Source organism: Stenotrophomonas sp. MMGLT7, from assembly GCF_021168555.1.
Taxonomy (GTDB): Bacteria; Pseudomonadota; Gammaproteobacteria; order Xanthomonadales; family Xanthomonadaceae; genus MMGLT7.
In genome coordinates this window covers 1-56699 of record NZ_JAJOZS010000002.1, presented here as the reverse complement: position 1 = coordinate 56699, position 56699 = coordinate 1, and the positions used below count along the sequence as shown (strand labels likewise).

The window sequence follows — 56699 nt, the reverse complement described above, 5'->3', positions numbered from 1 at the left end:
GGCGATGCTGCCGGAGGCCTCGTGGCCGCCGCAGCTCGAGGACGAAAGCGAGGAACCGGAGGCCGTCGCCGAGGCGGTCGAGCTCAGCAGCGCCGACGATCTGTCCGGTTACCTGGATGCGGCCCATGGCGATGCCGCGGTCGGGGCGGACGCGTCCGCCGAAGCGGACTCGCAGGAGCCGCAGGCCCCGGCGCCGGATGGCGAGGATGCGGGCGGGGTCGAGCCGGTCGTGGCCGCGGACCACGTCGCCGCTGCCGGCGAAGCCGATGCGGATGCCATCGAGTGGGCGGTCGCCGCTGAGGACGGCACGACCGAGCCCGAAGCCGAGGCCGAAGCCGAGCCCGAAGCCGAAGCCGAAGCCGAAGCCGAAGCCGAAGCCGGGGAGCCTGCACCATCCGAAGGAATCGGCTCCGCTCCCGGCGCCGCTGACGCCGTCTCCGGCTCCGTCCCGGCTGGGGACGGAACGGAACTCGCGACGGAACCCGCAGACGAAGGGTTCTCCGGTTACGAGGACGAGTTGTCCATCGACCCGGCGGATGCGATGCAGAACGTGGATGCCTTCGCATCCGGCTCCGGGACCGCCACTGCCGGCGAGCCTGGGCAGAGGGTGGACGCCGACGCTGCCGTCACGGCAGACGTCGATGGCGCGCAGGCACAGGACGAGCCGCTGCCGTTCGAGCCGGACGCCGAAGCCGAAGCGTCCGGCCCCGAAGCCGATGCCGGGGACACGCAGGCCGACGCCGAGGAAGACACGCTGGAGAGCCTGGCCGACAGGATCTCCGCGGACCTGGACGAGGAGCCCAGGCCGCCGCAGCCGCCCGCCGCCGGCGAGGCATGGCTGCTGGAGACGCTGCGGCGCGACATGCCGGCCGCCGGCCGCCCGCGGCCGGATGCTTCCGCCGCCGACGAGGCGACCGGAGCGGACATCGTCGATGACCTGCCGCCGGCAACGCAGACCATCGAGGCCACGGACGAAGCGCCGGCCACCGTCGCCGAGGATGCGCCGCTCGACTTCGACGAACTCGATCGCGAACTGGTCGATATCTTCGTCGAGGAAGGCAAGGACCTGCTCGACCACTGCGACCGCCTGCTGAGCGACCTGCGCCAGAACCCGCGCGAGCGCGAACTGCTGGCCGGGCTGCAGCGCGACCTGCACACGCTCAAGGGCGGCGCGCGCATGGCCGGCATCGACGCCATCGGCGATCTCGGCCACAGCATCGAGTCGTTGCTGGAAGTGCTGGCCGACAGTCGTGTCGAACTGGGCCGCGGCGACCTGCAGCTGCTCGAGCGCGGGTTCGACCGGCTGCACCACCTGCTCACGCGTACCGGCGTCCATCGCGCGGCGGCGATGCCGCGCGACCTGGTGGACGCCTTCGCCCTGCGCGCGCAGGGCGGCCGTCCGGTCCTGGACGAGGCGCCGCTGCAGACGATGATCGACGAGACGGTGGCCCCCGCCGCCGTGCCGGCCGAGGCCGAGCCACTGCCGCTGGCGGTGGGCGAACTGTCGCCGCCGTTGCCGCCTGAGCCGGGGGCGAACGACGACGAGCAGGTGCACGGACCGCATCAGGAACAGGTGCGCGTGCGCGCCGACCTGCTCGACAACCTGGTCAACTACGCCGGCGAAGTGGCGATCTACCGTTCGCGCCTGGAGCAGCAGCTGGGCGCGTTCCGCGGCGCCATGGCCGAGCTCGACCGCACCAACGCGCGCCTGCGCGACCAGCTGCGGCGCCTGGACCTGGAGACCGAGGCGCAGATCGTGGCGCGCTACCAGCGCGAGCAGGACAACAATGCGCAGGCCTTCGATCCGCTGGAGCTGGACCGCTTCTCCACCCTGCAGCAGCTCAGCCGCGCGCTCAACGAGTCCGCGGCCGACCTGGGCGGCCTGCAGGGCGTGCTGGACGACCTGGCGCGCCAGTACGACACCCTGCTGCAGCAGCAGTCGCGCGTCAGCTCGGAGCTGCAGGACGGGCTGATGCGCGCGCGCATGGTGCCGTTCGACGGCCTGGTGCCGCGCCTGCGCCGCGTGGTGCGGCAGTCCGCGGCCGACACCGGCAAGCAGGTGCAGCTCGTTCTCGACGGCACCCACGGCGAGCTCGACCGCAACGTGCTCGACCGCATGGTCGCGCCGCTGGAGCACATGCTGCGCAATGCCGTGGCCCATGGCCTGGAGACGCCGCCGCAGCGCCGCGCCGCAGGCAAGCCGGAGGAGGGCACCATCGCCATCCGCCTGCGCCGCGAAGGTTCGGAAATCGTGCTGGAAGTGGCCGACGATGGCGTCGGCCTGGACCGCGAGGCGATCCGCCGCCGCGCCGAACAGCGCGGGCTGGTCGAGGCCGGCGCGCAGCCGGGCGATCGCGAGCTGGACGCGCTGATCTTCGCCTCCGGCTTCACCACCAGCGACCACGTCAGCCAGCTCGCCGGGCGCGGCGTCGGCATGGACGTGGTGCGCAGCGAGGTGCGCCAGCTCGGCGGCTCGGTGGACATCCACTCTGTCACCGGCCAGGGCGTCACCTTCGTGCTGCGCCTGCCGCAGACGCTGGCGGTCACCCAGGCGGTGTTCGTGCGCATCGGCGACACCCAGTTCGCGGTGCCGGTTGCCTCGGTCAGCGGCATCGGCCGCATCGGCCGCAGCCGCTTCGAGTCGGGCGAGGGCGGCTACCACTACGGCGGCGAGGAATACGCCCTGTACAACCTCGGCGCGCTGGTCGGCAAGGGCGCGGCCAGCGCCGAGGGCCAGCCGCAGGTGCCGCTGCTGCTGGTGCGCGCCGGCGACCTGCGCGCCGCGGTTGCGATCGACCAGGTGCTCGGCAACCGCGAGATCGTGGTCAAGCCGGTCGGCCTGCAGATCGCCTCAGTGCCCGGCATCTATGGCGCCACCATCACCGGCGACGGCAGCGTGGTGGTCATCCTCGACGTCGCGCCGCTGGTACGCCGCTGGCTGCTGCAGCCGCAGGCGCCGGTGGTCGAGACCCGCCATGCCGAGCAGCGGCAGGCGCCGCTGGTGATGGTGGTGGACGATTCGCTGACCATGCGCAAGGTCACCGGCCGCGTGCTGGAGCGGCACAACCTGCAGGTGGCGACCGCGCGCGACGGCGTCGAGGCGCTGGAGCTGCTGGCCGAGCGCGTGCCCGACCTGATGCTGCTGGACATCGAGATGCCGCGCATGGACGGCTACGAGCTGGCCACGCAGATGCGTGCCGATCCCCGCTACAAGGACATTCCCATCGTGATGATCACCTCGCGCAGCGGCGACAAGCACCGCCAGCGCGCCTTCGAGATCGGCGTCCAGCGCTACCTGGGCAAGCCGTACCAGGAGCTGGACCTGATGCGCAACGTGTACGACCTGCTGGGGATCGCCCGTGTCCGCGAATGACGGCGGTTCCCCGCTGCAGGTCGCGCTGCTGGCGCGCGAGGGGCGTGCGCGCGAGCGCATGCGCGATGCCCTGGTGCGGGCCGGCGCGCACCTGGTTCTGGAGGACGACCCGCAGGCGCTGGACGGGCAGGCGCTGGCCGCCGCCGCACCGATGGCGGTGCTGGTGGCGCTGGAACCGGCCATCGAGGACGCGCTGGAACGGCTGCAGCCGTCATTGAGCGCAGCGGGGCTGACGGTGGTCTTCGACGAGGCCGAGCTGGCCGCCCGCCGCGAGGGCTGGGAAGCGCAGCGCTGGGCGCGGCACCTGCTGGCCAAGCTGCGCGGCAGCGGCAACGTGCTGCCGCCGGGTGCCGAGGACGATGCGGCATCGGTCCCGCCGGCACCGGGCCTGGCTTCCACGCCGCTGCACGCGCATGCGCCGGTCACGTCCGCCATCCATGCCGGGGAAGCGCCCGGTGCCGCCGTGCGGTTCCCCGCCGACGAAACGCAGGTTCCTGCCGCGGCACTGGCCGATTCCAGCACCTGGACGCTGGTCGATGCCGACGACGCCGCGCCGGTGGTGCGTGCGGCCGGGCCCGCGGCGCCCGACGTGGCGCCGGCGGGGTTGTCGCTGCTGGAGATCGAGGCCGCTGGGCCGCGGCCCGGCGGCGCGGTGCTGCTGCTGGCCGGCATCGGCGGGCCGGACGCGGTGCGCCGGCTGCTGGCCGCGCTGCCCGCCGATTTCTCCAGGCCGGTGCTGGTGCAGCTGCGCCTGGACGGCGGCCAGTACGGCAACCTGGCACGGCAGATCGCGCGCGTATCGGCGCTGCCGGTGATGCTGGCCGAGGCCGGCCAGGCCGTGGCGGCGGCGCAGGCGTACGTGCTGCCCGACGACATCGGCCTGCAGGCCAGCGACGGCGGGCTGCGCTTCGTGCCCGACCGCGCCGCGCACCCGCTGCTGGCCGCATTGCCGCCGGCCGAGAGCGCGGTGCTGGTGCTCAGTGGCGCCGACGTCGACCAGACCGGCGACGTGCTGGCCTTCGCCGCGCAGGGCGGCTGGGTGGCCGGGCAGGGCGGCGAAGGCTGCTACGACGCCAGTGCGGCCGCGTGCGTGACCGGGCAGGGCCTGCCCGGCGGCGAGCCGGCGCAGCTGGCCCTGTCGCTGGCGCGGCGCTGGGGCGCCTGAGCCTGTCCACCACCTACCGATCCGGGAACATTGCATGAGCTACGCCAGCAACGACGAAATCCGCGGAGTCCTGATCCAGTCGGGCAGCGAGCGCGTGCTGCTGCCCAACGCGACCGTCGCCGAGGTGATGTCGCGGGTGCCGGTCGAGCCGGTGGCCGGCGCCCCCGCCTGGCTGGCCGGCGAGATCGCCTGGCATGGCTGGAAGGTGCCGCTGATCGCGTTCGCCCGTTTCACCGGGCTGGGCCAGGAACTGGTGGCCGCCAGCAACAAGGTGATCGTGCTCAAGGCGCTGGGCGGGAACCCGGAACTGCCGTACTTCGCGCTGCTGACCCAGTCGTTCCCGCAACTGGTGTCGATCCCGCGCGACGGCCTGCTGGCCGATGCCTCGGAGGAGACGCTGCCGCCGGGCGTGCACATGCGCGTGCTGCTGGGCGAGCAGAGCGCGCTGCTGCCGGACCTGGACGTGCTGGAAGCGGCGCTGCGCGAACAGTTGCCGACCGCCGTCGGCTGAGATCCCGCCCCCGTCGATTTCCTGCTTTCCGCAGGAACACCCCGTAGGAGCGACGTAGGAGCGACTTCAGTCGCGATGGGGCTTCACCGATAAAGCCCCATCAGCCCCATCGCTACTGAAGTCGCCCCTACAGGGGCTGCCGCGAGCGCGCGGCCTGCAGCGGATAGCGGCGATTGCGAGGGCGTCGCGGCCTGGCCGGGCTACAGGTCGCCGAACCGAGCCTGCAGCGCCGCGATCGCGGCCAGTCCCGCGGTCTCGGTGCGCAGCACGCGCGGGCCCAGCTGCAGGCCGCTGAAGCCGGCCGCGGCGAGGGTGTCGCGGTCGCGCGGCGACCAGCCGCCCTCCGGGCCGATGGCCACCACCACGTCCATCGTCGCCGACACCTGCAGCGTCGGCAGCCGGTGTTCGCCGTGCGGGTCGAGGGTGAGCCTGAGCGCCCCGGCGTCCAGCAGGCCGGCGGCCTCGGCCAGCGGTTGCGGTGCCTGCACTGCCGGCACGCGCGCGCGGCCGGACTGGCCGCAGGCCGAGGCGATCACCTCCTGCCAGTGCGCCAGCCGCTTGGCGCCGCGCTCGGCATCGAGCCGGACCTCGGTGCGCTCGGCCAGCACCGGCACGAAACCGGCCACACCCAGCTCGGTCGCCTTCTGCAGGATCAGGTCCATCTTCTCGCCGCGGGCGATGCCCTGCAGCAGCACGATGCGCAGCGGCGATTCGTTGTGCAGTTCGCGCCGGCCGGTGAGGCGCACCCGCACTTCGCGCTTGCCGACGCTGGTGAGCTGCGCGTCGTAGTCGCAGCCGTCGCCGTTGAACAGCACGCAGGCGTCGCCTTCGCGCAGGCGCAGCACCCGCGTCAGGTGGTGCGCGGCGTCGTCGGGCAGGGAAAGCTCGGCGCCGGCCTGCAGCGGCTGCTCGACGTGGCAGCGGGTCAGGCGCATGCCACCGCCTCGTCGATCGCGGCCAGGGTGGTCTCGGCCAGCAATGCCAGCTGGTCGGCGTCGATGCAGTACGGCGGCATCCAGTACAGCACGTCGCCGAGCGGGCGCAGCACCACGCCGCGCTGCAGTGCGGCGCGGTAGGCGCGCAGGCCGATGCGGGCGCCGGCGGGGAACGGGGTGCTCCTGTCGCCGTCGCGGGTCAGTTCGAACGCCACCACCATGCCGGCCTGGCGCACGTCGGCGACATGGCGGTGGTCGGCGAACGGGGCCGACAGCGCGCGCAGGGACTGGGCGGTGACGCGGTTGCGCTCGATCACGTCGTCGCTGGCGAAGATGTCCAGCGAGGCCAGCGCCGCCGCGCAGGCCAGCGGATTGCCGGTGTAGCTGTGCGAATGCAGGAAGGCGCGCTCGCGCGAGTCGTCCAGGAACGCATCGTAGATGTCCTGCGTGGCCAGCACCGCCGCCAGTGGCAGGAAACCGCCGGTCAGCCCCTTGGACACGCACATCAGGTCGGGCATCGTGCCGGCCTGCTCGAACGCGAACATCGTGCCGGTGCGGCCGAAGCCGGTGGCGATCTCGTCGGCGATCAGCAGCACGCCGTGGGCGTCGCACAGCTCGCGGGCGCGGCGCAGGTACAGCGGATCGTGCATGCGCATGCCGCCGGCGCACTGCAGCCGCGGCTCCAGGATCAGCGCGCAGACCTCGCCGGGGTGGCGTTCCAGCAGCGCGGCCAGGCCGGCGGCGGCCTGCTCGGCGCGCTCGGCCGGCGACTGTCCCGGCTCGGCCAGCCAGGCGTCGGGCGAGGGCGCGAACAGCGCTTCCTTCAGCAGTGGCGCATAGACCTGGCGGTAGAGGGGAATGTCGCCGACCGACAGCGCCCCGATGGTCTCGCCGTGGTAGCCGTTCTCCAGCGCCACGAAGCGGGTGCGGCCGTGCTCGCCGCGGTTGTGGAACCAGTGGAAGGCCATCTTCAGCGCCGCCTCGACCCCGGCCGAGCCGTTGTCGGCGTAGAACACCTTGGCCAGCGGCGCGCGTCCCGGCTCGCGCGGGGCGATGTCCAGCAGCCGCTCGGCCAGCCTGACCGCGGGCTCGTGGCTGAAGCCGGCCAGCATCACCTGTTCCAGCCGGCCCGCCTGGGCGGCGACGGCCGCGGCGATGCGCGGCTCGGCGTGGCCGAACAGGTTGGTCCACCAGCTGCTTACCGCATCCAGGTAGTGGCGGCCGTCGTGGCCGACCAGCCAGGCGCCGCGGCCGTGGCTGATCGGTACCAGCGGCAGCGTGCCCGGGTGTTCGCGCATCTGCGTGCACGGGTGCCACAGCACCGACAGGTCGCGTTGCCGCCACGATTCGGCAGACTCCGCGGCGGTCCGGTCTGCTAGGATTTCGGCTTCATGGAGACGTTCTTGCATCAGCACATTGTATCGGCCGCGCCCGGCAGCGTCGGGACCCGGCCGTGAGCCACCGCCTGCCGATCATCCATGCCGTGCGCGAGCGCAGCGGCGATTCGCCGGACCGCAGGCTGGAGGAACTGGACCTGGAGTTCGCCAACGGCGAGCGGCGCCTGTACTACCGCCAGCGCGGCACCGGCCGCGGCGCGGTGGTGGTGGTGCCGATGCTCGACGCGCAGACGGTGCTGCTGGTGCGCGAGTACGCCGCCGGCGTCGAGCGCTACGAGCTGGGCCTGGTGAAGGGCCGCATCGACGGCGAGGAGACCCCGGCGCAGGCGGCCGACCGCGAACTCAAGGAAGAGGCCGGCTACGGCGCCCGCCGCCTGGACGTGCTGCGCGCGATGACGCTGGCGCCCACCTACATGAGCCACCAGTCGTGGCTGGTGGTGGCCCGCGACCTCTACCCGGAGAAGCTGCCGGGCGACGAGCCGGAGGAACTGGAAGTGGTGCCGTGGAAGCTCTCCGAACTCGACCGGCTGATGCTGCGCGAGGATTTCTCCGAGGGCCGCTCGCTGGCCGCGCTGTTCATCGCCCGCGAGTGGCTGGAGCGGCAGGGGTGATCCGCCTGACCACCGACCTGCGCGAAACCGTCATCGCCATCGCCCAGCAGGCCGGCGCCGCGATCATGCGGGTGTACGGCACCGATTTCGAGGTCGACCACAAGGCCGACGACAGCCCGGTCACCGGCGCCGACCTGGCGGCCAACCGGGTCATCGTCGATGCCCTGGCGCGGTTGACGCCGGACGTGCCGGTGCTGTCGGAGGAATCGGCCGCGGTGCCGTGGGACGTGCGCCGGCACTGGGCCAGCTACTGGCTGGTCGACCCGCTCGACGGCACCCGCGAGTTCGTCAAGCGCAACGGCGAGTTCAGCGTCAACATCGCCCTGATCCACCAGGGCGCGCCGGTGTTCGGCGTGGTCCAGGCGCCGGTGGACGGACGCATCTGGCACGCGGTCAAGGGCGAGCAGGCCTACCGCCGCGAGGGCTACCGCGACGTCGCGCTGCGCACCCGGGTGCCGGCCGCCGCGCCGCTGCGGGTGGCGGCCAGCCGTTCCTGGCGCGATGCGCGCACCGACGCGCTGCTGGCGCGCATGGGCGAGATCGAGCGGGTGCCGCAGGGCTCGTCGCTGAAGTTCTGCCGCATCGCCGAGGGCGAGATCGACGTCTACCCGCGTTTCGGCCACACCTGCGAGTGGGACACCGCCGCCGGCCAGTGCGTGCTGCATGCCGCCGGCGGCGCGCTGCTGTCCGCGGCGAGCGGCAAGCCGTTCCGCTACAACCGCCGCGAGACGCTGATCAACGGCGACTTCATCGCCCTGGGCGACCCGGCGCTGCCCTGGCGCGACTGGCTGCCGGCGTAGTGCCGGGCTGGTGCATCGGCCGAGCGCTTCCGCGTAGAGCGGAGCTTTGCTCGGCTGGGCTCAGCCGGGAAAGCCTCAGCCGGGCCCCGAAAAGGGATGCAGGCACAAGCCCGGCTCTACAATGCCGGTCTTCGATTCCGGAGCGAGTGCGTGGACCAGCCGAGCAACCCGAGCAACCCCGACCGCGGCGACATCGCCGAACTGCTGCGGATCATGGCGCGCCTGCGCGACCGCGAGCACGGCTGCCCGTGGGACATCGAGCAGGATTTCGCCAGCATCGCGCCGTACACGATCGAGGAGGCCTACGAGGTCGCCGACGCGATCGACCGCAACGACCTGCAGGACCTCAAGGGCGAACTCGGCGACCTGCTGCTGCAGGTGGTGTTCCATGCGCAGATGGCCAGCGAGCAGGGCGCCTTCGCCTTCGCCGACGTGGTGGCGTCGATCTGCGAGAAGATGGTGCGGCGGCATCCGCACGTGTTCGCACAGGTGCAGGCCGACGACGCCGAGACGGTCGGCCGCAACTGGGAGGCGATCAAGCGGGACGAGCGCGCCTCGGCCGGCGAGACCGACGCCTCGGCGCTGGCCGGCATCACCCGCGGCCTGCCGGAGTGGCAGCGCGCGACCAAGCTGCAGTCGCGCGCGGCGCGCGTCGGCTTCGACTGGCCGGGTCCGGCGCCGGTGCTGGAGAAGCTGGGCGAGGAGCTCGCCGAGGTGCGGGCGGAGTTCGCACGCGGCGACGTCGCCGGCAACCACGCGCGGCTGCAGGACGAGATCGGCGACGTGCTGTTCGTCTGCGCCAACCTGGCGCGCCATGCCAAGGTCGACGTCGGCGCCGCGCTGCGCCATGCCAACCTGAAGTTCGAACGCCGCTTCCGTGCGATGGAGGCGCTGGCGCGCGCGGACGGCACCACGCTGGCGGAGCTTTCGCTGGACCGGCAGGAGGCCTGCTGGCAGCGGGTCAAGCGGCAGGAGCGCGAGACCCCTGACCCGTAGCAGCCGGGGCGTGCTCCGCTCCCTCCCTTTCGCCGAAGGCGAAGGGGAGGGTTGGGGAGGGGTGCTTTGGGGCTTTGCCGCGAGCATTGCATCAGCTCTCGATTGCGGGGGTGTCAGCGACGCGTTGCCAACCAGGAAGATCAAAGCCCAAGCAACGGCACCCCTCCCCAACCCTCCCCTGCGCCGCGCGCAAGGGAGGGGGCGGCATCTCAGCGCTGTTCCGGCAGCGCGACCGCCTCGCCTTCGACACAGGCCACCAGCCGCTCGCCTGGCTGCAGCACCGGCGCCACGCCGGCGGTGAACTGCGAGAACGCCGGCAGCACGGTCGCCTGCGCACGCAGCCAGAACGCCGGCCAGCGGCGGCGCAGGCCGGGCAGTGCCACCTGCGGGTGCAGGTGGCCGCACAGCACGTGCAGCCGAGGGTGCGGCGCCGGGTCGTGGCGCAGCGCGAACGGGCCGTCCTCGACCTGCTCGCCGGCCACCTCGATGCCCAGCGCGGCGCCGGCCAGGGCGCGGTCGTGGTTGCCGCGGATCGCCATCACCGCCAGCGCCGGATGGCGTTCGCGCCAGGCGCACCAGCGCCGTTGCCAGTCGGCGCGCGGCGCCGGGCCGTGCAGGATGTCGCCGAGCATCCACAGCGAGTCGCAGCGGTATGCCTGCAGCAGCGCATCGAGCCGCTGCAGGTCGTGCCCGGTGCCGCCGGTGGGCAGGGCGATGCCGGCGCGGCGGAACGCGTCGCCCTTGCCCAGGTGCAGGTCGGCGATCAGCAGCATGCGCCGCCGCGGCCGGTACAGCGCGCGATCGCCGAGCAGCAGCACGTGCTCGCCGGCCAGTTCGAGTTCCACCTCATTGCCCATGGCGCTGCTCCAGCTGCGCCGCCGCGCGCAGCACCCGCGCCTTCCAGTCCTCGGTGCTGAGCTGGCCGCGGCGGCGTTCGGCCCACAGCGGGAACGACAACGGGGTCAGGCCGCGCGGCGCGTGCAGGCGCAGTTCGCGGCCGGCACAGTCCTGCAGCGTCGCCGCCAGCCGGCTGAATTCCAGCTGGCCTTCTAGCACCTCGCGCTCGGCCTGCGCCAGCAGCAGGTGGCCGGGATCATGGCGTTCCAGCACGTCGTACAGCAGGCCGCTGGAGGCCTGCAGCTGGCGCATGCTGCGGGCGGCGCGGCCGGGCAGGGACGGCGGCAGCAGGCCGGCGATGCGGGCGATCTCGCGGAACTGGCGGCGCGCCAGCTCGCCCAGGTTGAGGCTTTCGCGCAGGTCCTGCAGCAGCTCCCCGGGGGCGAGCAGTTCGCGCAGCAGCCCGGCATCCAGCGCCGCGTCGGCGGCCGGCGTCAGCACCAGGCCGTAGTCGTTGGCGGAGAAATCGAAGCTGTTGCGCTGCCTGCGTCCCCAGCGCAGCGACAGCAGCGCGGCCAGGCCCTCGTGCACCTGGCGCCCGGCGAACGGGTACAGGAACAGGTGGCGGCCATCGCGGGTACGGATCGATTCGGCCAGCAGCCGCCCCGGAGCCGGCAGCGACGACAGCCGCTGCTGCAGGTCAAGCAGCGGCGCCAGCGTGCGCATCTCCGGCGCATCGCCCGGCGCGGCGAACACCGCCTCGACCTCGTGGGCGAGTTCGGACGACAGCGGCATGCGCCCGCCCATCCACTTCGGCACGCTGCCGTCGCCGCCCTTGGCCAGCCGCACGTAGGCGGTCATGTCCTGCAGCCGCACCAGCTCCAGCTGGCGCCCGGCGAACTGGAAGCGGTCGCCGCGGCGCAGCCGGCCGACGAACTGCTCCTCCACCGCGCCCAGCGGGCCGCCGCGCAGGAAGCGCACCGCCACGCTGCCGTCGCCGACGATGGTGCCGATGGACAGGCGGTGGCGCAGCGCCACGCGGCGTTCGCGCACCACGTGGCGGCCGTTCTCGTCGCGCTCGACCTTGCGGAAGTCCGGGTAGTGCGACAGCGCCCGGCCGCCCTGCACGATGAAGTCGAGCACCGCCTGCCAGGTGGCGTCGTCGAGCGCGGCGAAGGCGTCGGTGCCGCGGATCTCGGCAAGCAGCGCGCCGGCGTCGAAGCCGCCGCCCAGCGCGCAGCTCACGCAGTGCTGCGCCAGCACGTCCAGCGACAGCCGCGGCGGCACGCGCGACTCGATGCGGCCGGCGGCCACGGCGCGGCGCGCGGCGGCGTACTCGACCAGTTCCAGCGCGTGCGACGGCACGCAGACGATGTGCCCGGCCTGGCCGGGACGATGGCGCGCACGGCCGGCGCGCTGCAGCAGCCGCGACACCCCCTTGGGGCTGCCGACCTGCAGCACCTGGTCCACCGCCGGGAAGTCCACGCCCAGGTCCAAGCTGGAGGTGGCGACCACGCAGCGCACGCTGCCGTGGCGCAGTCCGTCCTCGGCCGCGGTGCGCAGCGCCGGGTCAAGCGAACCGTGGTGCAGCGCCAGCGTGTGCGGCTCCTCCGGCCACACCGACGCCAGCGCCTGGTGCCACAGCTCGGCCTGCGAGCGGGTGTTGGTGAACAGCACGCTGGTGCGCACCGCCAGCAGCTTCTCCAGCACCCGCGGCAACTGCGCCAGGCCGAGGTGGCCGGCCCAGGGAAAGCGTTCGCCGCCAGCCGGGCGCAGCGTCTCCAGCGTCAGCGTGCGCGGCTTCACCCCGGCGACGATGGCCGCGTCGGGCTGCTGCGGCAGCAGCACGTCGCGCGCCTGCGCCAGGTTGCCCAGCGTGGCCGACAGCCCCCAGGTACGCAGCCCGGGCGCCAGCGCGCGCAGCCGGGCCAGGCACAGCTGCAGCAGTACGCCGCGCTTGTTGCCGAGCAGTTCGTGCCATTCGTCGACGATCACGCAGCGCAGGCCCGCCAGCCGCGGCGCGGTATCCGGATAGGACAGCAGCAGGGCCAGCGATTCGGGGGTGATGACCAATGCGTCGAGCTTGCCGTCGCGCGCCAGGCGCTTGTCGCGCGCGCTGGCGTCGCCGGTGCGCAGGCCGATCTGCCAGTCCAGGCCCAGCGCCTCGGCCGGCGCGCGCAGCGCGCGCAGGGTATCGGCGGCGAGCGCCCGCAGCGGGGTGACCCACAGCACCTGCAGTTGCCGCGGCGGGCTGCGCCGCCTGCGTGCCGGCGTCGGCGCCGAGTCCCGTGCCGGGGTGGCGGCCAGCGCCTGCAGCAGCGGGCCGCCGAACGCCGCCAGGGTCTTGCCGCTGCCGGTCGGCGTATGCAGCAGCCCGGATTCGCCGTCCAGGTAGCGGCGCCACATCTGCCGCTGGAACGGCAGCGGCTTCCAGCCCTGCGCGGCGAACCAGGCCCGCAGCGCCGCCATCGCGGCGCGCTCGCCGCGCCCAGGCTTCATCGCGCCAGCGCCTGCAGCGCCGCCAGCGTGTCCGCCTCGGCCGCCGGCTTGTCGTGGCGCCAGCGCAGGATGCGCGGGAAGCGCACGGCGATGCCGGACTTGTGCCGCGTGCTGCGGTTCACCGCCTCGAAGCCGAGCTCGAACACCTGCAGCGGCGCGACCGCGCGCACCGGGCCGAAGCGCTCGCGGGTGTTGGCGCGGATCCAGCGGTCCAGTTTCAGGATCTCGGCATCGTCCAGCCCGGAATAGGCCTTGGCCACCGGCACCAGCGCATCGCCGTCCCACACGCCGAAGGTGTAGTCGGTGTACAGCGTGCTGCGGCGGCCGTGGCCGGATTGCGCGTACAGCAGCACCGCATCGATGGTCAGCGGATCGATCTTCCACTTCCACCAGTCGCCACGGCGGCGCCCGGCCTGGTAGGGCGAGGTCGCGCGCTTGAGCATCAATCCTTCCACGCCGCGCTCGCGCGAACCTTCGCGCAGTTGCGCGGCGGCGTCCCAGTCGGCGGCATCGAGCAGCGGCGAGGCCTGGATGCGCGCATCGCCCAGGGTGTCCAGCACGTCGTCCAGCTGCGCGCGGCGCTGCCGCAGCGGCTGCTGGCGCAGGTCCGCGCCGGCCAGTTCCAGCAGGTCGTAGGCCATCACCCGCGCCGGGGTGGCGGCCAGCGTCTTCGCGCCGGGCTTGCGGCGCTGGATACGCGTCTGCAGCGCGGTGAACGGCAAGGGAGCGGGTTCGCCTTTTTGCCAGACCAGCAGTTCGCCGTCGAGCACCGTGCCTTCGGGAAGATGCATCGCCGCCTGCTCGATTTCCGGGAAGCGGCCGTCGAGCCGCTCCTCGCCGCGCGACCACAGCGCCACGCCGTCGCCGCGGCGGATCAGCTGCACGCGGATGCCGTCCCATTTCCATTCCAGCAGCCAGTCGCCGCTCTCGCCCAGCGTGGCGGCCGCCGCTTCCAGTGGCGAGGCGAGGAAGAACGGGTAGGGCTGCTGGCGGTCGCCCGGCAGCTCGCCGGCGCTGAGCAGCGCCGGCAGCAGCGCCGGCGACGGCGTCCACTCGCCGAGCATGCGCTGGGCGATGCGCGCGATGTCGATGCCGGACAGTTCGGCCAGCGCCTGCTGCACCAGCCGCTGCGACACGCCCACCCGCAGCGCGCCGGTCAGCAGCTTGTTGAACAGCAGGCGCTCGTCGAAGGCCAGCGAGCGCCAGGCCGCGACGATCGCCGCGCGCCGTTCCTCCTCCGGGCGGTTGGCCAGCGGCAGCAGCCGCCCCTCGATCCATTCGGCCAGCGCCAGGTCGGCAGCCGCTGTGGGCGGGTCGTCCAGCAGCAGCGCCAGGGTCTCGGCGAGGTCGCCGACCTGGTCGTAGCTCTCGTCCACCAGCCAGTCCGGCAGTCCCGCGGTCTCGGCCAGCCAGCGCCGCAGCTCGCCGCTGGCGCCGATGCGGCGCCTGGCCCCGGCGATCTTGCCGCCGCACAGCAGGTACAGCGCCCACGCCGCGTCGTGCGCGGGCGCGTCGCGGAAATAGCGCAGCAGCGCCGCGCGCTTGTCCAGCGTGGCGGTGCTGCGGTCCAGCTCGCGGTAGAGCGCGGCGAAGCGCTTCATGCGCGCTTCCCCTCGCGTGCGGGGAACCGCAGTGGCCGGCGCTTCATCGCAGACGGTGCAGGCATGTCATTCCTCCGCGCCGAATTCGGTGCCCAGGGACTCGGCCGCCACGCCCTGTTCGCGCAGCAGCCGGACCAGCGCATGGGTGTCGCCATGGGTGGCGATCACCCGCCGCGCGCCGGTCTCGGCGATGGTGCGCAGCAGCCCCGGCCAGTCGGCGTGGTCGGAGATGACGAAGCCGCGGTCGTAGTTGCGCCGGCGGCGATTGCCGCGGATTCGCATCCAGCCCGAGGCGAAACCCTGCTGGGCGTGGCGGAAGCGGCGCAGCCACGGGCTGCCGGCTGCCGACGGTGGCGCCAGCACCAGCTGACCGGCGAAGTCGGCGCCGCGCGCCTGCCCGGCTACCGGAACGGTGTCCAGCATCGCCACGCCGGCCTGGCGGTAGACCTCCACGCCCGCGGCGATCGCCCCGTGCAGCAGCGCCGGCTGCGTCTCCAGCGGCAGCAGCTCGGCCAGCAGCCGCTGCGCCTTGCCCAGCGCATAGCAGAACAGCACCGCCGCCTCGCCGCGCTGACCGCACTCGCGCCGCCACTGCACGATCTCGGCGGCGACCGCGGCGGTGTCGGGCCAGCGGTGGACCGGCAGGCCGAAGGTGGATTCGGTGATGAACGTGTCGCAGCGCACCACCTCGAACGGCGCGCAGGTCGGGTCGGCCTGGCGCTTGTAGTCGCCCGAGACCACCCAGACCTCGCCATCGACCTCGATCCGTACCTGCGCCGAGCCCAGCACGTGCCCGGCCGGGTGCAGCGACACGCGCGCGCCGCCGAGCGCGAACGCCTCGCCGTAGTCGTGCGCGTGGTAGCGCTGCTCGCCCAGGCGCCAGCGCAGGATCGGCAGGCCGGGCGTGCTGCAGTGGTACTCGCCCATGCCGGTGCGCGCATGGTCGCCGTGGCCGTGGGTGATCAGCGCGCGCGGCACCGGCTGCCAGGGGTCGATGTGGAAATCGCCGGCCGGGCAGTACAGCCCCTCCGGACGCAGCACCACCAGGTCGCGGTCCTGTGGATCGGTCATGCCGCCATCGTGACCGGCCCGGCGTGCAGGAGATGAGAATCGCCCGGCACCTGCCGGGAGCATTCAAGCGCGGCGCCACCCGACGGGTATCGCTGCCCATGCTCCTGGGCTTGCCCGGGCCGCGCGCCGGCCGGATTGGTGGAGAATCGGACCCACGATCCGGGAGGAGGAACGTAATGCACGACACATTGCCCGCCGCCGAGGCGCCGCCGTTCGAAACCCACCAGGTGGCCAACCAGCCGCCGCCGTTCGAGGAGCGCGACCTGTGGCGCGACGACGCCGTGCTGCGCGAGGCGGTCGTGCGCGAGGGCGCGCAGGCCTTCGTGCCGCAACTCGCCGGCTACGGCGCGCTGGCCGGCGGCGAGCTGTACCGCATCGGCTTCGACGCCAACCGCGACCGGCCGCGCCTGCGCAGCCACGACCGCCATGGCCACCGCATCGACACGGTCGAGTTCCATCCGGCCTACCACCGGCTGCTGCAGGCGGCCAAGCAGCACGGCGTGGCCGGGCTGTCGTGGCAGTCGCCGCAGCCCGGCGCGCACGTGGCCCGGGCCGCGCTGAGCTACCTGCACCATCAGGTCGAGGCCGGCACCAGTTGCCCGCTGACCATGACCCACGCCGCGGTGGCGGTGCTGCGCCAGCACCCGGCGCTGCGCGAGTGGGCAGACAAGGCCGCCGCCGCGCACTACGACCCGCGCGACGTGCCCGTCGCCGCCAAGGCCGGCATCACCCTGGGCATGGGCATGACCGAGAAGCAGGGCGGCTCGGACGTGCGCAGCAACGCCACCATCGCCTCGCCGGATGGCGGCGACGGCTACCGCCTGGTCGGCCACAAGTGGTTCTTCTCGGCGCCGATGTCCGACGGCTTCCTGGTGCTGGCGCAGGCGCCGGGCGGGCTGAGCTGCTTCCTGCTGCCGCGGCGCCTGCCCGATGGCGACAAGAATGCCTTCCGGCTGATGCGGCTCAAGGACAAGCTCGGCGACTGGTCCAACGCCTCCAGCGAGGTCGAGTTCTGCGGCGCCTGGGCGCAACGCGTCGGCGAGGAAGGGCGCGGCGTGGCCACCATCATCGAGATGGTGATGATGACCCGGCTGGACTGCATGCTCGGCGCCGCCGCGCAGATGCGCATGGCGCTGGCGCAGGCGCTGCACCACGCCCGCCATCGCGCCGCCTTCGGCCGGCTGCTGTCCGAGCAGCCGCTGATGCGCAACGTGCTGGCGGACCTGGCGATCGAGTCGGAGGCGGCCACCGCGCTCGCGCTGCGGGTGGCGCGAGCGGTCGATGCCGCCGGCCGCGACCAGGGCGAGGCGGCGTTCGCGCGCATCGCCACCGCGCTGGGCAAGTACTGGCTGTGCAAGCGCGCGCCGGCGTTCGTCAACGAGGCGCAGGAATGCCTGGGCGGCGCCGGCTACGTCGAGGAATCGATGCTGCCGCGGCTGTACCGGCAGGCGCCGCTCAACTCGATCTGGGAGGGCAGCGGCAACATCCAGTGCCTGGACGTGCTGCGCGCGCTGGCACGCGAACCGCGCACGCTGCAGGCCGTGAACGACGAACTGGCGGCCGCTGCCGGCCTGCATCCGTCGCTGGACGGTGCGCTGTCGCAGATCCGGCGCCAGCTCGCGGACGAGCCGCAGCCGGCCGCCGCCCGGCTCGTCACCGAACGCCTGGCGCTGGCGCTGCAGGCGGCATTGCTGTTGCGCAGCGGCAGTCCCGCGGCCGAGGCGTTCGTGCGCAGCCGCCTCGGCGGCGAGCACGGATCGGCGCTGGGGACGCTGCCGCCGGAGCTGGTGGACGCCCGGCTGCTGGAGCGCGCCTTGCCCGGTTGAAGCCGCGGCGGGCCGGTGTGGGAGGAGCCGGCCCGTCGCAGGCGGGACGCCCGTAGCAGCGACCTGCAGGAGCGACTGTAGGAGCGACTTCAGTCGCGATGAGGCTTCACCGATAAAGCCCCATCGCGACTGAAGTCGCTCCTACCTGGGTGGTCGAGTTCGTGCGCAAGCCGGATACGGAACGGGCCGGCCGATCCCTCGGCCGGCCCGTCATGGGCCTCGGCTGCGCCGTCGCCTCAGGGCTGCTTTTCCTCGGCCCGGCGCTCGGCCCGGTCGGCGGTCTCGCGGGTCTTGTCGGCCGCCGACTCGGCGGCGTCGGCCGTGGCGTCGCTGGCATTGGCGGCGGCGCGCCGGGTGGCCGCGTCGGCGTCATCGGCTGCGCGGCTCAGGTGCTCGCGCGTGTCGTGTGCCGCTTCGCGGGTGGCGGCCGCTGCCTTGTCCGCCGCCTCGCGGGTCGCGTCGGCAGCCTTGTCGGCGGCTTCGCGGGTGGCCGCGGCGGCGCTGTCGGCGGCCTGCGCCGCGTCGCGCTTGGCACGTTCGGCTTCCGGTCCCTTGCAGGCGGCAACGGCAAGCACCATGCCGCCGATCAGCAGGGCGAGTGGCATCTTCTTCATGAAACGCTCCTTGGAGTGTCGGAATCGACACCGGCAGCGTAGGCGCGGGTGCATGCAGCCGGCGTCAACGCCGCAGCAGATCGCAGGAACGATACAGAAATAACTGTAGGAGCGACTTCAGTCGCGAGGGGCTTTCCTGGTAAAGCCTCATCGCGACTGAAGTCGCTCCTACAGTCAGTCATTCCCCCAGGAGTTTCTGCGACGGCATGAGTCTCCTGCGCAGCCAAAGAAAAAGCCGCTGGCGAACCAGCGGCTTTTCCAGACTTGCTGAAAGCGGAGAAGTTATTACTTCTTGGCTTCTTCGGCAGCGTCCTTGGCCTGCTCGGCGGTGCCTTCGGCAGCCTTGGCAGCGTCGGCAGCCTGGTCGGCAGCGGCATCGGTCGAAGCGCCGGCAGCAGCAGACGAAGCGTCGGCGGCGGTGTCGGCAGCAGTGGCGGCGGTGTCGGCAGCGGCCTGGGCAGCGTCGGCGGTCTCGGCGCCGGCAGCAGCGGCCTGGTCGGCAGCGGCCTGGGCGTCGGTGGCGGCCTGGTCAGCGGAAGCAGCGGCGTCCTGGGCCTGCTCCTGCTTCGAGCACGCAGCCAGGGCCAGACCCAGAGCCAGTGCGATCAGCAGCTTGTTGATGCTCATTGTGATCAATCCTCGTCGTTAGTTAGGCAACGCGCAATTGCGCGCCGGCAACATGATGACAAGCCCAAGTCGGGTGTCAAGCATATGCGCATTCATATTTGTGTAATGGCCGTTAATTCCAATCAAATCAATTCGATGGCGATGGCTGTCGCTTCGCCGCCACCGATGCACAGAGAGGCCACTCCACGCTTGCCGCCGCGCTTGCGCAGGGCATTGAGCAGGGTCACCACCAGGCGCGCGCCGGAAGCGCCGATGGGATGTCCCAGCGCACAGGCGCCGCCGTTCACGTTGAGCCTGTCGTGGGCGATGCCGAGATCGCGCATGGGCACCATGGCCACGACCGCGAACGCCTCGTTGACCTCGAACAGGTCCACCTCGCCGACGCTCCAGCCGACCTGCCGCAGCAGCTTGTCGATCGCTCCCACCGGTGCGGTGGTGAACCACTCCGGCGCCTGCGAGAACGTGGCATGGCCGACGATGCGGGCCAACGGCTGCACGCCGAGGCGCGAGGCCTCGTCGCCGCTCAGCAGCACGGCGGCGGCGGCGCCGTCGGAGATGCTGGAGGCGCTGGCCGCGGTGATGGTACCGTCCTTGGCGAAGGCCGGCCTGAGCGTGGGGATCTTGCCGATGTCCGACCGGCCGGGCTGCTCGTCGCTGGCGTACTCGAGCTCGCCCTTGCGGGTGGCGACCTTGACCGGGACGATCTCGCCGTCGAACGCGCCGCTGGCCTGTGCGGCCTGCGCGCGCCTGACCGACTCGATGGCGTAGGCGTCCTGTTCCTCGCGGCTGAAGCCGTACTTGCGCACCGCCTGCTCGCCGAACACGCCCATCGCCTGGCCATCGTAGGGATTGGTCAGGCCGTCCCAGGCCATGTGGTCCACCACCTCGAAACTGCCGTAGCGGTTGCCGGTGCGCGAATGCGGAATCAGGTGCGGGGCATTGCTCATCGACTCCATGCCGCCGGCGACCACCACGCCGGCCGAGCCGGCCTTGATCAGGTCGTGGCCGAGCATGATCGCCTTCATGCCCGAGCCGCAGACCTTGTTGATGGTGGTGGCGCCGGTGGACGCCGGGATGCCGGCGGCCAGCGCCGCCTGGCGTGCCGGTGCCTGGCCGAGATTGGCCGGCAGCACGCAGCCCATGATCACTTCCGATACGGCGTCCGCGTCGACACCGGCCTGCCGCAGCGCCGCGCCGATCGCCGCCGCGCCGAGGGTCGGCGTGGGCACGCCGCTGAACTGGCCGAGGAAGGAGCCGATGGCGGTGCGCATGGCGCCTGCGATGACGATGTCTGACATGGGCATTACCGGGGTAACGAGTGATCCCGGATTATCGGCGCGCCGATGGCGGGCCGCCAATCGGACTTTAGGCCGAGGTCGTGGCGGCGTGGCATCGATACGCCGCCACCGCCCACGGCGCCGATCTGCCGCGGCACCGGCATCGGCCGCGCTCGCGGGCTCGGCGCGGGAACCCGGAAAGCGCGCAGGCGGCCATCGGGCCGCCTGCGTGGATGCAACGGATGTCGGCGCACCGCGGCGATCAGTCCTGGAAATACATGCCTGTGGCGAGCAAGGACAGTGGAGCGGGGTGATGCATCGCGGGTTTCCCCTGTTGCGGGGTGAAAAGGGCTGTTCCGGCAGCCTCGGTTCTGGCGCGATGCGGGGTCGTGTAGCGGAAGCTACGGAGCCTTGCAGGGGGTCAATGCCGTCCGTGCGGGACGGCCTGGGGGTCGGCGAGAGACAGGGGGAGGGGGCGCGAAGACTCAACGCTCCCCGCGCAGTTTTCCCATGAAACGCGGCTGGCTGCGTCCGAGCGGCAGCTTCAGCTTGCCGATGGCGTCGATGCGCGCCTGGGCGATGCGGTCGGCGGCCTGCTGCGGCGCGATGGCCTCGTGCTCGGCCAGGTCGAAGATGCGGCCCAGCGTGTGGTAGATGCTGCGGATCAGCCGCATCGCGCGCTCGCGGTTGTAGCCGTCGATCTCCAGCGACACGTTCATCACCCCGCCGGCGTTGACCGCGTAATCGGGCGCGTACAGGATGCCGCGCCGCTGCAGTTCCTCGCCGATCTGCGGCGTGGCCAGCTGGTTGTTGGCGGTGCCGCATACGACCTTGGCCTTCAGCCTGGGCAGCGTCTGCTCGTTGAGCGTGCCTTCCAGTGCGCAGGGGGCGAAGACATCGGCGGCGACCTCGTAGATCTCGTCCGGCTTGACCGCCTCGGCGCCGTACTCGCTGACCGCGCGTTCCACCAGCGCCGCATCCAGGTCGGTGACGAACAGCTTGGCGCCGCGCTCCTTGAGCAGCTTCACCAGTTCCATGCCGATGTGGCCCAGACCCTGCACGGCGATGCTGGCCTTGCCCACTTCCTCGTGGCCGAACTGGCGGTTGAGCGAGGCCATCAGCGCCTGCAGCGCGCCGTAGGCGGTGAACGGCGCCGGATCGCCGGAGCCGCCGTGGATCTGGTGGACGCCGGTGACGCAGCCGCTCTCCAGGTAGATCTGCTCCATGTCGTTGACGTCGGTGCCCACGTCCTCGGCGGTGATGTAGCGCCCGCCCAGCGACTCGACGTAGCGGCCGAAGGCGCGGAACAGCACCTCGGTCTTGTCGACCTTGGGGTCGCCGATGATCACCGCCTTGCCGCCGCCGACGTTGAGTCCGGCCAGGGCGTTCTTGTAGGTCATGGTCCGGCTCAGGCGCAGCGCATCGAGCAGTGCCGCCTCGGTGCTGCCGTACGGGCGCATGCGCACCCCGCCCAGTGCCGGACCCAGCACGGTGCTGTGCAGGGCGATGATGGCGCGCAGCCCGGCATCGGGGCTGTAGCAGAAGACGACCTGTTCGTGGCCGGAGGTTTCGAGGGTTTCGAAAAGCATCGGTGGGGCTCCGCTCGTGTCGCTGGCGCCGGGCGCCATGACCAGGGACCTTGCCTGGTGGGGGGAAACAAAAAACAAAAAAGCGACGTATCCGGAGCTAGTCCTGGGCGTCGCGAGGGCGCCCATTCTAATCAATCCGCCTCCTCGCTGCAGCCGGCGAAGGCAAGGCGGCCGACGCCTGCCGGAACGCCGATCGCACATCGCGGCCAGGGCATTGATTTCAACGGAAATCAATTGATTTGGCGGCTGTTCGGGGCAGGGCAGGGCGAGGGCGCCGTTCAGATAGGGGGGCGCCAGCGATGGGGCGGATTGCCGCACTGCGCTGATTGGACGCGGGCCGGTCCCGGCCGTCCGGCCTCCCTGCGCGGCGCCGGACCGGTTCACGCAGGCCGCACGGGCGCTTGCGTAGTTTCCTCGGCACGCCTGCCGCGTCGATCCTCGCCAACCGCGTCCGGCAGGTACTTCTTTCAGAACATCGGTTGCAGAAGCAGGCCCGACCGGCCAAAGGAATTCACATGATCAAGTGGGCCATCATTTTCGCCATCATCGGCTTGCTGGCCGGGGCGCTGGGTTTCACCGGCGCAGCCGGTGCCGCGATGGGCATCGCCAAGTTCCTGTTCTGGGCCGGCATCATCATCGCCGTGGTCCTGTTCGTGCTGGGCATGACGATCGCCAAGAAGGTGACCTGAGGCGCTGCTGTGCGCGGGCTCTTCCTTCCCACGCTTGCGGTGCCGGGCACCCTTGCAGGGAAGCTGCTCGCGTATGGATATGACTGCGCCAGCTGAAGCACCTGCTTCAGCTTTTCCTGCTCCCTTCTGCGACGTGCCGTGCTCGCGAGGCAGGATGCCAGGGCGCACGGCAGAGCCGGCCGGAAGTGCGCGCCGCAGGGACGGCACGCACTGGGCGGGTTAGGAGGCGGGCGAAGATTCGCCCGTACCTTCACTCCAGCCCTTTCCCGATGGGAGGAAGGCGTGGATATCCCGCGCTTGGGGTCCGTGCTGGTCGGAAGGCGTCAAGGCCGCGGCCCGGTATCGGCGACGGCCGCCGGGGTCCGTCAGTAGCCGCCGAAGCTGCCGGCCGGCCCAGGGAATACCACCGGGCTCTCGGTCCCGTCCCGGGCCACCGCGGCCACGCCGAAGAAGTAGTTGTCGATGACCACGTTCTTCAGCGTGAACGCATCGACGTTGCCGACATCGATGCTGCGGCTCCACTGCGGTTCGGTGGTCAGGCGCCAATAGATCCTGTAGCCGGCCAGCTCGGGGGCCTGCGCGGTGGGAGGGCGCTGCCAGCGCAGCGTGGTGTCGGCGGTCACCGCGCCCTCGATGCCGACCGCGGCCGGCGGCGGCGGGGCCCAGGCCATGCCGGCCAGGCTGACCGCGTTGAGCGCGGTCAGCCTGGCGGCGTAGGCGAAGTCCACGCCGTCCAGGGTGTCGCCGTAGACGCGGCCGTTCTCGCTGCGCAGGTCCTGGTGCTGGCGGTCGTAGTTCTCGTTGGTTTCCATCACCCGCACCGCCGGGAAGCCGGCGTCGTTGAACGGGCGGTGGTGGCCGCCGCGGCCGAAGCGGTCCAGCCGGTAGACCATCATCACGTCGAGATTGGGTACGTAGCCGGCCATGCGCGCGATGTAGCGGGCGAGGTTGCGCGAGGGCGAGTCGACCTCGCCGCCGGTGAAGCGGCGCTGGCGTGCCTCCTCGGCGGTCTCGGTGGCGCGCAGGCCGTCGGAGAACACGCGGGCGCTGGCGTTGTCGGTGACGCCGTTGATGCCAGCGATATTGCCGATCATGTCGTTGTTGAGCACCGCCTCGATGCGCCAGCCTTCCTGTTTGGCCCGCTCGGCCAGGATCTTGCCGCCGAACAGGCCCTGTTCCTCGCCCGAGAGCGCGGCATAGACGATCGAGCCCGGGAAGCGGTAGCGGGTCAGCACGCGCGCCGCCTCCAGCGTGCCGGCCACGCCGGAGGCGTTGTCGTTGGCGCCGGGCGCGTCGGCGGTAGCGTTCATCACGTCGCTCACGCGCGAATCGATGTCGCCGCTCATGATCACGTAGCGGTTCGGATCGGCGCTGCCGCGCTGGATGGCGACCACGTTGACGATCTCCACCGGATCGGGAATGCGCTTCTCGCCGGAAACGGTACCGCTGACGTAGCGCACCTCCAGGCAGCCGCCGCACTGGCGCGAGATGCGCTCGAACTCGTCGTGTATCCAGCGCGTGGCCGCGCCGATGCCGCGCGTGGGCGAGGACGTGTCCGAGAGCGTGTGGCGGGTGCCGAAGGACACCAGCTTGCGCACGTCGGCCTCGATGCGCGCGGCCGATGGCGCGGTGCCGATGGCATACAGGCGGGCATCGGCCGGGACGGGCGATACCGGCGACTGCGCAACGGCCGCGGCCGGCAGCAGGCAGAGCAGGACGGGCAGGATTCGACGCATGGCAGGTCCCCGGGAAGTCGGACCGCGATTATGCCGTGACCGCGGATGCGCGCTACCGGCATGCGGCGGCGCGACGGATGCCGGGCCGTCCGGGTGCGGAGGAGCGGACGGCCCAGGCCTCGCGGCCGCGGTGCGGCGGGTGCAGGCGGCAACCTCCGCGAGGCGAGGGACTGCCCGTGCCCGGACGCCGCGCCGCTACTGCGGTGCCGGCGTGGCGTGAAGCGCCACGTTGAGCTGGTCCACCACCACGGCCCAGTCGGCGTCGTCGATGCGCTCCTCGCGCAACAGCTGCGCCTGTGCCGGCGTCCAGAACGGGGCCTCCTCCAGGCGTACGTCGCCCGGCAACGGCGAGTGGCGGGCGATGAAGGCGCGGATGCTGGTTTCGTCGGCGGGCAGGCCGAGCTGGGAGAACAGTTCGGAGAACGGATGGATGGACTCTTCCATGGGAGCGAAAGCCATGCGGGACGGGCGGCCAGCATAGTCCAGGGCGGTGTGGCGGCGTGTATGCGGCCGGTCGCCGCGAAGCATGAACGCGAGGCCGCGGCGCTGCTTGCAAGCGCCGCGGATGACCGCATTATCTGCACTGGATCAACGTGTTTTCCGGAGGACGTCATGGCGACCGGTTGGGCCGGCGACGGCGCGGTGCAGGAGCAGATCGATGCCACCGTGGACGACGCCATCAAGCGCGCGCGCAGCCAACTGCGGCAAGGGCCGAGCCTGAGCCATTGCGAGCAATGCGATGCGCCCATTCCCGAGGCGCGGCGCAAGGCCGTGCCCGGCGTCCACCTGTGCGTGGAATGCCAGGCGATCCAGGATCGCGAGCAGCACGAGTTCAGCGGCTACAACCGCCGCGGCAGCAAGGACAGCCAACTGCGCTGAGGCTCAGCCGGCCGGGCCGGTCTCGATGCGCGCGGCGGCGACGCCGGCGGGCAGCGCGCCGGAGGGCCAGCGCCGCACCGTGCGCTGGAAGAACAGGTTGTTCGGAATCTGCAGCACCGTGCCCTCGTGGCCGTCGTGGATCTCCTGCAAGGTGGTGTAGATCAGGTTGACGTCGATCACCCGGCCCTTGAGTCCCGGCTTCTCGCCGTTCTCCAGCAGCTCGATGTGGTCGTGCAGGCGGAACGGCCGCGTGGTCAGGATCAGCATCGTGCAGAAGATGTTGGACAGCACGCTCCAGGCGGCGAAGAACGCCACCGCGCCGACCGCGGCGAAACCGGTGAAGGCGGTCCACAGCACGGTGCCGGAGACGCCGAAGCGGTCCAGCACCAGCATCAGCGCGGTACCGAAGATCAACACGCCGGCCAGGCGGCGCGCGGCGACCAGCAGTTCCGGCGGCAGCGCATAGCGTTCGCCGAGCCGGCGCAGCAGCCGGCGCGCCAGCATGCGCAGCAGCCACGCGGCCAGCACGATCAGCGCGACCTGTACGGCGATCACGATCACCTCCAGCCATTCGTGGGTCCAGGAGGGAAGGTGGTCGTGCAGCAGTCCGGTACCGAGTCGCTTCATGTGTCGGGTGGGAATCCGTGGGTGGAATGCCGGTGGCGGGGCCTCATTCTATTGGCGCCGTGGCCATGCCGTCATGCCTCGCGCCTGCACGACCGGTGCCGCGAAGGCGGAGGCGAGGACGGCGGCATGTGCGCGCCAGGCGCCGTGCCTGTGCCTTCCTGCTCCCGCCGAGGCGAGCCGTGCGCGGCAGGCGCCGCCAGGCGCGCTCAGTCCTCGAGCCGCTTCGCCATCGTGTCGCGCATGACGAATTTCTGGATCTTGCCGGTGATGGTCATCGGGAACTCCTGCACGAACTCCACGTAGCGCGGGACCTTGTAGTAGGCGATGCTGCCGCGGCAGTAGTCGCGCAGTTCCTCGGCGCTGCAGGCGCTGCCCTCGGCCAGCCGCACCCAGGCGCACACTTCCTCGCCGAACTTCGCGTCCGGCACGCCGAACACCTGCACGTCGGCCACCGCCGGGTGGGTATGCAGGAATTCCTCGATCTCGCGCGGGTAGATGTTCTCGCCGCCGCGGATCAGCATGTCCTTGAGCCGGCCGACGATGCGGCAGTAGCCGTCCTCGTCGAGCGTGGCCAGGTCGCCGGTGTGCATCCAGCCGTCGGCATCGAGCGCCTCGCTGGTGCGCGCCGGGTCGTTCCAGTAGCCCTTCATCACCGAGTAGCCGCGCGTGTGCAGTTCGCCGGTGACGCCGCGCGGGACGGGGTGGCCGTCGCCGTCGACGATGCGTACCTCCACGTGCGGATGGATGCGGCCGACCGAATCGACGCGGCGGTCGAGCGGGTCGTCCGGCGTGGTCTGGAAGCTGACCGGGCTGGTCTCGGTCATGCCGTAGGCGATGGTGACCTGCGCCATGTGCATCTGCCCGACGACCTTCTTCATCACCTGCACCGGGCACGGCGAGCCGGCCATGATGCCGGTGCGCAGCGAGGACAGGTCGAACTCGCCGAAGCGCGGGTGCTCGAGCATGGCGATGAACATCGTCGGCACGCCGTGCAGCGCGGTGCAGCGCTCGTCCTGCACGGCCTGCAGCGTGGCCAGCGCGTCGAATCCTTCGCCCGGGACCACCATGCAGCTGCCGTGGGTCACGCAGGCCAGGTTGCCCAGCACCATGCCGAAGCAGTGGTAGAACGGCACCGGGATGCACAGCCGGTCGTGTTCGTGCAGGCGCATGCACTCGCCGATGAAGAAGCCGTTGTTGACGATGTTGCGATGGCTCAGGGTGGCGCCCTTGGGCGAGCCGGTGGTGCCGGAGGTGAACTGGATGTTGATCGCGTCGTCCGGCTGCAGCGTCGCCTGCAGCGCATGCACGCGCGCCAGTGCCTGCGGATCGTCGCAGGCGGCGATGCGGTCGAAGTCCAGGGTGCCGGGCACGGCCGCGACGTCGCCAAGCACGATCACCTGGCGCAGCTCCGGCAGCCGCGGTGCGTGCAGGTCGCCCGGAGTGCTGCCGTCCAGCTCCGGCGCAAGCTCGCGCAGGATGGCCGGGTAGTCCGAGCTCTTGAAGCGCCGCGCCAGCACCAGTGCACGGCAGCCGGACTGCCTCAGCGAGTACTCCAGTTCGTGGCTGCGGTAGGCCGGGTTGATGTTGACCAGGATCAGCCCCGCGCGCGCGGTGGCGAACTGCATCAGCACCCACTCGCAGCGGTTCAGCGACCAGATGCCGATGCGCTCGCCCGGTTCCAGGCCCAGCGCGAGCAGGCCGGCGGCCAGGCGGGTGACCGCCTCGTCCAGCTGCGCATAGTCCATGCGCACGCCCTGCGCCGGCGCCACCAGCGCGGGCTGCTTCGGCCAGCGGCCGGCGATGCGCGCGAGCAGCGCGCCGACGGTGTCTTCCAGCAAGGGCGGCTGCGTATCGCCGATGACATGGCTGGGAGCGGAGGCTTGGCGGGTCATGATGACGGTTCGGCCGCAAATCGGCGGGGGCAAGAGGATACGACGCGATGCGATCGCTGTCCGTCCAGCGCTATATGTTGCTGCGCTTGTGCTGCTTGCGAGCAAAACCCGGTTCCGTCCAGTTTGTTCATCACGACAGGAATCGGCAGCTCCCTTCTCCCGCTTGCGGGGGAAGGTGGCGCGCAGCGCCGGATGGGGGGCTTTTGCTGTTGCTTGCCTATGCTCCAGGCAGCCCCCATCCGCCCTTCGGGCAGCTTCCCCCGCACGCGGGAGAAGGATGTTCCGGAGTTTCGAAACGAAAAACGGCCGCCGCGCAGGCCTGCGCGGCGGCCGTGGGAAGGTGTGCCTGCATCCTGCGATGCGGGCAGCGGACGATCAGTTGTCGCCGTCCTTGTTCTCTTCCTGGTGCTTGAGGGCACGGGTGTTGCCGAGCACCTCGATGCGGCCGCCGGCCTTGCGGAAGGCGGCAAGGTCGGCCGCGATGCGCTCGCTGCTGAGCGCCTGCGAGGGCGAGTTGCGCGAGGACTTGGCGGTGAACGAAGACTTGGTTGCGGTGCGAGCCATGGATGTTTTCCTCCTTCGATGAAACGGCTGGAAGCGATGGATCGTTGCCGGAATGCTCCGGCCGGCGCACGGGTGCGGTACTGGCATGCCTTGTCCCGGCGAATCCCGGAAAGCGGGCGCACGGGTTACCAGCGCCGGTCTGGCGCCTGCTGTCTGTGTCGGGGGGACAGACGGCGTGGGCAGCGGATGCCGCCCGGTTGAGGGCAACGCCGCGAGGCGGCGGTTGCAGCGGAGAGATCGCGCGTTGCTCGGGTCGCGATACGGAAAGGCGTGCTCCGCATGCTACACGGGCGGGTGTAGACAATCGTTAAGAGGGCCGGGGCCCGGGGAGGAATCCCTGCCGAATCAGTCGCTTGCCTGCGCCGCTGCCAGCGCCAGGCCCTGCACCACGCCGAACGACGGGTCGCCGTGGACCACCCGTGCGCCGGGAAAGGCCGCGCCGGCGATCTGCCGGATATAGCCGGCGCGCGACATGCCGCCGGTGAGAAACACCGCCTCCGGCTCGTGGCCGATATCGGCACGGACCTGCGCCAGCAGCGCGGCCAGCTCGTCCAGGTAGCCGGAAGCGGCCGCCTGCAATGCCGGCGCGTCCACCTGCACGTGCAGGCCGCGTTCGATGCAGTCCAGCGGCGCGAGGTGCTCGGGCCGGTCGCTCAAGGCGATCTTGGCCGTCTCCACGGCGCGATACAGGCGCGCGGTGTTGCCGGTGTCCTGCAGTGCCCGCAGGCGGCGATCGAACGGTGTCGGCACCTCGTCGTAGCGGTGGCTGCGGAAGTCGCGCTGGCGGGTCATGTCCTGCACGGTGGCCGCCTCGACGTAGTGGTGCGCCGGCACGCGGGTGCTGCCGCGGCCGAACAGCGGCATGAACGCGGCCAGGCTCAGCGCCAGGTCGATGTCGGTGCCGCCGCGGGCGATGCCCCAGGCGCGATGGATCGACGGCGGCTGCGGCCCGCCGACGCTGGCATGGGCGACGTCGGTGGTGCCGCCGCCGATGTCCACGATCACCGCCTCGTGGCGGCTGTCGCTGACGGCGTGGTAGTGCATCGCCGCCGCCGCCGGTTCCTCCAGGAAATCGACCGCGTCGAAGCCCGCGGCGATCGCCGCCGACTGCAGGATCTCCAGCGCCTGTGCGTTGCCGGCCTCGCCGATCGAGCTGCGGAACTGCACCGGGCGGCCGAGCGTGGCGCTGCGCACGCGGGTGCCCAGCTGCGCCGAGGCGGTGAGGCGGATGTGTTCGAGGATGTGGGTGGCGATGCCGGTGATGGTCTGGCGCGCGCGCGGATGCAGGTTGTAGCCGAGCATCGACTTGGGGCTCTGCACCAGGTTGCCTTCGTCCTCGGCGAAGTAGGCATCCAGCGCGGCCTCGCCGTAGACGGCGTTGTGCAGCAGCGCGGCGGAACTGCGCGGCTGCCGCACCTGTTCCTCCATCCACTGCCGGCGCACGACGCGGATGGCGTCGCGGCGCAGCTGCTCGCGCGTGCGCGGCCGGCCGGCGGCGACGGCCGCGCGGCGCGCCGATTCGGCCAGTTCCTCGACCTGGTGCTCCAGCGCCGGGGTGAGCTCGAAGTCGGCCGGGTCACGCATCACTCCGGGGAAGTACACGGTGGTGCGGAACTGGGCCTGGTCGCCGAAGCGCACGCGCACCATCTCGCCGTCGACGATGGCGGCGGCGGCCGAGTTGCTGGTGCCGAAGTCGATACCGAGGCGCATGGCGGCAGGAGGCGGTGCGAGGGGCCGCGCACTGTGCGGCAAGCCGGCCGATGCCGCAACCGCGGCGGTGCCGGAGCGACGATGCCTGCCACAGACGCCGCACGGCCGGCGGCGGCGTCCGCCAGCCGCGCAGCCCGGGTAGGCGCAGCGCCCCCGGGTCATCGCCATCCCGGGCGCGCTGCGCTCTTACCCCTACGGGTACCGCTGCGGCCCGGAAGGCGCCGTTGGCGTCAGCCTGGCTGGCCTTCGACCAGTTCCTGCTCGCTCGCCTCGCGCACGTCGGCCACTTCGACCGCGAAATGCAGGGTCTGGCCGGCGAGGGGGTGGTTGGCGTCGATGGTGACCTGCTCGGCGCCGACCTCGGTCACCGTCACCAGCAGCGGACCGCCCTGCGCGTTGGCCTGGAACTGCGCACCTACGGCGACGTCGGTGCCGGCCGGGAACGCGGTGCGCGGCACCTGCTGGACCAGTTGCTCGTGGCGCGGGCCGTAGCCCTGCTCGGGCGGCACGTCGGCCTGCAGGGTGTCGCCGCTGCGCTTGCCGGCAAGCGCCTTTTCCAGGCCGGGCACGATGTTGCCGGCGCCATGCAGGTAGCTCAGCGGCGTCTGCGGCGAGGAGCGGTCGATGACCTGTCCTTCGTCGTTGCTCAGGGTGTAGTGGATCGTGGCGACACGGCCATCCATGATCTCCATGGGGAAACCTCTCGATTCGATGGGAAGGGAATGCGCCGGCTGATTCACGGCACCAGTGCGGTGTTGCGCCTCTACCGTAGAGGCTGGCCGCGGACGGCGCAACCCGGGTGCTGAACCGCGCATGGACGCATGCCGGTGCCGCAGTCGCTCATCCTTCGCCGCGGCTGGAGATCTCGCGTTCGCGCGCCTGCCAGGTCTGCTCGGTCTGCGGCTTGATGAACAGGGCCACCAGGTCCGGGCGCTGCTGCCGCGCCTGCGACTCGATGCGGCGCACGCACTGCTCGATCTGCGGGGTGGTGCAGGCGTCCTCGAACTCGGCGCTGAGCGCGGCGACCACCTGGTTGGGCCCCATCTGCATGGTCAGCACGCCATTGGCGTTGCGCACATCGGGATCGGCCGCGGCGATGTCCAGCAGCGAGCGCGCGAAATGCGGGCTGGCCAGTTCGCCGATCAGCAGGCCCTTGGTCTCGCGCGCCAGCAGGAACGCGGTGGCGGCCAGCACGCAGCCGATGCCGATCGAGGCCACGCCGTCGAGCTCGGGGATGTCCAGCCACTGCGCGGCCAGCAGGCCGAAAAGGGCGATGAACAGGCCGAGCAGGGCGGCGCTGTCCTCCAGCAGCACGGTGAAGGTGGTGGGGTCCTTGCTCTGGCGGAACGCCTGGAAATAGCCCATGTCGCCCTTGCCGGCGCGGAACTCGCGCAGCGCCACCAGCCACGAGAAACCTTCGAACAGGATCGACACGCCCAGCACCACGTAGGCGACGGTGTGGTTGCGGGAAGGCTCCGGTTCCAGGATGTGGCGCACGCCTTCGTAGATCGACACGCCCGCGCCCATCGCGAACACCAGCAGCGCGACGATGAAGCTCCAGAAGTACAGTTCGCGGCCGTGTCCCAGCGGATGGTCGGCATCGGCCGGGCGCTCGGCGCGCTTCATGCCGTACAGCAGCAGGATCTCGTTGGTGGTATCCACCAGCGAGTGCACGCCCTCGCTGAGCATGGCCGAGCTGCCGGAGATGCCGGCGGCGACGAACTTGGCCATGGCGATGGCGAAATTGCCGGCCAGCGCGGCATAGACGACGAGGCGGGAACCGGTCGGCCTGGACAAGGCTTCACCTGTGGACATGGGGGACGGGCCGCACTATCGCGCCGGCATCGTGGGGGGCGCGTGATCCTGCCCGGCCGGGCGGCGGCGGTTACAATGGCCGGCCTTTTTCCGACCCATGCCCATGTCCGCCATCCCCGCCTGCCCGCAGTGCACTCTGGAAAACACCTACGTCGACGCCGGCCAGTGGATCTGCGCGGATTGCGGGTTCGAGTGGAGCGCCGAGGAAGCGGCGACCGACGAGCAGGGCCAGAGCGTGCGCGACAGCAACGGCAACCTGCTTGCCAGCGGCGATACCGTGGTCGTGATCAAGGACCTGAAGGTCAAGGGATCGTCGATCCCGCTCAAGCAGGGCTCGGTGATCCGCAACATCCGCCTGGTCGATGGCGATGCCGAGCACATCGAGGGCAACTCGGACAAGATCAAGGGCCTGGTGCTGAAGACCTGCTTCCTGCGCAAGGCCTGATGGCGCGGATGCCGCGCCGGCTGCCTGCTGCCGGCTGAAAGCGGTGCGTCGTGCAGCTTCAACGCGATGCTGCATTGCACAATAATGGGTCGCTCTCTCCGTCGGAAAGCGCCATGGCAACGCAAGGCAACACGCTGGCAGGGCAGGTCGGCCGCCGCGAGTACGTGCTGATCCTGTTTGCGCTGGCCATGGGCGGGTTCGCCATCGGCACCAGCGAGTTCGCCACCATGGGACTGATGCCGAACATCGCGCGCGGCCTCTCCATCAGCGAACCCCAGGTCGGGCACCTGATCAGCGCCTATGCGCTGGGCGTGGTGATCGGCGCGCCGGTGCTGGCCATCCTCGGCGCGCGCCTGCGGCGCAAGCCGATGGCGGTGTCGCTGATGGCGTTCTACGCGCTGGGCAACCTCGCCAGCGCGCTGGCGCCCAACTACGCGGTGGCGCTGGTGTGCCGCTTCGTCGCCGGCCTGCCGCACGGGGCCTACTTCGGCGTGGCCGCGCTGGTGGCCGCGTCCGTCAGCCGTCCCGACCAGCGCGGCGCGGCGGTGAGCCGGGTGATGATGGGCCTGGCGCTGGCGGTGCTGCTGGGCAACCCGCTGGCCAGCTGGCTGGGCGAGGTGTGGGGCTGGCGCTCGGTCTACCTGCTGGTGACGCTGGTCGCCGCGGCCACGGTGGTCCTGGTGGCCTTGCTGCTGCCGGGCGATCGCTGCGAGCCGCCCCATGAGCCGCTGCGCGAGATCCGCGCGTTCAACCGTTCGCAGGTGTGGCTGGCGCTGGGCATCGGCTCGGTGGGATTCGCCGGCATGTTTTGCGTCTTCAGCTACCTGGTGCCGACGCTGACCGAGGTTACCGGCGCGGGCGTGGGCTGGGTGCCTGTGGCGCTGGGCGCGTTCGGTGTCGGCAGCATCCTCGGCACGCTGTTCGGCGGCTGGCTGTACGACCGCATCGGCTTCCGCTCGGTGTTCTGGGTGCTGCTGTGGTCCACGATGGTGCTGCTGCTTTTCCCGCTGTCGGCCGGCTCGCTGTGGAGCCTGCTGCCGGCGGTGGTGGCGCTGGGCACCATGGGCGCGCTGGGGCCTGCGCTGCAGATGCGGCTGATGGACGTCAGTTCGGACGCGCAGACGCTGGCGGCCGCCTCGCACCACGCCGCGTTCAATGTCGCCAACGCCCTGGGTCCGTGGCTGGGCGGGCTGGCGATCACCGCCGGCATGGGCTGGACCTCGACCGGCTACGTGGGCGCGGCCACCGCGGTCGCGGGACTGCTGGTGTACGCGTGGGCGCGCCAGGACGAATCGCGCCTGCGCAGGCTGGCGGCGCAGGCCGACTGACGGCGCGGCTTGCAAGGTGACGCTGGCGATGCGTGCGTGCGGGCGGGCGGGCGGGCGTGGCCCCAGGCTGCCGGCCCGGAGCGAGGTAGGTACCGGATCGAAGAGGCACGCGCCGGCCGGCGGTCCAGGCGCGGAACGGGTGCCGGCCCGGGGTTTTTCCGATACCGGCGTATCGGTCCGGGGCCACTTCCTGCGAGGCGGACCACCTCCGTTTTCTCCACAGGGGATGTGGATGAGCGGCGGACAAAGATGTGGATGACCGGCGCGATCGCCCGTGCCGCAAGCCGCCTGGTCGGAGTGATGAAATTTTCACCGGGTCGCGCAGGCGCCGCGCGAATGAACCTGCATTCATCGGCGCCATGACCACGTGAGCATGGCGGCGCCCGGGCTCACGGCTGTTTTATGGCAGGGCGTTCAAGGTGGTTGCCACGTTCAAGCCGGATCCGCCGGCAACTACCCAAGGAGATGTCCACATGAATACCAAGAGCAAGTCCGCCGACGCACTGAACGACCTCATCGAGATTTCGCGCGATGGCCAGAAGTTCTACCAGGAAGCCGCCGGCAAGGTGAAGGACGCCGAGCTTTCGAGCCTGTTCACCCGCATCGCCGGGGTCAAGTCCGACCTGGTGGCCCACCTCAGCGCGGTGGTGGCCTCGCTGGGCGAGAAGCCGGCCGAGCACGGCACGATGGTCGGCTCCATGCAGCAGTTCTACGGCAAGGTGCGCGCAACGCTGGGCGACACCCAGTACGGCTACGTGGCCGAGCTCGAGGAGTCCGAGGATCGTCTGCTCAAGGCCTTCGACGAAGTCGTCGCCGATGCCGACCTGCCGGTGGCCGCGCGCGATGCGGCGACGCGCCTGCTGCCCGACGTGCGCGCCTGCCACGACATCATGCGCAAGCGCAAGCATGCGATGAAGAACGCGGCCTGATTCTTCCCGCGCAGAAGATCCATGCATCGCGCCCGGCGGTTTCCGCCGGGCGCGATGCTTTTGCGGCCTCGGGAATCCGGACGGCGCCGGCAGCGCCTATCCTGTAGCGATGGAATCGCAACTCTCATTGGGCTTCGGCGAGGCAAGGCCGGCCGAACGCCTGTTCTTCGCACTGATGCCCGACGCCGCCGCGATCGAGGCCATCGGCACCGAACTGGACGCACTGCGTCGCAGCGAGCCGCTTTCGGCCAGGCCGCTGCTGCCGCAGCGCCTGCACGTCACCCTGCATCACCTCGGCGATTTCGCCGGCATCCCGCCATCGGTGCTGGAAGGGGCACACCGGGCGGCCGCGCAGGTCGACGTGGGCGCATTCGATGTCCGCTTCGACCGGGTGGGCAGCTTCGGCGGGCGTCCGCGGCGGCACCCGCTGGTGCTGCGCGGTGGCGGTGCCGAGGCTGCGCCTGCGGCTGGCGCGGACAACGTGTCGTTGTTCGCGCTGCAGCGCGAACTCGGCCTGCGGCTGGCGCGCGCCGGGTTGGGCCACGACGACGCGTTCGTCCCGCACCTGACGCTGATGTACGACGCGCTGCAGCTGCCGGATCGCCCGGTGGCGCCGGTGTGCTGGCGGGTGCGCGATTTCGTGCTGATCCGCAGCTTCCTCGGGCAGACGCGCTACCAGTTCGAAGGCCGCTGGCCGCTGTGCTGAGCCGGCATTGCCGCGATGCGGTGGCGGCGCGTAGCCTGTGGCCATGGACGCCTCGCCGCCGCTGCCGCCTGCCCCCGTCGAGTTGCCGCCGCAGCAGTGGCAGGCGATCCGCGACGCCTATGCCACGCCGCCGCGCGTCTATCACCACTTCGGCCACGTGCAGGCGCTGCTGCGGCACTTCGGCGAGGTCGCGCAGGGGCCGGGCTGGAACCGGCCGCGCGAGGTCTGGCTGGCCATGCTGTACCACGATGCGATCTACCAGGCCGGGCGGCCGGACAACGAGGCGCGTTCGGCGCAGCTGGCGCGCCGGCATATCGAGCAGTGGCTGCCCGATGCCGGCGTGGATGCCGCGCGCGTGGTGCAGCTGATCGAGCTGACCGCGCGCCATGGCGCGCTGCAGCCGGCCGACGTGGATGCCGAGGCCGCGCTGTTCCTGGATTGCGACATGGCGATCCTGGCCGCGCCGGCGCCGGTGTTCGACGCGTACGACCGCGGCATCGCCCGCGAGTATGCCGGGCACGTCCCGGCGCTGCTGTTCCGCATCAACCGCCGGCGCTTCCTGCGTGGCCTGCTGGATGCGCCGCGGATCTTCCTGAGCGACTGGTTCCACCAGCGCTGCGATGCCGCCGCGCGCGCCAACCTGCGCCGGGTCGCAGGCTAGGGCAACTGCAGGGGCAACTGTCTTTTCGGACGCCGACGATTTTCCATTCAGGGTCTTGGGGGCGGGCCTCGGCCCACCGCAGCGGAGTCCGCCGTGACCGCTGCGGTGATGGCGTCACCGACCGGCAGCATGCGGGCAACGATCGAGACCCCGGCGGCGTGACCGGCGCGCAGAGCGCCAGGGCCCACCCGCTGCTCGCGTAGGAGCGACTTCAGTCGCGAACGGGCTCTGCCTGTAAAGCCCGAGACTGATGGCCCCGAAGCCACGTAGAGCTACTCCTGCAGCCATACGTCATCCGGCCACCGCATCCGCTAGCATCGACGCATGAATTCCGCCGATCTCGACGATCCCGCCGACCCGATGCCGCAGCCGCCGCAGGAGCCGGCGCCCAACGAATGCTGCGGCAGCGGCTGTCCGCTGTGCGTACTGGACCTGTATGCCGAGGAACTGGCGCGCTACCGCACGCAACTGGCGGCGTGGAAGCTGCGCCATCCGGGGTATGCGACGGGCCAATCCACGTAGCGGTTGCCAGGTCCGCCCGGCCATCGCCTCACCGGCCCGGCAACGCTGGGCGCCGGCGGTGATCCGGATTATCTTTGTGCGCTGTTTTCGGCGCGGATTCACATGATGCGAGTGCGGTGGAGGATGCGGTTGGCGGCGGCGATGGTACTGGCGCTGGCCGCCGGCGGCGCGGCGGCGGCCGCGGGCGCGGTGACGGAGGTCAGCCACGGGCGCTTCGAGCGCGTGCGGGTGCTCATGCCCGAAGCCGGGCCGGGACGCGTGGTGATCTGGTTCGCCGGCGATGCCGCGCGCGCCAGCGAACGCCGGGCGCAGATCGAGGCGCTGCGTGCCGATGGCGCGATGGTCGCGCTGGTCGACAGCGCCCGCCTGCGGCAGGTGCTGGCCAGGGACGGCGGCGCCTGCGCGTTCTCCGCCGGCGACGTGGAGAACTTCTCCCGCTACCTGCAGGCGTTCCAGCATGTGCCCACCTACCGGCTGCCGCTGCTGGCCGGCGACGGCGACGGCGCCGCGCTGGCCTACGCGGTGGCGGCGCAGGCGCCGGACCATGTGTTCGCCGGCTTGCTGACCGAAGGGCTGTGCCCGTCCGCGGCACCGGGCGGCATGATCTGCGGCAAGGGCGTGGCGAGCGCCGGCGGCGCGCTGCAGCCGGCATCGCTGCCGCTGCCGTGGCTGGCGGCCACCGCTCCGGCCGGACCGGCCTGTGGCGTGGCGGAACAGGCCGGATTCATCGCCAAGGTGCCGCAGGCGCGCACCCTCAAGCGCGGCGCGCACGGCAGCCTGGTGCCGGCGCTGGTGGCCGCGGCACGCTCGCTGGGCGAACAGAAGGGCGTGAGCCTGCCGCCGCCTCCGGCCGCCCTGGACGACCTGCCGCTGGTGGAGACCGCGGCGGCGCCCGGCGACAACCCGGACACCTTCGCCATCTTCGTCTCCGGCGACGGCGGCTGGGCCGGGCTGGACAAGAACGTCGCCGGTGCCCTGGCGCAGGCGGGCATCCCGGTGGTCGGGCTGGATTCGCTGCGCTACTTCTGGACCGAGCGCACGCCGGCCTCGTTCGCGCAGGACCTGGACCGCATCGCGCGCTACTACGGCAGCCGCTGGAAGCGCAGCCGGGTGGTGCTGATCGGTTTCTCGCAAGGTGCCGACGTGTTGCCGGCGGCGATCAACCAGCTGCCGGCGGCAACACGGCGGCAACTGGCGATGACCGCGCTGCTGTCGCCGGCCGCCACCGCCGACTATGAATTCCACGTCAGCAACTGGCTCGGCGACGACGGCGAGGGCCTGCCGGTGGCGCCGGAGATGGCGCGGCTGCCGGCGGCGACCACGCTGTGCATCTACGGCGAGGACGACGACGATGCGCTGTGCCCGAAGCTGCCGCCGGGCCAGGCGCAGGTGCTGGCACTGCCCGGCGACCACCATTTCAAGGGCGACTACGGCACGCTCGCGCGGAGCATCCTGGAACGGCTGCAGGCCGGCGGGCGCTGACCCCGGCCGCGATCGCGCGCAGGTGAGCCGGTACCGGGGCGCGACGATGCGTCCATTGCCGTCGTGGGCGCCTTGCGTTGACTCTGACACCGTGTCATGGGCTTGAATCGGGGCACGCAAGATCGGACGGACGTGCAGATGGACCCGGGAAAGCTGTTGCAGATCGGCCTGTTCTCCAAACTGTCGCAGCTGAGCGTGCGGATGCTGCGGCACTACCAGCAGCATGGCCTGCTGGTCCCGGCGCACGTCGATCCGTTTACCGGCTACAGGTACTACCGCACCGGACAGTTGCACGAGGCCGAGCGGATCCGGCAGCTGCGCGACGCCGGGTTCGTCGTCACCCGCATTGCCGCCGCGCTGGCGGCGATGGACGACCCGCCGCGGCTGTCCGCGCTGCTGGACCTGCAGCGCGAGCGGCTCGATGCGCAGTCGCGGCAGCTGCAGCTGCGCCAGTCCGCGCTGGAACGCCTGATCCATTCCATGAGGGAAATCGCCATGCACTTCGATGTCCGCCAGACCCTCCTGCCCGCCATGACCGTCGCCGCGCTGCGCCACACGGTCGCCACCTACGCCAGCGAGGGCGAGCTGTGGCAGCGCCTGATGCCGCTCGTCGCCCGGTCCGGTGCCGAGCCGGCCGCCGCCGGCATGGCCGGCGCCACCTTCCACGACGAGGAGTACCGGGAAGCGGACGTGGACGTCGAGGTGTGGCTGCAGGTCGCCGCTCCCTTCGCCGCGGCCGCGCCGCTGCAGTGCCGCTCGCTTGCGCAGCAGCGGGTGGTGACCGCCACCCTTGCCGGGGGATACGAGCGGATGGGCCAGGCGACCGCCGCGATCGGCACCTATATCGCCGAGAACGGCCTGACCACCGGGCCGATGTTCAACATCTACCGGGTGAGCCCGGCGCAGGACCCCGACCCCGCGAACTGGGTGACGGACGTGTGCTTCCCGATAGTTGACGCGGACTGACGGGGGCGAGCGGCCGAGGGAATCCGTTTCCCCGTGCTCGTGGGCGCCGTGCATCCGGCGCCGCACGATCGCACGGCTGCTCTGGGTCCGCCCTGTGCCCGCCGACGCGGATCGCATCGGCCCTCATCGGGCGGGCCTCGGCCCGCCGCCCGCGCTGCTAGCCCGGCTCGCGACGGCGCGGCTCCAGCGAGATCAGCCGGGTGACGTCCAGCAGCGCCGCCGGCAGGTGCATGCCGCCGGGGGCGGCGAGGTAGCGCGCACGCCAGTTCGGCGCGAACTTGGCCTTGAAGCGGCGCAGGCCGCTGAACCCGTAGAAGCGTTCGCCATGGCGCGCCACCAGGTTGGCGAAGCGGTTCCAGCGCCCGGCCAGGCGGTGCTGGGCCAGGCCGGACAGCGGCGCCATGCCCAGCGAGAAGCGGGTATAGCCCTGTTCGCGCCCCCACAGGAACATCGCCACGAACAGGTAGTCCATGGTGCCCTTGGGCGCGTCGTCGGCGTGGCGCATCAGGTCCACCGACAGTTCGTGGCCGGCCGGCGCGGTCCACAGGTTGGCGAAGGCGACGATGCGGCCCTCGTGCTCGACCACCGCGATCGGGAAGCGGCGCAGGTACACCGGGTCGAAGCTGCCCAGCGAGAATCCCTTTTCCTCGCCGGCCTTCTCGTCCAGCCACTGCCGCGAGATCTGCGTCAGCGCCGGCATTGCCGCTTCCACCTGCGCCGGCTCCAGGATGCGGAACTCCAGGCCGCTGCGCTTGCCCTTGTTGAAGGCCTGGCGCAGGTCGGCGCGCGCGCTGCCTTCCAGGCTGAAATCCTGCAGCGACACCATCGCCTCCTCGCCCAGCTTGACCAGGCTCAGCCCCAGGTCGAGGTAGGTCTGCCAGTAGGCCTCGCCGACCTGGTAGAACACCGGCCGCAGCCCGAGCCGGTCGGCTTCCTCGCGGAAGCGCCAGATCAGCTGGCGCGCGGTGTCCGGGGGACCCACCGGGTCGCCCATGGCGATGAGCGAGCCGCCGTGGCGCTGCATCATCACGAAGCCGGTGTTGGCTTCGTCGCGCAGCAGCGCCTTGTCGCCGGTGAATGCCAGGCAGGCCTGCGAATCGGTGGCCGCGGCCAGTACCGGCGCCAGCGTGTCCAGCTCGGCCTCGCTGGCCGGCGGCAGCGGCCGGCGGGTGCTGCGCAGCAGCCGTGCCAGCCCGAACACGACCACCGCCACGGCGACGATCAGCAGCGCCCGCAGCGCCCGCGGCGCATTGGCCGAGGAGGCGAACTCCCACCAAAGCTCGTTGCTGTACTCGACATGGCTGTAGACGAAGAACAGCAGCCATACCGTGGCCACCAGCACCAGCCCCAGGTTGCCCAGCCAGCGCCACGACCAGGCCTCGTCGAGCAGGGCGCTCTCGCGGTAGAACTCGTGGCGCGAGAGCCACAGCGCCGCGGCCATCAGCAGCGTGCACAGCGCCACCGAGTAGTGGCTGCCGCGCAGCAGCGACAACGGCGCCAGCGCGATGCAGCACACCATTGCGATCACCCAGGCCGAGCTGCTGCGCCGCTGCAGGCCCTGGCCGATCAACAGCAGCAGCACCCCACCCAGGCTGACCAGCAGGTGCGAGGTCTCGATCAGCGGCAGCGGCGCCACCGTCTGCCGCCGGCGCGGGGTGGGCAGGGTGCCGTCGATCACCAGCGCCGCCCCCACCGCGAACACCGCCAGCGCGATGATCTGCGGCAGCCAGGGACGCAGCGCCGACCAGGTCGCATGCAAGGTCGCCGCGCCGGCACGCACCGGCCGCCGCAGGCCGCCGGCGGCGGCCAGCACGGTGGAGATCAGCAGCGGCACCAGGTAGTAGGTGACCCGGTACACCAGCGCGGCCGCCAGCAGCGCCGCCGGCGCGATGCCCGGCAGCAGCTTGAGCATGCTCCACTCGAACACGCCCAGTCCCGCCGGCACGGTGGACACCAGGCCGGCCAGCACCGCCACCAGCCACAGGCCGACGAAGCCGACGTAGCCGGTGCCCGCGAGCGGCGGCAGCAGCACGTAGAACGCCGCGCTGGCCAGCCCCAGTTCGACCACGCTCAATGCGGTCACGCCGAGCACGGTGCGCCAGTCCGGCAGCCACAGCGCATGCCGGCCGATGCCGACGCTGCGCCCCTTGCCGCCGACCAGCACCAGCATCAGCGCATAGCCGGCGATCGCCGCGACGCCGGCCGCACGCACGGCGTCCACGCCGATCGGCAGCACCCGCGCGGCGGCATCCGGCTCGAAGACCAGGGCCAGGCCGAGCAGCACCCACGCGCCGAAGACGAAGCCCAGCGTGCTCATCAACACCACCTGGCCGATCTCGGCCAGGCTCAGGCCGGCGCTGCCGTAGCCGCGCAGCCGCACCGCGCCGCCGGTGAGCGCGGCAAAGCCCAGGGTCTGGCCGGCCGCGTGCGCCAGGAACGCGGTGATGCCCACCCGCGCCGGATGCACCTGCTTGCCGCTGCGCCTGAGTCCGATGGCGTCGAAGCCGATCAGGCAGGCATAGCTGCACAGCCCCAGCAGCAGCGCCAGCGCGACCTGGCCGGCGGAGATCAGCTGGAAGGCGTGGTGGATCTGCCGGTAGCCGTGTTCGCTGAATTCATTCGACAGCGCCCGCAGCGCCAGCGCCAGGATCGCCAGGCTGATCAGGATGGGCAGGGCGCGGCGCCAGGCCGGGGCGGGTGGGGGATTGGAAGCGACGGTGTCGGTCATGGGCAAGGATAGGCCGGAGGCCTGGGGACGGCCGTGCAGGCGTGCACGTGGATCGGCCATTGCATCCGGCGGTGGCGACGGGCCGGGGAAACCGGCATGCCGGGCCATCCCGGCGGCGCGCATCATAGCCCGGGCGCGATGGCGTCGGCGTGGAGGCGGCGCGCATTGCCGCCGGCGGCTGCAGCGGCGGCCGATTCAGGCGACAATCGCAGCGATTTCAATCTGGAAAACATGACCATGGATCGCTACGAAACCGGCCCCCGCATGTCGGAAATGACCGTCCACCACGGCGTGGCCTATCTCTCCGGCCAGGTGGCCGAGGACGCAAGTGCCGACATCGCCGGCCAGACCGAGCAGGTGCTGCACGAGATCGACCGGCTGCTGGCGCTGGCCGCCACCGACAAGAGCAAGATCCTGCGTGCGGAGATCTACCTGGCCGACATGGGCGATTTCCAGACCATGAACGAGATCTGGGAGAAGTGGGTCTCGCCGATGCACACCCCGGCGCGCGCCACCATCCAGGCGATGCTCGCCAATCCCGAATGGAAGATCGAGATCGTCGTCACCGCGGCGGTCTGATGCGATGGGCCGGGCAACCGGTCCATACCCGGGCGCAGGCGTGCCGCGGCGTCTCGCGAACCTGGCCATCGCACGCCTCGTCCGCGGGGGCACGATCCCGCGCGGCGGGCCGTGGATCCGTCCCGTGTGAGCCAGCCGGACCGGCGGACTAGAGTCCGCCGCACCTACGCCATCCGATCTCGCGCGGCGGGCCCGCGGTAGCTCGCGGCCCCTCCGACTCCGACGCGCATGAATTCTGCCGCAGCGCGCGTCGGCCGCACGGGGCCGGCCTACGATGCCGGGCGGATCTCGATGCAATCCACCGGGCACGCCGGCACGCACAGTTCGCAGCCAGTGCACAGCGGCGCGATGACCGTATGCATGTACTTGGCGCCGCCGACGATGGCATCGACCGGACAGGCCTGGATGCACTTGGTGCAGCCGATGCAGTCGGCCTCGACGATCCACGCGACCTGCGGCGGCTTGTGCGCGCCGCGGCTGCGGTCGTAGGGTCGCGGCGGCACCCCCAGCACGTGCGCCAGCGCGCGTGCGCCGGCATCGCCGCCGGGCGGGCAATGGTCCACCCCGGCCTCGCCGCGTGCCATCGCCTCGGCGTACGGGCGGCAGCCATCGAAGCCGCACTGGCCGCATTGGGTCTGCGGCAGCAGCCGGTCCAGGCGTTCGATCAGGTCGGTGGGGTCGTTGTCGGGCATGCGTGGCGTCGGCTGCGCGGTTGGGGAGGCGGAAACCGCGGTCATCGCCCCGGCCTGCGGATCGTGTGGCAACCGCGTCCTGTAGGAGCGACTTCAGTCGCGATGGAGCTTTACCGGTAGGGCCCTCGCGACTGAAGTCGCTCCTACAGCGCGCCTGCGGAATCGGCGTGCGGGCCGGAGGAGCCCGGCAGCGCGCATTATCGCCGAGTGGCGCCCTTGGGGGGGGCTCAGGCCACGCGCCTGCCGCGGTACCAGCGCTCGTGCGCCAGCGCCAGCATCGGCCGGTCCTCGCTGCTGTCGCCGTAGGCATGGACGCGCTCGTAGCGTCCCAGGTCGTAGCGTTCGCGTACCAGGCGTGCCTTGTGCGGCCCGCAGTCGATCGCGGCATAGCGGCCACTGAAGGTACCGTCTCGGTGCTCGAGCCGGTTGCAGATCAGCCCCAGCCCTTGCCGGGCGCACCACGGTTGCAGGTACAGGTCGATCGAGGCCGAGACCAGCGCCACCTCGTGCCCCTGTGCCCGGTGCCATTGCAGACGCTGCATCATCTTCGGATCCAGCAGGCCCGGCAGCACCTGCTCGGCGTAGTCGCGGGCCTGCGCGGCGATCTGCTCGACCGCGCGCCCACCGAAAACCACCCGCGTCACCCGTGCCCGGATCGCCCTGGCCGACAGCACGCCGGCGCGGTAGCCGAGCAGCCACGGACCCACCGTCCACCGCGCCCGTGCCAACTGCGCCGGCGTGGCGACCTGGCGCAGGAATCGCGAGTAGGTGTCGCAGGTGGTCAGCGTGTTGTCGAAGTCGAACAGGGCCAGTTGCATGGGAGTGCCGGGATTGGGGATTGGCAAAGTGTCGCGATACCGGATTCGCTCTCGGGCACCCGGCCAAGGCGCATGCCCGGCCTCCTTTCCAATCCCGAATCCCCTATCCCGGCCGTCAACGCACCGGCATGCCGGGTTGCGCGCTCGCATCGGCATCCAGCAGCGCCAGCGCGCCGGCATCGAAGCCGGCCGACAGGATCATGCCTTCGCTGATGCCGAAGCGCATCTTGCGCGGGGCCAGGTTGGCGATGAACACCACGTTGCGGCCGACCAGCTTCTCCGGCTCGCCGTAGCTGGCGCGGATGCCGGAGAAGATCTGGCGCTTGCCCAACTCGCCGGCGTCCAGCTCGAAGCGCAGCAGCTTGTCCGAGCCCTCGACGAACTCGCACGCCAGCACCTTGCCGATGCGCAGGTCGAGCTTGGCGAAGTCGTCGATGCCGATGAAGCCGGGATCGGGAGTGGGGGATTGGGGATTGGCGGAAGCCTTAGGCTCGGGCTTGGCCTGCGCAGTCTTTTCTGCGGCAGGGGCGGCGGCGAGGGTGTCCTTGGAAGCGTCGGTCATGGCGTCGATCAGTTTGGGGTCGATACGGGTGAACAGGGCGGTGTAGGGCTGGATCACGTGCGCGGTCAGCGGCCGCGCCAGCGCCTGCCAGCCGTCCACCGGCGCGGACAGGAAGGCCTCGGCTTCGGCGCTGGTGCGCGGGATCACAGGCTTGAGCGCGGCGGCGAGCACGCGGAACAGGTTCAGGCCCTGGGTGCACACAGCCTGCAGCTGCGCATCGGCGCCTTCCTGCTTGGCGATCACCCACGGCTTGTGCTCGTCAATGTACTTGTTGGCCTCGTCGGCCAGCGCCATGGTCTGGCGGATCGCGCTGGCCGGGTCGTTGCGCTCGTAGGCCTCGCGGATCGGCGCCAGCGCGGCGGCGAAACGCTCGTACATGGCCTTGTCCGGCAGCTCGGCGGCCAGCTCGCCGTCGAAGCGCTTGCCGATGAAGCCGGCGCAGCGGCTGGCCAGGTTGACGAACTTGCCCACCAGGTCGGCGTTGACGCGGGCGATGAAGTCGCCCAGGTTCAGGTCCAGGTCGTCGACGCCGCCGGAGGACTTGGCGGCGAAGTAGTAGCGCAGCGCTTCCGGCTCCAGGCCCACGTCCAGGTAGGTGCGCGCCATCACGAAGGTTCCGCGCGACTTGGACATCTTGGCCCCGTCCACGGTCAGGTAGCCGTTGACGTGCAGCGCGGTCGGTGCGCGGTGGCCGGTGCCGTGCAGCACGGCCGGCCAGAACAGGCCGTGGAAGTTGACGATGTCCTTGCCGATGAAGTGGTGCAGCTCGGCCTGCGAATCCGGGACCAGGTAGCTGTCGAAGTCCTCTCCGGTCTGCGCGCACAGGTTCTTGAAGCTGGACAGGTAGCCGATCGGCGCGTCCAGCCAGACGTAGAAGTACTTGCCGGGCTGGCCGGGGATCTCGAAGCCGAAGTAGGGCGCGTCGCGCGAGATGTCCCAGGCGCGCAGGCCGCCGTCGGCGTCCAGCCATTCCATCAGCTTGGCCTTCACGCCGGGCAGGGCCACGTCGCCGGCCAGCCACTGGCGCAGGAAACCTTCGAAGTGGCCGACCTCGAAGAAGAAGTGCTCCGAGTCGCGGATCTCCGGCGTGGCGCCGGAGATCACCGAGCGCGGCTGCTCCAGGTCGGTCGGCGCGTAGGTGGCGCCGCAGACCTCGCAGTTGTCGCCGTACTGGTCGGGCGCGCCGCAGTTGGGGCAGATGCCCTTGATGTAGCGGTCCGGCAGGAACATGCCCTTGGCCGGGTCGTAGAACTGCGCGACCGAGCGCCGGCTGATGTGCCCGGCCGCGGCCAGCTTCTCGTAGAACGCGCAGGTCAGCTCGCGGTTGGTCGGCGAGTTGGTCGAGTCGTAGTTGTCGAAGGCCACGCCGAAGGCGGCGAAGTCGCGCTCGTGGGCGGCCTTGACGTTGGCGATGAAGTCTTCCGGCGTCACCCCGGCCTTCTCGGCGGCCAGCATGATCGGGGTGCCGTGGGTGTCGTCGGCGCAGACGAACCAGGTCCTGTCGCCGCGCAGGCGCCGCGCCCGCACCCAGATGTCGGCCTGGATGTAGCCGACCAGGTGGCCCAGGTGCAGCGGGCCGTTGGCGTAGGGCAGGGCGGTGGTGACGAGCGCGGTGCGGGACATGGCGGAAGCAGCTTTGCAGGGGACCGGCGATTATCGCACGCGCTCCGCGGCGTAGCCTGGCGGCCCCGGCGTCGAACCGCATTTCCCTTCTCCCGCTTGCGGGGGAAGGTGGCGCGCAGCGCCGGATGAGGGGGCTTCCGTTCCGCCTTTCCCATGCTCCAGGCAGCCCCCATCCGCCCTTCGGGCACCTTCCCCCGCAAGCGGGAGAAGGGGAGCCCGTCGTTGTCGCCTTCGGGGCTGCGCGCTACTCGCGCACCCAGGTCTGGGTGCGGCCCAGCGCCTCGATGCCCAGGTAGCCGCGCATCTCCAGCTTGCGGCCGCCGTCGATCACGGTGACCTTGGCCTTGTAGGTCTTGCCCTTGGCCGGGTCGAGGATGCTGCCGCCGCTCCACTGCCTGCCGTCCTGCTTCAGGCCCCAGAGGATGGTCATGCCCTTGATCGGCTTGCCCTTGTTGGCGCCTTCGCACTTGTCGCACAGCGGGTCCGGGCCCTTGTCCGACTGCAGGATCTCCACCACCTTGCCGGTCAGGGTGCCGTTGGCGGCCTGCTCGATCTGGACGATGGACTTGGGCTTGCCGGTGGTGTCGTCGATGGTCTGCCAGCGGCCGACCGGCGAGGAATCGGCGGCCTGCGCGGCCAGCGAGGCCAGCGCCAGCGGCAGGGCCAGCAGCAGGGCGTTGAATGATTTGCGCATGTTCCCCTCCCAGGGATTCGAGGTGACCGGCCCGGGGGCCGGGTGCTCCGGACTGTATACCCATTCGCAGGGGTATGGAATCGGCCCCGGCCGCGGCTGGCGGCTATTGCAGCGTCACCCGTTTGCGGTTGTCGCCGGAGACCCGGTCGATCAGCTTGTTGTAGGGATCGAAGCCTGCTTCGTAGGGCGCCTGGTCCACCGTCACGACGATGCGCGGGGCCTCGCCGGTGATGTGGTGGCGCCGCAGGTACAGCACCTTCTCGTCGCGCTCCTTGCCCGTGGGGCCGGGCGCGAACACGCCCACCTCGATCCAGTCGTCCATCTTCCCGGCGCTCTCCTTGCCCTGGCCGTCGGCGTAGCGCTTGGCCGCGTGCAAGTCCAGCACGACGTCGTACTTGCCATCGCCGCGGCGGGTCGCGGTGGCCGCCAGCACGCGGTTGTCGTAGAAGGCGATCTTCTCGAACAGGTCGGTGATCAGCGCCTGCTGGTCCGGCCGCGCCTCGGCGCGGATGTAGTCCAGCAGCTCGGCCGAGGTGGTGTACGGCGGGTGCTGGTAGGCCTTGTCGCGCAGGAACTTCTGCAGCGCCCGGTTCAGCGCGGCTTCGCCGATCTCCTCGCGCAGCCGGTAGAACACCAGCGAGCCCTTCTGGTAGTGGATGTACTGCTGGTTTTCCACCCGGTACAGCGGCAGCTCCTCGATCTGCTCGCCGCCGCGCCCGCCCAGGTAGCGGTCCAGCTCGGTCTTCAGGAACTGGCGCATCTGCGCGCGGCCGTATTCGTGTTCCATCACCATCAGCGCCGAGTACTGCGCCAGCGATTCGGACAGCATGGTCGCGCCCTGCACGTTGGCGCCGATCACCTGGTGCGCCCACCACTGGTGCGCGACCTCGTGCGCGGTCACGTAGAACACGTAGTCCACGTCGTCCTTGTCGCGCAGGTCGGCGATGAAGCCGACCGACTCGGAGTAGGGGATGGTGTTGGCGAAGCTCTGGGCGAACGACTGGTAGCCGGGGAACTCGATGATCCGCACCTGCCGGTGCTGGTACGGGGTGAAGTTGGCCTCGTAGTAGGCCAGCGACTTCTGCACCGAGGCGATCATGCGATCGACGTTGTACGGATGCTTGGGGTCGTAGTAGACCTCGATCGGGATGTCCTTGTAGCGGGCCTTCTTCACCTCCCAGCGCGCCGACAGGTAGGCGTAGAAGTCCAGCATCGGCCGGTCCATCGCGTAGGCGAAGCAGCGTCGGCCGTCACGCTCGAACTCGCGCTGCAGGTAGCCAGGCGCCAGTGCGATCTGGTCGGGCGCGGTGCAGATGGTGGTCTCGAAGTCGATCCAGTCCGCGTCGTCGCCGATGTAGGTATTGGCGCGTGCGGCCTGGTCTTCGAGTTTCGGCATGCGGCTGGGTTCGCCCAGCCCGCGCTTGCGGCGGTCGTTGCGGTTGTCGATCTGCAGGCGCTCGTCATAGCCGAACGAGGGGAACATGCGGTTGTTGAAGAAGCTGCCGTTCCCCACGATCCGCGTCTGCGCCACGGTGTTGGTGATGCCGGTGGGACGGTAGTCCAGGCGGAAGCCGAACTCGCGCTCCTCGCCCGGTTGCAACGGCCGCTCCAGGCGATAGATGCGTACGCCCAGCGGCGCATCGTGGTGCACCAGCTTCGCGCCGCCCAGCTCGATCGCGGCCAGCGCCTTGTCGTCCTCCATAAGCACGTGCACGTCGGCGATCGGCGACGGATGGGGATTGCGCACCCGGTAGTGGCCGTCCACGCGCAGGGTCCGGGTTTCCGGGTGCAAGTCGATGTCGACCGACACGGCCAGGATGCGCGGCTGCGGCAGGCCCTTGTACTTGCGGTACTCGCGCTCGTAGCGCGCCTGCAGGTCCAGCTGCTGCTCCGGCGAGCGAAAGTCGTTGCGAATGTTGGTGTTCCAGAACAGCCAGCCGCCGGTCGCGGCGAACGCCACCACCGCCGCCGCCAGCGCGACGCCCAGGCGCCCGTGCAGGCGCTGGCCGGCCAGGCGCAGCCGCTGGCGCCAGCCGCTGTCCACGCCGCGCCCCCAGAATGCCGCCGACAACAACAGCAGTGCCAGCAGGAACATTCCCCAGTAACCCTGGAACCACAGCTGCCCGGCCAGGAAATGGCCGTAGCCGTTCATGTCCGAATAGGGCGCGATCGGCCAGCTGCCGAAGTTGTACAGGTTGTGGGTGTAGTCGAGCAGGCCCAGCACCGATTGCCCGATCAGTACCAGCACCAGCAGCGCGTAGCCGACGAACTTGTTGTTGCTCAGCACCTGCAGCACCAGTGCCATGCCGCCCATCAGGATGTAGACGACCGAGTCCAGTGCCAGCGTCTGCAGGTACAGCAGCGGCTCCAGGCGGGTGTAGCCCTTGGACAACTGGATCGCCACCGAGGCCAGTGCGCCGGCCAGCTGGAAGCTGGCGATCACCAGCACCAGGGCCAGGAACTTGCCCAGCAGCGGCACCCAGTTCGGCACCGGTGTGGCATCGGTGATGCCGTCGATCCTCGCGCCACGCTCCTTCCACACCAGCTCGCCGGCATAGAACAGCACGATGATGATCAGCAGGAAGCTGTAGCTGCCCTGCAGCGCGGCGAGCATCTGCGAGGTCACCGGCCAGATGCTGGTGCCGTACAGGCTCTGCCGGAACAGCGCCGAGGGAACGAAGTTGGCGATGCCCAGCAACAGCAGCACCAGGAACGGCAGGCTGCGGAACACCCCGGCGGTGTCGAAGCGGACCTGGTGCAGCAACTGCCGCCATGCGGTGGCGGCGGTGAAGCGCGGAGCGACCGCGGGCATGGCTGCCGGCCGCTCGGCCGAGGTGGGCGCTACGGCGTCGATGCCGGCGCTCGGCTTGCGCCGCTGCCAGAAGCGCCGGCCGCTGCCGCTGCGCTCGGTGCGGAACAGGGCGAAGGTGGCGGCGAACAGGATGGCCGTCATCGCCAGCCACAGCGCGCGGTTGGCCAGGATGTAGCCGCCGATGGCGGGGATGCCGGTGTTGCGTTCCTCGGCGGACCAGTAGCGGATCGTGCGTGCCAGCGCGCGTCCACCCATCGGTTCGAGCAGCGTCGCCAGCCAGATGTTGTCGATGTCCCTGAGCATCGCCGCGCTCACGCCATACAGCACGAAGAACACGATCACGCCGATGTAGACCCACAGGATGCTGCGCGAGGTCACCGCCAGCAGCGAAAGCAGCGCGGTGGTGAACAGCAGGTTCGGCACCACCATCACCGCGAACGACCACAGGTACGGCCGCAGCGTCGCCGGACCCAGCCGCGCCGCATCGATCCATGGCATGAACTGGGCGACGAAGATGCCGGCGGCGATCACCAGGTACATCACCAGGCAGGCCAGCAGCGCGGCGCCGATGCGGCCGAGCAGGTAGTCGCGCCGCCGCACCGGGCTTGAGAACACCAGCGCGTCGGTGCCCAGCTCGAAGTCGCGCAGCAGCGCAGTGCTGACGAACAGCGTGGTCACCAGCAGTCCGAGCAGGGTGAACATCGCCATGAAGGTGATGACCACGCTCGGCGCGTTGCGGTGGACGTTGCCGATGCTGCCGCCCAACTGCACCGAGTCGCTGGCGGCGGCGCCGAAGCCGAGCAGCGCGAACAGCAGCGCCAGCAGCCAGAACAGCGGCGAGCGCAATTGTTCACGCAGCTCGAAGCGCAGGAACTCGAGGATCATCCGTGCGCTCCGTCAGGCGGCCCGCGCCTGCTGGCGCAGGCGCTGGAAGTACACGTCCTCCAGGTCCGGGACGACCTGCTCGAAGCCTTCTTCCGGCCGCTCGGCGGCAAACACGTGGATGACCGGGGCGCCGGCCACCAGCCGCGTGGACAGCACGGTGAAGCGCTGCTCGTAGCCAGGCAGCGCGGCCTTGCTCACCTGTTTGCGCCAGATCTGCTGGCCGAGCGCGGCGATGGCATCGCCTGGCCTGCCGGTCAGCAGTACCTGGCCCTTGTTCATGATCGCCATCGCCGGGCACAGGTCGGTCACGTCCTCGACGATGTGGGTGGACAGGATCACCGCCACGTTCTCGCCGATCTCGGCCAGCAGGTTGAGGAAGCGATTGCGCTCCTCCGGGTCCAGGCCGGCGGTGGGCTCGTCCACGATCACCAGCTTCGGGTCGCCGAGCAGCGCCTGGGCGATGCCGAAGCGCTGGCGCATGCCGCCGGAATAGGTGCCCAGCCGGCGCTTGCGCGCATCCCACAGGTTGACCTGTTGCAGCAGGCCATCGACCACCTCGCGCCGCTGTGCCTTGTGGGTCAGCCCCTTGAGGATGGCGAAGTGCTCCAGCAGGTCGGCGGCGCTGACCTTCGGGTAGACGCCGAAATCCTGCGGCAGGTAGCCGAGCTGGCGGCGCACCGCGTCCTTGTCACGCAGCACGTCGATGCGCGCGCCATCGGCGGCGCTCAACGTGGCGCTGCCCGAGTCGGCCTGTTGCAGCGTCGCCAGCGTCCGCATCAGCGACGACTTGCCGGCGCCATTGGGGCCGAGCAGACCGAACATGCCGCGGGGGATGTCCAGGCTGACGCCGTCGAGTGCCTTCACGCCGTTGGCGTAGGTCTTGGAAAGCCCGCGTATCTCCAGCATGGCCCTGCATCCCCTGGTGACGATGGATCGATCCTTGCAGATGAATGGGGGTGGGGATATCCCCCGGAAGTCATCATGTCGATCGCCATGCCGCCATGCCGCCATGCGCCGGCGCAATCGATGCCCGGCGGACCTTGCCACCTCTGCATCAGGCTTCGCCGAGCAGGCCGGCTATCCCGGGAGTGATCGACGTGCCAGCCAGGCATCGGCCGCGACGGCGGCGGCCTGGCTCTGGAAGCGATCGGCTTCCCGGGGGGACGGCAGGCCTGGCCGCTGCCTGCCGGGGGGGCCGGATCAGCCCTTCTTCGCGGCGATCCAGCGTTCGATCTTCTCCTGCAGGATGTCCAGCGGTACCGAGCCGTCCTTGAGAACCTCGGCATGGAATTCGCGGATGTCGAATGCGGCGCCCAGTTCGGCCTGGGCCTGCTGCCGCAGCTGCATGATCTTCAGCTCGCCGACCTTGTAGGCCAGCGCCTGGCCGGGAATGGCCATGTAGCGCTCGGCCTCGGCCACCGCGTCGGTCTGGCTGGAGGCGGAGTTGTGCAGCATGTAGTCGATCACCTGCTGGCGGGTCCAGCCCTTGCTGTGCAGCCCGGTGTCCACCACCAGCCGGATCGCGCGCCACAGCTCGTTCTGCAGGTAGCCGAAGTAGCTGTACGGGTCCTCGTACAGTCCCAGTTCCTTGCCCAGCGACTCGGCATACAGCCCCCAGCCCTCGATGAACGCGGTCTCGCCGCCGAAGCGGCGGAACTTGGGCAGCCCCTCCAGCTCCTGCTGCAGGCCGAGCTGGAAGTGGTGGCCGGGAATGGCCTCGTGCAGGTACAGGTCCTCCGCGTCCCAGGTCTTGCGGCTGGGCAGGTCGTAGGTGTTGACGTAGAAGATGCCCGGGCGCGAGCCGTCCCCGCTGGGGCGCATGTACGAGCCGCCGGCGGCCGACTGCGCACGGTACGGCTCGACCGGGCGGATCTCGAACGGCGCCTTGGGCACCAGCGAGAACAGCCGCGGCACGCTGGCGTTCACCTTCGACTCCAGTCCGCGGTAGCGCGCCAGCAGCGCCTCCTCGTTGGCGAAGGTGAAGCGCTTGTCGGTCTGCATGAACTTGAAGAACTTCTGCATCGAACCGCGGAACTTCACCTGCTGCATGACCTGCTCGATCTGGCCGTGGATGCGCGCCACCTCGTCCAGGCCGATCTGGTGGATCTGCGCCGGGGTCATGTCCGAGGTGGTGCTCTGGCGGACGTTGTAGGCGTACCAGGCCGCACCGTCGGGCAGGGCGGCCATGCCGTCGCTGTTGCGCGTGGCCGGCAGGTACTGAGTGGCGATGAAGCCGCGCAGGGCGCGATAGGCCGGCATGATCCGGTACTCGATCATGCGCTTGTACTCGGCGCTGATGCGCGCCTTGTCCTCGGCGGAGAAGTCGGCCGGCATGTTGCGGATCGGTGTCCAGAACAGTGTCTCTTCGGCGTTCGGCTTGATGATCGCGTCCAGCTGCGGCAGCACCTTCTCCATCAGCACGCGCGGCTGCACCACGCCGGCGGCCATGCCTTGGCGCATGTTGGCGATGGCCTGGTCGAACAGCGGCGGGATGCCGAGCGAGCGCCGCGACCAGTTGTCGTAGTCCTGCACGGTGCGGAACGGCTGCGCGCCGGTGCCCGAGCCCAGCATCACCGCGATGCTGGCGATGTTGTAGAACTGGTTGACCGGCATCATCCAGCTGGGGAACTTCTCCGCCTGCAGCGCGCTGTTGGCGTCGCGCACGAAGATCTCGTAGCTGAGCAGGTCCTGCCCGCTCAGGCCGTCGGCACCGATGGCCTGGACCTTGCCCAGCCACTCGACGGTGAAGTCGTGCGACTGCTGGCGGAACGCGGCCGACAGGAAGTTGGGCAACTGGTCGTTGTAGCGGTCGTCGCCCTGGAAGGTGGCCTGCAGCGGGTTGAGCCTGAGCGAGGCCTCCCAGTAGGCGTCGTACAGGCGGTTGAGCTGGGCGGCCTTGTCCTGCTTCACCGGCGCCGCCGCCGGCCTGGGCCTGGCCTTCGCCCGCGCCTGCGTGGCGGCCGGGCGCTGCGCCTGCTTCTTCGCGGCCTCGGCGGGCGGGGCCGCGGACAGCGACAGCAAGGCGGCAATGGCAAGCGGCAACAGGCGCAAGGCATGGGACGGCATCGGTTACTCCGGAAACGAACAAGCCGGTGAGCTTGCCCGATCCGGCCGCCCGCGGCCACCCATGGCGACCATGGACAGGCGATGCAATTCATGCAACGGGGAAGAACCTGGGCCGCGCGCCGCGGTAGGCTTGGCCGATGCCGCCTTCCCCGTCTCCCCTGGCCGCCGCCGCGCCCGCCGGACATGGCCGGCAGCGGTTCCGGCGCGACGCCGCGCTGCCGTTCGTCGAGATGCGCCAGGTGGCCGGCGCCCGTTCGCTGTGCTACGCGCCGCATACGCACGAGCAACTGTCCGTCGGCGCCTCGTCACAACACAAGTCTTGCATGGCGGACTTCGACCGGCTTCGCCGTCGTGAGGCGTTTTGCCAGCCTCGCCGTGGTGACGTGTCTTCGCCTGCCGCTAGGCCGCGGCTTCCTCGCGCAGCTGCCGTGCACGTGCCTGGCCCAGGTAGGCGGTGATGCCGCGCCGCATCAGGTACAGCAGCGGGATCAGCGCGATCGCGCACAGCATCTTGTAGACGTAGTTGACGCTGCTCACCGCCATGAACAACGAGGTCGGCCACTGCTGCGGGCCGAGCACGAAGGCGATCCAGATCACCACGAAGCTGTCCACCAGCTGCGACACCGCGGTCGAGCCGGTGGCGCGCAGCCATACGTGCTTCTCGCCGGTGGCGAGGCGGATGCGGTGGAACACGGCCACGTCGATCAGCTGGCCGACCAGGAACGCCACCAGCGAGCCGCCGATGGTCCACAGGCCCTGGCCGAACACCGCCGCGAACGCGGCCTGGTAGTCCGGCACGCCCTGTGCCTGCGCCGCATCCACCCACCAGCCGGCCGGCACCAGGTGGATCGCCGCGTAGGCAAACACGAAGCCGTAGCCGATCAGCGCCACCGCCAGCCAGGAGATGAACTGCACCCCGCGGCGGCCGAAGAACTCGTTGATGGTATCGGTCAGCACGAACACCAGCGGCCACAGCAGGGTGCCGGCGGTGAAGCTGAGCGAGCCGGTCTGGCCGAACAGGTTCCAGTTCAGCGGCGCGATGCCGAGGGTGTCCTCCAGCGCGAAGATCTTGACGCCGATGAACTCGGCCAGCACCGCGTTGGCGCAGAAGAACGCCGCCAGCGCGATGAACAGCCTTACCGCGCGGTCGTCGAGCGTGCGTGCGGCCGCGGTCATGGCCTCAGCGGTCGACGCCACGGGGCGCCGTTTCGTGTTCGCCCGTGCGCTCGCCGGCGCGGGTGAAGGGCACCGTCTCGGGCGATACCGCGCCGCCGGAGATGATGAAGCTCATTGCCTGGTCCACGGTCCAGTCGGTGGGGGTGAGCATCTCCACCGGCACGATCTCCAGGTAGCCGGAGGTCGGGTTGGGCGTGGTCGGCACGTACACCGCGGCCAGCTCGCGGCCGCTGCCGTGTTCCTTGATGACGCGGGTCACCAGCCCCACCGACTTCATGTCCCGGTGCGGGAAGTCGATCAGCACCACGCGCTGGGTGCTGCCCGGCTGGGTCTGCAGGATGTCCAGCAGCTTGCGCACGCTCTCGTAGACGATGTTGGCCAGCGGGATGCGGCGCATGATCGCCTCGAACCAGCGCAGCAGGCGCTGGCCGATTACCTTGCGGCTCATGATGCCCACCGCCAGCACCACCAGCAGGGTGGCGATCATGGCGATGGTGTTCTGCACCCACAGCGCCTTGATCCAGCCCAGGTAGTGCGGGAACGAGGCGGCGATGCGCTCGGACAGCGGCACCACGATCGGGCTGCTGATGCCCGACAGCAGCACGAACACGAACTTGACCACCACCCAGGTCAGCCACAGCGGCAGCAGCGTCAGCAGGCCGGTCAGGAACAGGCGTTGCAGCGAGGGACGGGCGGGGGGGAGGGAGGGCGAGGCAGCGGATTCGGGGGGCGACATGCGCGCATTGTAGGACAGCCGTTGGCCGGCAATGCGGCTGCGGCTAATCTGTGCGGGATCGCGGCATCGGATGCCGGCAGGGGGAAGGGATATGCGGGTGGTGCGTGGGTTCCTGGTCGGAGCGACGGTCCTGCTGCTTGCCGTGGTCGGCCTGTATGCCGTTTCGGCGCTGTGGCCGGTCGCTGCCGAGCGCCGCGCGGCGCTGGCCGTGCTCGACCGTCCGCAGCCGACGCCGGGGCGCAACGCCTTCGCCGCGCTGTACCTGCTGAACCACGACGTTCCGGAGTCGGAGTGGGACGGGCTGGTCGCCGCCGACGTGGCGCGCTACCGCGCGCTGCAACCGCCCGGCATCGATGCCTTCGCCTTCGAGCCGGTGGCCGACCCGCGCTGGCCGCGGCTGTCCGTCGCCGCCCCGCCGCCCCAGGCCAGTTGCGACTGGCGCAAGGACGACTGCCTGGCGCAGGTGCGGGCGCATCGCGACGCCTTTGCGCAATGGCTCGCCGCGGAGGCGGCGGTGGCCGGCAGGGCAGCCGCGATCGCGGGATACGGCCATTACCGCAATCCGTTCCCGATGGGCATCGGCACGCCTTTCCCGGCATTGCAGGGCGTGCGCCTGCCCTTGTTCGGGGCGGCGCTGGCGTTCGTCGATGGCCGCCACCAGGAGGCGATGACCGGCGTGTGCTCACAGATCGCCGGGTGGCGGCCGCTGCTGTCCCAGAGCGACAACCTGCTGGTCAGCATGTTCGCTGCATACCAGCTCGCCTCCGGGGCGCGCCTGCTGGGCCGGATGGCGGCGGAACTGCCGCGGCAGCAGGCTGTGCCGCAGTCCTGCGCCGCGGCCCTGCAGCCGCTGCAGGTAGACGAGATCCGCCTGTGCGAACCCATGCGCGGTGAGGCCCGGCTGGTCCGCGCAGGCCTGGAGACGATGACTAGGGATCCCGATCCCGATCTCTGGACCGCCCTTTTCTACGACGCCGAGCGGACCCGCGCGATCAATGCCCCGCTGATGGCATGGCCCTGCGGCGAGCCGGCCGGGCAGGCGATCGCCGCCGACGTCCGGGTGGTCCCGCCATTGCAGGCCACTTCGCTGCTGCGCCTGGAATGCGCGAGCAATGCCATAGGCTGCATCCTGTCGTCGATTGCCGCACCGGCCCATGGCACTTACCAGGCGCGGGCGCAGGACGTGGCCGCGCAGTTGCGGCTGACCGGCGCGGCCCTTTGGCTGCGCGAGAACGCGGACAGCGTGGGCGAGGTGCCGGCGGCACTGGCCAGGCTGCCGGATGCGCTGCGCAGCCCGGCGCGGGTGCCCGCCGTCAGCGGCGATGGCCGCCATCTGCAGGTTCCCGCGCTCGATCAGCGGGAGACGGCGACCCTGCAAGCGGCGCTGCCCGACCACCTGCGCCGCTGAGCCGGCGTTTGCGGCGGTATGGCCTGTAGGAGCGACTTCGCGATGGGGCTTTCCCGGTAGAGCCCCATCGCGACTGAAGTCGCTCCTACAGTCGCTCCTACAGTCGCTCCTACAGTCGCTTGTGTCTTTCCAGCCGTTAGATTTGGAGGCGAGAGCGGAGTGCGGCAGCCCGTTCAGTCGCAGTGCCTGAGCACGTGTAGGAGTCAGGGGCGCCGCACTCCCTGCTCCCATCGCAGCCCG

46 protein-coding genes and 1 pseudogene (1 of these 47 running past the window's edge) are annotated in these 56699 nt (G+C 70.8%); 19 read left to right on the top strand and 28 right to left on the bottom strand.

The genetic code is table 11. The features are described from left to right. The 3 genes in view from LRX76_RS03025 to LRX76_RS03015 are tightly spaced (at most 58 nt apart) and all read left to right on the top strand, a layout consistent with a single transcriptional unit that may run on beyond the window. On the top strand, positions 1-3373 hold the 3' portion of the coding sequence (locus LRX76_RS03025; protein ID WP_231801970.1) for an Hpt domain-containing protein. Its footprint begins 2951 nt before the window's first position; only the last 3373 of its 6324 coding nucleotides appear in the window; its start codon lies off the left edge, out of view; its stop codon occupies positions 3371-3373. 58 nt (positions 3374-3431) lie between these two features. After that, positions 3432-4538 carry a chemotaxis protein CheB gene (locus LRX76_RS03020; RefSeq protein WP_231802609.1) on the top strand — a complete coding sequence of 369 codons (1107 nt, stop codon included), beginning with the start codon at positions 3432-3434 and terminating at the stop codon, positions 4536-4538. A 34-nt stretch (positions 4539-4572) separates the two neighbouring features. Beyond that, positions 4573-5049, top strand: a complete 477-nt coding sequence (locus LRX76_RS03015) for a chemotaxis protein CheW (protein ID WP_231801968.1) — start codon at positions 4573-4575, stop codon at positions 5047-5049. 200 nt (positions 5050-5249) lie between these two features. Here LRX76_RS03015 and LRX76_RS03010 read toward each other — a convergent pair whose 3' ends face one another. Continuing rightward, entirely contained in the window at positions 5250-5984 is a 735-nt protein-coding gene (locus LRX76_RS03010) for a 16S rRNA (uracil(1498)-N(3))-methyltransferase (protein WP_231801966.1), read from the bottom strand. Then, positions 5975-7393, bottom strand: coding sequence for an adenosylmethionine--8-amino-7-oxononanoate transaminase (gene bioA, locus LRX76_RS03005; protein ID WP_231801964.1), 1419 nt, complete (start codon positions 7391-7393; stop codon positions 5975-5977). The genes LRX76_RS03010 and bioA overlap by 10 nt, the downstream gene beginning before the upstream one ends. Positions 7394-7437: 44 nt before the next feature. Here bioA and nudE point away from each other — a divergent pair, with 44 nt between their 5' ends. The 3 genes and pseudogenes from nudE to mazG all read left to right on the top strand — a co-directional run. After that, positions 7438-7992 carry an ADP compounds hydrolase NudE gene (gene nudE / locus LRX76_RS03000; protein ID WP_231801962.1) on the top strand — a complete coding sequence of 185 codons (555 nt, stop codon included), beginning with the start codon at positions 7438-7440 and terminating at the stop codon, positions 7990-7992. After that, complete coding sequence (cysQ, locus tag LRX76_RS02995; RefSeq protein WP_231801960.1) at positions 7989-8792, top strand: 3'(2'),5'-bisphosphate nucleotidase CysQ; 804 nt, start codon at positions 7989-7991, stop codon at positions 8790-8792. Before nudE ends, cysQ begins: the two co-directional genes overlap by 4 nt. A gap of 150 nt (positions 8793-8942) precedes the next feature. Further along, positions 8943-9770, top strand: a pseudogene (gene mazG / locus LRX76_RS02990) (nucleoside triphosphate pyrophosphohydrolase); the annotation flags it as partial. Between the two features lie 227 nt (positions 9771-9997). On the opposite strand, the gene pdeM reads toward mazG, so the two are convergent. From pdeM to LRX76_RS02970, 4 genes are all read right to left on the bottom strand, one after another. Beyond that, on the bottom strand, positions 9998-10645 hold the full coding sequence (gene pdeM, locus LRX76_RS02985; RefSeq protein ID WP_231801956.1) for a ligase-associated DNA damage response endonuclease PdeM: 648 nt from the start codon (positions 10643-10645) through the stop codon (positions 9998-10000). Next, complete coding sequence (locus LRX76_RS02980; protein ID WP_231801954.1) at positions 10635-13124, bottom strand: ligase-associated DNA damage response DEXH box helicase; 2490 nt, start codon at positions 13122-13124, stop codon at positions 10635-10637. Before LRX76_RS02980 ends, pdeM begins: the two co-directional genes overlap by 11 nt. Then, positions 13121-14725: an ATP-dependent DNA ligase gene (locus tag LRX76_RS02975; protein WP_231801952.1), complete on the bottom strand. Its 1605-nt coding sequence runs from the start codon at positions 14723-14725 to the stop codon at positions 13121-13123. The genes LRX76_RS02980 and LRX76_RS02975 overlap by 4 nt, the downstream gene beginning before the upstream one ends. A gap of 66 nt (positions 14726-14791) precedes the next feature. Then, positions 14792-15796: a ligase-associated DNA damage response exonuclease gene (locus LRX76_RS02970; RefSeq protein ID WP_231801949.1), complete on the bottom strand. Its 1005-nt coding sequence runs from the start codon at positions 15794-15796 to the stop codon at positions 14792-14794. 176 nt (positions 15797-15972) lie between these two features. Here LRX76_RS02970 and LRX76_RS02965 point away from each other — a divergent pair, with 176 nt between their 5' ends. After that, complete coding sequence (locus LRX76_RS02965; RefSeq protein WP_231801947.1) at positions 15973-17622, top strand: acyl-CoA dehydrogenase family protein; 1650 nt, start codon at positions 15973-15975, stop codon at positions 17620-17622. A gap of 236 nt (positions 17623-17858) precedes the next feature. On the opposite strand, the gene LRX76_RS02960 is transcribed toward LRX76_RS02965, so the two are convergent. The 4 genes from LRX76_RS02960 to LRX76_RS02945 form a co-directional block, all read right to left on the bottom strand. Continuing rightward, a complete protein-coding gene (locus LRX76_RS02960) occupies positions 17859-18236 on the bottom strand; it encodes a hypothetical protein (RefSeq protein WP_231801944.1) in 378 nt (125 codons plus the stop codon). A gap of 285 nt (positions 18237-18521) precedes the next feature. Next, complete coding sequence (locus tag LRX76_RS02955; RefSeq protein WP_231801929.1) at positions 18522-18863, bottom strand: hypothetical protein; 342 nt, start codon at positions 18861-18863, stop codon at positions 18522-18524. A gap of 122 nt (positions 18864-18985) precedes the next feature. Continuing rightward, positions 18986-20161 (bottom strand): acetyl-CoA C-acyltransferase, encoded by a 1176-nt coding sequence (locus LRX76_RS02950; RefSeq protein ID WP_231801927.1) that lies wholly within the window; start codon positions 20159-20161, stop codon positions 18986-18988. Positions 20162-20625: 464 nt separating this feature from the next. Further along, positions 20626-21729 carry a Glu/Leu/Phe/Val dehydrogenase dimerization domain-containing protein gene (locus LRX76_RS02945; protein WP_231801925.1) on the bottom strand — a complete coding sequence of 368 codons (1104 nt, stop codon included), beginning with the start codon at positions 21727-21729 and terminating at the stop codon, positions 20626-20628. Between the two features lie 515 nt (positions 21730-22244). On the opposite strand from LRX76_RS02945, the gene LRX76_RS02940 reads away from it, so the two are divergent. Beyond that, on the top strand, positions 22245-22418 hold the full coding sequence (locus tag LRX76_RS02940) for a DUF1328 family protein (protein WP_231802607.1): 174 nt from the start codon (positions 22245-22247) through the stop codon (positions 22416-22418). Positions 22419-22783: 365 nt separating this feature from the next. Here the strand turns inward: LRX76_RS02940 and LRX76_RS02935 are convergent, their stop codons facing one another. Further along, positions 22784-24154: a M28 family metallopeptidase gene (locus LRX76_RS02935; protein WP_231801923.1), complete on the bottom strand. Its 1371-nt coding sequence runs from the start codon at positions 24152-24154 to the stop codon at positions 22784-22786. Positions 24155-24349: 195 nt separating this feature from the next. Beyond that, on the bottom strand, positions 24350-24598 hold the full coding sequence (locus tag LRX76_RS02930) for a DUF2789 domain-containing protein (protein WP_231801921.1): 249 nt from the start codon (positions 24596-24598) through the stop codon (positions 24350-24352). Positions 24599-24766: 168 nt separating this feature from the next. Here LRX76_RS02930 and LRX76_RS02925 point away from each other — a divergent pair, with 168 nt between their 5' ends. Then, complete coding sequence (locus LRX76_RS02925) at positions 24767-25033, top strand: DksA/TraR family C4-type zinc finger protein (RefSeq protein ID WP_231801919.1); 267 nt, start codon at positions 24767-24769, stop codon at positions 25031-25033. A 3-nt stretch (positions 25034-25036) separates the two neighbouring features. Here LRX76_RS02925 and LRX76_RS02920 read toward each other — a convergent pair whose 3' ends face one another. The 6 genes from LRX76_RS02920 to LRX76_RS02895 form a co-directional block, all read right to left on the bottom strand. Beyond that, the gene (locus LRX76_RS02920) at positions 25037-25660 is read right to left on the bottom strand and encodes a mechanosensitive ion channel family protein (protein WP_231801917.1); all 624 of its coding nucleotides are present in this window, start codon (positions 25658-25660) and stop codon (positions 25037-25039) included. A 206-nt stretch (positions 25661-25866) separates the two neighbouring features. Then, a complete protein-coding gene (locus tag LRX76_RS02915) occupies positions 25867-27552 on the bottom strand; it encodes an AMP-binding protein (RefSeq protein ID WP_231801915.1) in 1686 nt (561 codons plus the stop codon). A gap of 375 nt (positions 27553-27927) precedes the next feature. Further along, on the bottom strand, positions 27928-28116 hold the full coding sequence (locus LRX76_RS02910; protein WP_231801913.1) for a hypothetical protein: 189 nt from the start codon (positions 28114-28116) through the stop codon (positions 27928-27930). A 345-nt stretch (positions 28117-28461) separates the two neighbouring features. Then, positions 28462-29826, bottom strand: coding sequence for an Hsp70 family protein (locus LRX76_RS02905; RefSeq protein ID WP_231801911.1), 1365 nt, complete (start codon positions 29824-29826; stop codon positions 28462-28464). A gap of 230 nt (positions 29827-30056) precedes the next feature. Further along, the gene (locus LRX76_RS02900) at positions 30057-30518 is read right to left on the bottom strand and encodes a peptidylprolyl isomerase (RefSeq protein WP_231801909.1); all 462 of its coding nucleotides are present in this window, start codon (positions 30516-30518) and stop codon (positions 30057-30059) included. A 148-nt stretch (positions 30519-30666) separates the two neighbouring features. Continuing rightward, on the bottom strand, positions 30667-31641 hold the full coding sequence (locus tag LRX76_RS02895; protein WP_231801907.1) for a cation diffusion facilitator family transporter: 975 nt from the start codon (positions 31639-31641) through the stop codon (positions 30667-30669). 103 nt (positions 31642-31744) lie between these two features. Here LRX76_RS02895 and LRX76_RS02890 point away from each other — a divergent pair, with 103 nt between their 5' ends. The 8 genes from LRX76_RS02890 (at position 31745) to LRX76_RS02855 (ending at position 38680) form a co-directional block, all read left to right on the top strand. Then, the gene (locus tag LRX76_RS02890; RefSeq protein WP_231801905.1) at positions 31745-32086 is read left to right on the top strand and encodes a zinc ribbon domain-containing protein YjdM; all 342 of its coding nucleotides are present in this window, start codon (positions 31745-31747) and stop codon (positions 32084-32086) included. Positions 32087-32199: 113 nt separating this feature from the next. Beyond that, on the top strand, positions 32200-33414 hold the full coding sequence (locus tag LRX76_RS02885) for an MFS transporter (protein ID WP_231801903.1): 1215 nt from the start codon (positions 32200-32202) through the stop codon (positions 33412-33414). Between the two features lie 473 nt (positions 33415-33887). Continuing rightward, on the top strand, positions 33888-34343 hold the full coding sequence (locus LRX76_RS02880; RefSeq protein WP_231801901.1) for a PA2169 family four-helix-bundle protein: 456 nt from the start codon (positions 33888-33890) through the stop codon (positions 34341-34343). A gap of 109 nt (positions 34344-34452) precedes the next feature. Then, positions 34453-35049 (top strand): 2'-5' RNA ligase family protein, encoded by a 597-nt coding sequence (locus tag LRX76_RS02875; protein ID WP_231801893.1) that lies wholly within the window; start codon positions 34453-34455, stop codon positions 35047-35049. A gap of 61 nt (positions 35050-35110) precedes the next feature. Continuing rightward, complete coding sequence (locus LRX76_RS02870; RefSeq protein WP_231802605.1) at positions 35111-35710, top strand: hypothetical protein; 600 nt, start codon at positions 35111-35113, stop codon at positions 35708-35710. A gap of 324 nt (positions 35711-36034) precedes the next feature. After that, complete coding sequence (locus LRX76_RS02865) at positions 36035-36232, top strand: oxidoreductase-like domain-containing protein (RefSeq protein WP_231801891.1); 198 nt, start codon at positions 36035-36037, stop codon at positions 36230-36232. A gap of 141 nt (positions 36233-36373) precedes the next feature. Beyond that, entirely contained in the window at positions 36374-37714 is a 1341-nt protein-coding gene (locus LRX76_RS02860) for an AcvB/VirJ family lysyl-phosphatidylglycerol hydrolase (protein ID WP_231802603.1), read from the top strand. 138 nt (positions 37715-37852) lie between these two features. Beyond that, complete coding sequence (locus tag LRX76_RS02855; RefSeq protein WP_231801889.1) at positions 37853-38680, top strand: MerR family transcriptional regulator; 828 nt, start codon at positions 37853-37855, stop codon at positions 38678-38680. A 157-nt stretch (positions 38681-38837) separates the two neighbouring features. Here LRX76_RS02855 and mprF read toward each other — a convergent pair whose 3' ends face one another. Beyond that, on the bottom strand, positions 38838-41408 hold the full coding sequence (gene mprF, locus LRX76_RS02850) for a bifunctional lysylphosphatidylglycerol flippase/synthetase MprF (RefSeq protein ID WP_231801887.1): 2571 nt from the start codon (positions 41406-41408) through the stop codon (positions 38838-38840). Positions 41409-41645: 237 nt separating this feature from the next. Between mprF and LRX76_RS02845 the strand changes: the two genes are divergently transcribed. Beyond that, the gene (locus tag LRX76_RS02845) at positions 41646-41987 is read left to right on the top strand and encodes a RidA family protein (protein WP_231802601.1); all 342 of its coding nucleotides are present in this window, start codon (positions 41646-41648) and stop codon (positions 41985-41987) included. Positions 41988-42256: 269 nt separating this feature from the next. Here LRX76_RS02845 and rnfB read toward each other — a convergent pair whose 3' ends face one another. The 9 genes from rnfB to LRX76_RS02800 all read right to left on the bottom strand — a co-directional run bounded on the left by rnfB (position 42257) and on the right by LRX76_RS02800 (position 55051). Further along, positions 42257-42679 (bottom strand): Rnf electron transport complex subunit RnfB, encoded by a 423-nt coding sequence (rnfB, locus tag LRX76_RS02840; protein ID WP_231801885.1) that lies wholly within the window; start codon positions 42677-42679, stop codon positions 42257-42259. Positions 42680-42906: 227 nt separating this feature from the next. Continuing rightward, positions 42907-43497: an HAD family hydrolase gene (locus LRX76_RS02835; protein ID WP_231801883.1), complete on the bottom strand. Its 591-nt coding sequence runs from the start codon at positions 43495-43497 to the stop codon at positions 42907-42909. Positions 43498-43612: 115 nt separating this feature from the next. Beyond that, positions 43613-45682 (bottom strand): methionine--tRNA ligase, encoded by a 2070-nt coding sequence (gene metG, locus LRX76_RS02830; protein ID WP_231801881.1) that lies wholly within the window; start codon positions 45680-45682, stop codon positions 43613-43615. A 244-nt stretch (positions 45683-45926) separates the two neighbouring features. Further along, the gene (locus LRX76_RS02825; protein ID WP_231801862.1) at positions 45927-46376 is read right to left on the bottom strand and encodes a DUF2147 domain-containing protein; all 450 of its coding nucleotides are present in this window, start codon (positions 46374-46376) and stop codon (positions 45927-45929) included. A gap of 103 nt (positions 46377-46479) precedes the next feature. Next, positions 46480-50073, bottom strand: a complete 3594-nt coding sequence (locus tag LRX76_RS02820) for a M1 family aminopeptidase (protein WP_231801860.1) — start codon at positions 50071-50073, stop codon at positions 46480-46482. A 12-nt stretch (positions 50074-50085) separates the two neighbouring features. Beyond that, the gene (locus LRX76_RS02815; protein WP_231801851.1) at positions 50086-50979 is read right to left on the bottom strand and encodes an ABC transporter ATP-binding protein; all 894 of its coding nucleotides are present in this window, start codon (positions 50977-50979) and stop codon (positions 50086-50088) included. 294 nt (positions 50980-51273) lie between these two features. Continuing rightward, a complete protein-coding gene (locus LRX76_RS02810; RefSeq protein WP_231801849.1) occupies positions 51274-53139 on the bottom strand; it encodes a DUF885 family protein in 1866 nt (621 codons plus the stop codon). Positions 53140-53538: 399 nt separating this feature from the next. Continuing rightward, positions 53539-54315 carry a queuosine precursor transporter gene (locus LRX76_RS02805; RefSeq protein WP_231802599.1) on the bottom strand — a complete coding sequence of 259 codons (777 nt, stop codon included), beginning with the start codon at positions 54313-54315 and terminating at the stop codon, positions 53539-53541. 4 nt (positions 54316-54319) lie between these two features. Continuing rightward, a complete protein-coding gene (locus LRX76_RS02800; RefSeq protein ID WP_231801847.1) occupies positions 54320-55051 on the bottom strand; it encodes a DUF502 domain-containing protein in 732 nt (243 codons plus the stop codon). A gap of 91 nt (positions 55052-55142) precedes the next feature. On the opposite strand from LRX76_RS02800, the gene LRX76_RS02795 reads away from it, so the two are divergent. Then, entirely contained in the window at positions 55143-56459 is a 1317-nt protein-coding gene (locus LRX76_RS02795; RefSeq protein ID WP_231801845.1) for a hypothetical protein, read from the top strand. Positions 56460-56699 lie beyond the last annotated feature (240 nt).

Excerpts from the sequence above, each read along its gene's own strand:
- LRX76_RS03020 (WP_231802609.1), top strand. The coding sequence starts at position 3,432 with ATGCGCGATGCCCTGGTGCGGGCCGGCGCGCACCTGGTTCTGGAGGAC.
- LRX76_RS03015 (WP_231801968.1), top strand. The coding sequence starts at position 4,573 with ATGAGCTACGCCAGCAACGACGAAATCCGCGGAGTCCTGATCCAGTCG.
- LRX76_RS03010 (WP_231801966.1), bottom strand. The coding sequence starts at position 5,984 with ATGCGCCTGACCCGCTGCCACGTCGAGCAGCCGCTGCAGGCCGGCGCC.
- bioA (WP_231801964.1), bottom strand. The coding sequence starts at position 7,393 with ATGCAAGAACGTCTCCATGAAGCCGAAATCCTAGCAGACCGGACCGCC.
- pdeM (WP_231801956.1), bottom strand. The coding sequence starts at position 10,645 with ATGGGCAATGAGGTGGAACTCGAACTGGCCGGCGAGCACGTGCTGCTG.
- LRX76_RS02980 (WP_231801954.1), bottom strand. The coding sequence starts at position 13,124 with ATGAAGCCTGGGCGCGGCGAGCGCGCCGCGATGGCGGCGCTGCGGGCC.
- LRX76_RS02975 (WP_231801952.1), bottom strand. The coding sequence starts at position 14,725 with ATGAAGCGCTTCGCCGCGCTCTACCGCGAGCTGGACCGCAGCACCGCC.
- LRX76_RS02970 (WP_231801949.1), bottom strand. The coding sequence starts at position 15,796 with ATGACCGATCCACAGGACCGCGACCTGGTGGTGCTGCGTCCGGAGGGG.
- LRX76_RS02965 (WP_231801947.1), top strand. The coding sequence starts at position 15,973 with ATGCACGACACATTGCCCGCCGCCGAGGCGCCGCCGTTCGAAACCCAC.
- LRX76_RS02960 (WP_231801944.1), bottom strand. The coding sequence starts at position 18,236 with ATGAAGAAGATGCCACTCGCCCTGCTGATCGGCGGCATGGTGCTTGCC.
- LRX76_RS02955 (WP_231801929.1), bottom strand. The coding sequence starts at position 18,863 with ATGAGCATCAACAAGCTGCTGATCGCACTGGCTCTGGGTCTGGCCCTG.
- LRX76_RS02950 (WP_231801927.1), bottom strand. The coding sequence starts at position 20,161 with ATGTCAGACATCGTCATCGCAGGCGCCATGCGCACCGCCATCGGCTCC.
- LRX76_RS02945 (WP_231801925.1), bottom strand. The coding sequence starts at position 21,729 with ATGCTTTTCGAAACCCTCGAAACCTCCGGCCACGAACAGGTCGTCTTC.
- LRX76_RS02940 (WP_231802607.1), top strand. The coding sequence starts at position 22,245 with ATGATCAAGTGGGCCATCATTTTCGCCATCATCGGCTTGCTGGCCGGG.
- LRX76_RS02935 (WP_231801923.1), bottom strand. The coding sequence starts at position 24,154 with ATGCGTCGAATCCTGCCCGTCCTGCTCTGCCTGCTGCCGGCCGCGGCC.
- LRX76_RS02930 (WP_231801921.1), bottom strand. The coding sequence starts at position 24,598 with ATGGAAGAGTCCATCCATCCGTTCTCCGAACTGTTCTCCCAGCTCGGC.
- LRX76_RS02925 (WP_231801919.1), top strand. The coding sequence starts at position 24,767 with ATGGCGACCGGTTGGGCCGGCGACGGCGCGGTGCAGGAGCAGATCGAT.
- LRX76_RS02920 (WP_231801917.1), bottom strand. The coding sequence starts at position 25,660 with ATGAAGCGACTCGGTACCGGACTGCTGCACGACCACCTTCCCTCCTGG.
- LRX76_RS02915 (WP_231801915.1), bottom strand. The coding sequence starts at position 27,552 with ATGACCCGCCAAGCCTCCGCTCCCAGCCATGTCATCGGCGATACGCAG.
- LRX76_RS02910 (WP_231801913.1), bottom strand. The coding sequence starts at position 28,116 with ATGGCTCGCACCGCAACCAAGTCTTCGTTCACCGCCAAGTCCTCGCGC.
- LRX76_RS02905 (WP_231801911.1), bottom strand. The coding sequence starts at position 29,826 with ATGCGCCTCGGTATCGACTTCGGCACCAGCAACTCGGCCGCCGCCGCC.
- LRX76_RS02900 (WP_231801909.1), bottom strand. The coding sequence starts at position 30,518 with ATGGAGATCATGGATGGCCGTGTCGCCACGATCCACTACACCCTGAGC.
- LRX76_RS02895 (WP_231801907.1), bottom strand. The coding sequence starts at position 31,641 with ATGTCCACAGGTGAAGCCTTGTCCAGGCCGACCGGTTCCCGCCTCGTC.
- LRX76_RS02890 (WP_231801905.1), top strand. The coding sequence starts at position 31,745 with ATGTCCGCCATCCCCGCCTGCCCGCAGTGCACTCTGGAAAACACCTAC.
- LRX76_RS02885 (WP_231801903.1), top strand. The coding sequence starts at position 32,200 with ATGGCAACGCAAGGCAACACGCTGGCAGGGCAGGTCGGCCGCCGCGAG.
- LRX76_RS02880 (WP_231801901.1), top strand. The coding sequence starts at position 33,888 with ATGAATACCAAGAGCAAGTCCGCCGACGCACTGAACGACCTCATCGAG.
- LRX76_RS02875 (WP_231801893.1), top strand. The coding sequence starts at position 34,453 with ATGGAATCGCAACTCTCATTGGGCTTCGGCGAGGCAAGGCCGGCCGAA.
- LRX76_RS02865 (WP_231801891.1), top strand. The coding sequence starts at position 36,035 with ATGAATTCCGCCGATCTCGACGATCCCGCCGACCCGATGCCGCAGCCG.
- LRX76_RS02860 (WP_231802603.1), top strand. The coding sequence starts at position 36,374 with ATGGTACTGGCGCTGGCCGCCGGCGGCGCGGCGGCGGCCGCGGGCGCG.
- LRX76_RS02855 (WP_231801889.1), top strand. The coding sequence starts at position 37,853 with ATGGACCCGGGAAAGCTGTTGCAGATCGGCCTGTTCTCCAAACTGTCG.
- mprF (WP_231801887.1), bottom strand. The coding sequence starts at position 41,408 with ATGACCGACACCGTCGCTTCCAATCCCCCACCCGCCCCGGCCTGGCGC.
- LRX76_RS02845 (WP_231802601.1), top strand. The coding sequence starts at position 41,646 with ATGGATCGCTACGAAACCGGCCCCCGCATGTCGGAAATGACCGTCCAC.
- rnfB (WP_231801885.1), bottom strand. The coding sequence starts at position 42,679 with ATGCCCGACAACGACCCCACCGACCTGATCGAACGCCTGGACCGGCTG.
- LRX76_RS02835 (WP_231801883.1), bottom strand. The coding sequence starts at position 43,497 with ATGCAACTGGCCCTGTTCGACTTCGACAACACGCTGACCACCTGCGAC.
- metG (WP_231801881.1), bottom strand. The coding sequence starts at position 45,682 with ATGTCCCGCACCGCGCTCGTCACCACCGCCCTGCCCTACGCCAACGGC.
- LRX76_RS02825 (WP_231801862.1), bottom strand. The coding sequence starts at position 46,376 with ATGCGCAAATCATTCAACGCCCTGCTGCTGGCCCTGCCGCTGGCGCTG.
- LRX76_RS02820 (WP_231801860.1), bottom strand. The coding sequence starts at position 50,073 with ATGATCCTCGAGTTCCTGCGCTTCGAGCTGCGTGAACAATTGCGCTCG.
- LRX76_RS02815 (WP_231801851.1), bottom strand. The coding sequence starts at position 50,979 with ATGCTGGAGATACGCGGGCTTTCCAAGACCTACGCCAACGGCGTGAAG.
- LRX76_RS02810 (WP_231801849.1), bottom strand. The coding sequence starts at position 53,139 with ATGCCGTCCCATGCCTTGCGCCTGTTGCCGCTTGCCATTGCCGCCTTG.
- LRX76_RS02805 (WP_231802599.1), bottom strand. The coding sequence starts at position 54,315 with ATGACCGCGGCCGCACGCACGCTCGACGACCGCGCGGTAAGGCTGTTC.
- LRX76_RS02800 (WP_231801847.1), bottom strand. The coding sequence starts at position 55,051 with ATGTCGCCCCCCGAATCCGCTGCCTCGCCCTCCCTCCCCCCCGCCCGT.
- LRX76_RS02795 (WP_231801845.1), top strand. The coding sequence starts at position 55,143 with ATGCGGGTGGTGCGTGGGTTCCTGGTCGGAGCGACGGTCCTGCTGCTT.